Source organism: Winogradskyella sp. SYSU M77433 (assembly GCF_029911945.1).
Lineage (GTDB): Bacteria > Bacteroidota > Bacteroidia > Flavobacteriales > Flavobacteriaceae > Winogradskyella.
In genome coordinates, this window is sequence record NZ_JARYTG010000006.1 from 230,687 (window position 1) to 288,357 (window position 57,671).

A 57,671-nucleotide genomic window follows, 5' to 3' on the forward strand; every position below is an offset into this window, starting at 1 on the left:
GCATCAGGATTACAAGGTACAGGAAGCAAATCATCGGGATTAAATATTGAGGTTTGTTCTAATATTTTTCTGCGCACTTCTGTAAGAGTCATTCTATCCGTTTCAGGATTAAAATTTTCTAATCGTCCCGCAATTTGTGTAGGCTGAAAGGTTACTCCTCTAACACATTTTTGTTGTAAGGCAAAGTCAATAATTTTGCCAATTTCGTCATCATTTAAACCTTTTTGAAGGGTAACGACTAAGGTAGTAGAAAGGTTTAATTTGTTTAAGTTTTCAAGTGCTTGTTTTCTTATATCGTTTAGGTCGGCACCACGTAATTCTCGCAATACAGTATTTTCAAACGAGTCAAACTGTAAATAGATTTCAAAATCTGGTGCGTAGGTTTTTAGGCGTTCTGCGAAAGTGATATCCTTTGCAATTTTAATGCCGTTGGTATTCAACATTAAATGCCTAATCGGTAATGATTTAGCATAATCTAAGATTTCCCAAAATTGTGGGTGTATAGTTGGTTCGCCTCCAGAAATTTGTACAACATCAGGCTCTTTTTCATTTTTTACAATGGTGTCTAGCATGGTTTTAACTTCGTCTAAAGTTCTATGTCTACCATAGGTTGGCGAAGAACCAGCATAACAAGTTGGACAAGTTAAATTACAACGGTCTGTTACTTCAACTACCGTTAGGCAACTGTGCTGTTCATGGTCTGGGCACAACCCACAATCGTACGGACAACCATAGTGTGTTTTGGTGTTAAATGTATAAGGTGTTTCACTAGGTTTGTTGTAGTTGCGAATGTTTTTGTAATATTCAATATCATCAGCAATTAACACTTTGCTGTTGCCATGTTCGTTACAACGTTTTAGCATATACACATTGCCGTTTTCAAATACAATTTTGGCGTCAACACGCTGTAAACATTCTGGGCATAAGCTTAAAGTGAAATCGTAATAGGTATATTTTCTAGTGGGCATTTTTTAGTTTTTGAATGATGAATTTTGAATAAAACAACCAACAAATTACACATAAAATTTGAATGCTGCTCAACCCAAATACATAAAACACATTGGGTTTTATAAATTCAATAAAAAACCTAAACCCAAAATAGCTAAGCATGAATATTTTGAACAAGTCACCATTTTTTAGCAGAACTTTTTTCTGAATCTTTTTTAAAACGAAAAATAAAATAATCAAGAAAATTAACTCGTAAAGAGATGTGGGATGTCTCATTAGTCCATCTCCCAAATCCATTCCAAAGATTGATGTTGTTTCTTTACCATAAGTAAACTCGTTTACGCCAGATAAAAAACATCCAATCCTACCAATAAAAATTCCTAAAATAATAGGGAACACAAACAAATCACCGGACGACTGTTTTTCTCCTATGATGTTTTTTGCTAATTCTACACCAAGTAAACCACCAAACAAACCTCCCATAATGGTTTTTGTATTTAACAACTGAATAAGATTCTCTTTGGTAAATTCAATAAGAGGATTTTCAAAAAAACCAACTATACGAGAGCCTATCAAAGCGCCTAAAGCAGCACCCAAAATAATGGATAAGCGATTATTGCTAGAAATAATATCCTTACTGTTTTTTCTTAGAATAACATAGTACCTAAAAGCGATAAAAAAGGCGAGATACTCAAGTAGTAAATGCACGTTAATAGTGATCCCGAAAACTTCTGGTTGAAAAGGAATGTTCAATGTAATTGTTGAAAATATATCAGATTATCAAGATACACACATTATCTTAAAAAGTCTTAGCTTTGCAATAAAATTCTACACTTGGTTAAAATTGACAACATAGAACTACCAGATTTTCCTTTGCTTTTAGCACCAATGGAAGATGTTAGTGATCCACCTTTTAGAGCTTTATGCAAAGAGCAAGGTGCCGATGTGGTATATACTGAATTTATCTCCAGTGAAGGTCTGATTCGTGATGCTGCAAAAAGTGTTATGAAGCTAGATATTTATGAAAAGGAACGTCCTGTTGGTATTCAAATTTTTGGTGCCAATATGGAAAGCATGTTGCAAACCATAGACATTGTTGAAAAATCCAACCCAGATATCATAGACATTAATTTTGGTTGCCCTGTAAAAAAAGTGGTATCTAAAGGTGCAGGTGCAGGAATTCTAAAAGATGTCTGTTTGATGGAGCAATTGACTGCTGAAATGGTAAAACGCACTAACTTACCTGTAACTGTAAAGACACGATTGGGTTGGGATCACGATTCTATAAAAATTGTCGAGGTTGCCGAAAGACTTCAAGATGTGGGTTGCAAGGCCATATCCATTCATGGTCGTACACGTGCACAAATGTATAAAGGAAATGCCGATTGGAAACCTATAGCTGAAGTAAAGAATAATCCAAGAATGCACATTCCTGTATTTGGTAATGGTGATGTTAATACTCCAGAACGCGCTTTAGAAATGCGAGACAGTTACGGATTAGATGGAGCTATGATTGGTAGAGCGTCCATAGGGAATCCATGGTTTTTTAAACAAGTTAAACACTTTTTTGAAACTGGTGAACATCTAGCACCAATCTCTATGGTAGAGCGTGTAGAAGCCGCTCGTCGTCATTTACAAATGTCAATCGACTGGAAAGGGGAAAAGCTTGGAGTTTTTGAAACCAGAAGACATTATACAAATTACTTTAAGGGTATTCAAGATTTTAAGGAATATCGCATGAAAATGGTAACAAGTGATGAGTCAAAAGATGTGTTTGATACTTTCGATGAGGTCTTAGATAAATTTGCAGACTATCAATTTGAACAACAATTCTAAGATTGAATCAAATTCTTTGTGATTCTCTGAGAAGCTATTCTAGAAGCAATTATTCCTAGTGCGAAAATCGTGGCTAACACGACAACGATATTAAAGAATTTCAATACCACAGGATAAGGCAATTCTGGAGTAAGCATTATCAATTCGAAGGATTGCTGGGCCAAAACAATAAGCAAACCAAGGATCACTCCAATAACTCCACTTACAATAGTCATAAGGCTACCTTGTAAAAAGAAAATAGACTTAATGGATTTGGTTTCCGCACCAAGACTAAACAAAGTGCTCAAGGATTTCTTTTTATCTAAAATCATCATAATTATCGCTCCAATAACGTTGAATAAGGCAATGATAATCACTAGTGTGAAAATAAGATAAATAGCTAGGTTTTCAGTATTCAACATTTTGAACAAAGCATCATTTAGTTGCTCTCTGTTTTTTATGACAAAACGATTTGGAAATACGCTTTCTAGCTGAGATCTTATTTCAGATTCATCGGCTTCAGAATTTAGTTTTAACTCTAGAGAACTTATTTGTCTTTCGTTATAATTCAAAAGATTTCTAGCCAATTCAATATTCGAAAAAATATATTTATTGTTTAGTTCTTCATTGATATCAAAAAGCCCAACATTATTTACAAAAGCTGAATTGTAAATACTTTTTAGTGAACTAGATTGCCCAACTCCAGGTTTTGGAACGTAAATAGAAAGCGCTTTTCTGAAATTTAAAATTCCAAAAGAAAGATTATTCGAAATTCCCCATCCAGCAACCACATCATTACTTTTTGATACCCAATTACCCTGTGTTACCATGGAATCTATATTGGTAACCTCAAGAAAATTAGAATCAACACCTTTTAAAGTAGCTAATAAGTTTTTGTTTTCAGATTTAATGATAACACGCTCTTCAATAATTTCAGAATATGAAGCAATACCCTCAATGTTGTTCAGTTTTGAAATATCCTCTTCCGAAAACATAAAAGATTTGCCTTCGGTTGGAATCAATTTTAAATCTGGATCTACAAACGAAGAAAACTCAAGACTAAAATCTTTAAGACCAGCAAATACTGAAAGGACTATAAAAAGTGCGGCAGCAGCAATAATAACACCAGCCGAAGCAATGAGCGTCATAATATTTATAGCATTATTACTGCTTTTAGAAAACAGGTAACGTTTTGCTATATATAATGGAAAATTCACTTAAGATTTTTTGCGCTTGCCTAATAAATCTGGGTTTTCAAGAGGATTATCCTCACCTTTTAGAGAACGCTCAATACCATCGATATATTCTAGAGAATCATCAATAAAAAACTCGAGCTGAGGCATGCGTCTTAGCTGATGACGCGTACGTTGTGCCAATTCGTGCCTAATTAAAGGTTTGTTAGACCGTATACCTTCCAACAAAGGTTTTGCTTCTTTATTCGGAAATATACTTAAGTAAACCTTAGCTATAGAAAGATCTACAGTAACATTCACCTTGGTCACCGAAATAAGGATGCCTTTTAATCCACCTTCAGAAGCGGCACGTTGCAATACATCTACCAAATCTTCTTGTAGAATTCCCGCTATTTTTTTCTGTCTATTACTTTCCATACTGCAAAAGTAGATGATATTAGGGATAATCTCGATTTAAAATAACAAAAATCATTTTTTTAAACCTTAATTTTCACGTTATTGAACCTACAAAAGTATACATATCATGAAAAAAATTGAACATATAGGTATTGCGGTAAAAGATATAGACACTTCAAACGAGCTCTTCGCATCATTATTTGGAAAGGAGCATTATAAGATTGAAGATGTAGAAAGTGAAGGTGTAAAAACTTCTTTTTTTGAATGTGGGCCAAATAAAATAGAATTATTACAAGCCACGAATGAAGAGAGTCCGATTGCTAAATTCATTAAGAAAAAGGGAGAAGGGATTCATCATATTGCTTTTGCTGTAGATGATATTGAAAGTGAAATAGCCCGATTAACAGGTGAAGGTTTTAAGATGATTCATGAAAAACCTAAACGAGGTGCAGACAATAAATTGATTGCATTTTTACATCCAAAATCTACAAATGGTGTATTAATAGAGTTGTGCCAAGACATTAAGGAATAATTTTCTTGTAGAGTTTTAAAATATGTAGTAATATTGCACACTCTTTTTAAAAGAGTAGTGTTAGCATAATGCTAATTGGTCCTATAACTCAGTTGGTTAGAGTATCTGACTCATAATCAGAAAGTCCCTGGTTCGAGCCCAGGTGGGACCACAAATTAAGCCTTACAGAAATGTGAGGCTTTTTTGTTTCTACAAAATTCAGATTTTAAGTAAATTAATTGTAAGATTTTGGTTTTTTGCCCTAGGCAATATAAATTTAATATTATATTTGCGTTAAATACGCATCAAAAAATGTGAGAATCTTCCCTATTTTTACCACATTTTAAGTATTTCGTCGACAATATTTGTCGTTTAAAGATGCTTTTTGATTAATAAAATTTTTTTGACTCGGTTTTTTTTATACTTTTACGGCAGTTTTAACAGTATGCAGAATAAAAATATGTTTGCCTCAATCTTATTTTTTTTCGTAAGTGTAGCATCTATTGCTCAGGTGAATCAACCACCTCCGCCTGCTCCACCACCTCCACCATTTCTTCCTATAGACAATGGAGTTGTGTTTCTTTTTATTGCTGCTCTTATTTATGGAGCCTATAAAGTTTATAAGATATCAAGAAAAGTAGCTTAATTTCTTAGCTCGTTAAGTCGTTTTACATATTTACCTATTACATCAAATTCTAGATTAACAGAATCTTTAACCTTGAGTTCTTTAAAACTTGTATGGTTATAAGTATAAGGTATTATAGCTACAGAAAAACTATTTATTTTAGAATCAACAACAGTTAAGCTTACACCATTTACTGTAATTGAGCCTTTTTCAATAGTGATGTTACTTAACTTTTCATCATACTCAAAAGTGTAAACCCAACTACCGTCTTGTTCTAATATATTTGTACAAATAGCCGTCTGATCTACGTGACCTTGTACGATATGGCCATCAAGTCTATCACCAAGTTTCATAGCGCGCTCAATGTTTACAATGTCTCCTTCTTTCAATAAGCCAAGATTTGTTTTGTTCAGAGTTTCTTGTATGGCCGTTACAGTATAACGGTTACCATCAATGGCAACGACGGTTAAACATACACCATTATGAGCAACACTTTGGTCTATTTTTAGTTCGTTTGTTATAGAAGTTTTCAGGGTAAAGTGAAGATTTCCACCGTCAGATTCTATTTTCTCTATGGTTCCAAGATCTTCAATAATGCCAGTAAACATAAATTGTACTTTATTTGGTTAAATTTGCATTTACAAAGTTATGTACATATTATACACCAATAACCAATTTTAATAAAAAAATAGGATAGGATAGTAGATGAAAAAACAAACACATATAATTGTTGGTATTTCTGTTGGTGACCTTAACGGCATTGGACCTGAGATTATTATTAAATCATATGAAGACCCTAGATCTTTAGAATTAAGCACTCCTGTAATTTTTGCATCTAGCAAAACCATGCAGTTCTTTAAAAACCATTTTGATAGTAAAATCAACTTTTTCAATATAGATTCACCAGATAAAGTGGTTCATGGAAAAGTAAATGTGGTAAACGTATGGAAAGAGCCAGTAAAAATAGAGTTTGGTAAAGAAGATAAGAAAATAGGTGAATATGCTATTAAGTCGCTTGAGGCAGCTACCAAAGCTTTAAAGGAAGGATTAATAGATGTTTTGGTGACAGCTCCTATTAATAAGCACAATATTCAGTCAGAAAAATTTAACTTCCCAGGTCATACGGATTATCTTGCCAGAGCATTAAACGGAAAAAGTCTAATGTTCATGGTTTCGGATAATTTACGTGTGGGTTTGCTTACAGATCACGTGCCTTTAAAGGATGCTAGTAATCATATTACAGAAGCGCTAGTAAAGGAAAAAATAAGTACGGTTACAAAATCATTGAAACAAGATTTTGGAATTAGAAAACCAAAAATAGCCGTATTAGCTATTAATCCTCATGCAGGGGACAATGGTGTTATAGGAAATGAAGATGATACTGTTTTAAAACCAACACTAGAAAAAATAAAAGCAAATGGCACTTTAGTTTATGGTCCTTATTCTGCTGATAGCTTTTTTGGCTCGAACACTTATAAAAATTTTGATGCTATTATTGCTTCATATCACGATCAAGGATTAATACCGTTCAAAACTATAGCCTTTGGCAAAGGAGTAAATTATACTGCAGGATTGGAAAAAGTAAGAACCTCACCCGATCATGGTACAGCTTACGAAATTGCAGGAAAAGGTGTGGCAGATGAAAGTTCTATGAAACAAGCTATTGTAGCTGCAATTAAAATTTTTAGAAACCGAAGGGAATACGATTTTTACAGTAAAAACCCGCTAAAAAAGGCTTCTAAATAGTTATAAACAAAATTTGTTGATATCTGTCCTTTAAATAAGGAAAAATTATTATATTTGCACGCTCAAAATGAATGTGGTAATGAAGGAATTAAAAGAATATATAATCCCTTTCGTTGGATTAAAGCTTGGAGAACATCATTTTGAATATGAAATAGACAATAAGTTCTTTCAGCATTTTGAATACGATGAGTTTAATGAAGTTGACGTAAAAATTGATCTAAACTTCCAGAAAAAAACAACACTTTTAGAGTTACTTTTTTCAGCGAGTGGATCTGTAAACGTTAACTGCGATATTACTAATGAGCCTTATAATCAAGAAATTGAAGATACCTATAAATTGGTTGTAAAGTTTGGTGAAGAGTATAATGATGACAATGAAGACATATTGATTGTTCCGCATGGTGAATATGAAATCAACGTTGCTCAATATATATACGAACTCATTATTTTGGCTGTACCTGCAAAGAGAGTACATCCAGGTGTTGAAGATGGTACATTAAAATCTGAGATACTTTCAAAACTAGAAGAATTGAGTCCTAACAAGGAAAAAGAAGAGAAAACGTCAGAGGAAATTGATCCTCGTTGGAATAATTTAAAGAAACTATTAACGGATAAATAACATTTGAAATGGCACATCCAAAGCGTAAAATATCAAAAACCAGAAGAGATAAAAGAAGAACACATTATAAAGCTTCTGCTCCTCAAATAGCAACTTGCCCAACTACTGGTGAGCCACATTTATATCACAGAGCTCACTGGCACGAAGGAAAATTATACTACAGAGGTCAAGTATTAATTGACAACTCAGTTGAAGAAGAAAACGTTGCATAATTATTATGCATGCATATAAGAAAACGCTCACTTGTGAGCGTTTTTTTTGTTTTAATTTTCTGAATCAATCAAATTCTACTTAATTTGCACTATTATTTGCCAAAAAGTGTTTAAAAATGGTTAAAAACAATTGATTTTTAGCATTTTTCTATACTTTTAATTAATCTAAAAGCTAAGAATGAGTAAAATCACAGCGGCAATTACAGGTGTCGGCGGTTACGTCCCAGATTTTGTTTTAACGAACAAAATACTAGAGACAATGGTAGACACAAATGACGAGTGGATAACTACTCGTACCGGAATTAAAGAAAGAAGAATTCTTAAGGAAGAAGGAAAAGGCACCTCTTTTTTAGCCATAAAAGCAGCGGAAGATTTAATCCAAAAGAAAGGTTTAGATCCAAAAGAAATTGAGTTGGTTATTGTATGTACAGCTTCGCCAGACATGAAAGCGGCGTCAACAGCAGCATACACTGCTACTCAAATAGGGGCAGTAAATGCATTTTCTTTCGATTTAGAAGCGGCTTGTTCCAGCTTTTTGTTTGGAATGTCTACAGCAGCAGCTTATATAGAATCTGGACGTTATAAAAAAATACTTCTTATAGGTGCAGATAAAAACTCATCATTTATAAACTATAAAGACAGAGCTACTTGTATTATCTTTGGAGATGGTGCAGGGGCAGTACTTTTTGAGCCAAATGAAGAAGGTCTTGGACTTCAAGATGAGCTTCTAAGAAGTAATGGTGAAGGAAGAGAGTTTTTACAGGCCACTTATGGTGGTTCTTCATACCCTATTACACAAGAAGCATTTGACGAAGGCAAGCATTTTGTATTCCAAGATGGAAAAACAGTATTCAAAAATGCAGTTTTTAATATGGCTGATGTGGCTGAAAGAATACTAAAAAGAAACAACTTAACTAACGACGATATAGCTTGGCTGGTAGCACACCAGGCAAACAAGCGTATTATTGATGCAACTGCTAATCGCATCAATTTGGAAGAAGGAAAAGTTATGATGAATATCCAGAAATATGGAAATACAACATCTGCGACTTTACCTTTATTATTAAACGATTACGAATCTCAACTAAAAAAAGGCGATAATATTATTTTTGCTGCTTTTGGTGGTGGATTCACTTGGGGCTCAATTTATTTTAAATGGGCTTATAATTCTTAATAACAACTAACTAACAAAATATCTAAAATTATGGATTTAAAAGAAATTCAGAACTTAATAAAATTTGTAGCTAAATCAGGCGCAAGTGAAGTTAAGTTAGAAATGGATGACGTTAAAATTACCATTAAAACAGGTTCAGAAAATGAAACGACTATAGTTCAGCAAGTACCAATGCAAGCTGCACCTATGGTACCTCAAGCTGCACCAGTTGCTCAACCAACTGCGCCAGCAGCAGAGAGTGCGCCAGCGGCTACATCAGCTAGTGAAGATTCAAAATATATTACAATAAAATCTCCAATTATAGGAACTTTTTATCGCAAACCAGCACCAGACAAACCAGTATTTGTTGAGGTGGGTACAGCAATTAAAGAAGGAGATGTTCTTTGTGTGATTGAGGCAATGAAATTATTTAACGAAATAGAATCTGAGGTATCAGGTAAAATTGTTAAAGTTTTAGTAGATGACGCTTCTCCAGTAGAATTTGATCAGCCATTATTCTTGGTTGACCCATCTTAATGTAAAATCCCAATTTTCAATTCCAAATTCCAATATATTCTATTTCGGAGTTTGTTTTTTGAATATTGAAAATTTGAAGAGTTTATGTTTAAAAAAATATTAGTTGCCAATAGAGGTGAGATAGCACTGCGTGTTATTAGAACCTGCAAAGAAATGGGCATTAAAACAGTAGCTGTTTATTCAACAGCAGATGCAGACAGTTTACACGTTAAGTTTGCAGATGAAGCTGTTTGTATTGGTCCAGCACCAAGTAGCGAGTCTTACTTAAAGATATCAAATATTATAGCAGCTGCAGAAATCACAAATGCAGATGCCATTCACCCTGGTTATGGATTCTTGTCTGAAAATGCAAAGTTTTCAAAGATATGTGAAGAGCATGGTATAAAATTCATTGGTGCTTCAGAAGAAATGATTTCCAAAATGGGAGACAAAGCAACAGCTAAAGCTACAATGAAAGCAGCGGGAGTCCCATGTGTTCCAGGTAGCGAAGGTATTATCGCTAATTTTGAAGAGTGTGAAAAACTAGCCAAGGAAGTTGGTTACCCTGTAATGCTTAAAGCAACCGCAGGTGGTGGTGGAAAAGGGATGAGAGCTGTTTGGAAGCAAGAAGACCTTAAAGCGGCTTGGGATTCGGCTAGACAAGAATCTAAAGCAGCATTTGGAAATGATGATATGTATATGGAGAAGCTTATAGAAGAACCTCGCCATATCGAAATCCAAATTGTTGGTGATTCTAGAGGTAAAGCCTGCCATCTGTCTGAAAGAGATTGCTCTGTACAAAGACGTCACCAAAAGCTAACTGAAGAGGTGCCTTCACCTTTTATGACAGACAAGCTTAGAGCTAAAATGGGAAAAGCTGCGGTTAAAGCTGCGGAATTTATAAAATACGAAGGAGCTGGTACAGTAGAGTTTTTAGTAGATAAGCACAGAAATTTCTACTTTATGGAAATGAATACGCGTATCCAAGTAGAGCACCCAATTACAGAACAGGTTATTGATTTCGACTTAATAAGAGAGCAAATATTAGTTGCGGCTGGAGTGCCGATTTCAGGAAAGAATTATACGCCAAACTTACATTCAATTGAGTGTAGAATTAATGCAGAAGATCCTTTCAATGATTTTAGACCTTCTCCAGGACGTATTACAACGCTTCATGCGCCAGGTGGTCATGGTGTTCGTTTAGATACACATGTTTATGCAGGTTATAGCATTCCACCCAACTATGATTCTATGATTGCTAAGTTGATTACCACAGCTCAAACAAGGGAAGAAGCTATCAACAAAATGAAAAGAGCATTAGATGAGTTTGTTATTGAAGGAATAAAGACTACGATTCCTTTTCATCGACAATTGATGGATCATCCAGATTACTTAGCTGGTAACTATACCACTAAATTTATGGAAGATTTCAAAATAAAAGACATAGTTGAAGAATAAAAAAGAACCTAGGCGCGAGCTTGGGTTTTTTTGTGTAAAAAACTTACTCTTTTTTGACATTCGAATAAATACAGTTATCTTTAAAGATTCTAAATAAAATAATCTCATGAAAAAAAATTACTTTATCAAAATTACAGCTTTTGCAGTAGTGTTTTTTTCTTTGTCTGTAACCGCCCAAAGTACAAAGAATTACTGGAGTGAAGTCAGTGATAGTGATGCAAAAAAATCCGAACAAATACTAAGAAAAATTAGTCTTAAGAAAGAAAAGTTTTATCAATTAAATATTGATGGATTAAAAAATAGTCTAAATAATATTGGAACTAGAGAGAATATTGGAAATACAATCATTTCGTTTCCGAATTCTCAAGGTGAAATAAATAGATACAAGGTATTTGAGGCCTCTGTAATGGACGCTCAACTCCAAGCGGAATTTCCAAATATAAGATCATATGCAGGGCAAGGAATAGACAATCCTGCTGAGATTGTTAGGTTTACCATAACCCCAAAAGGATTGAATGCGATGTTTTTAGGAACAAAAAATGGAACACAATTTATTGATCCTTATACCATAGATGGTAAAACTTATACAGTTTATTCAAAAAGAAGTTTAAATACACCAGACTTCGAGTTTGAGTGTGCAGTTATTGATGATGAAGAAATATTGAACAAAACTTTTGAAGAAAGTTCGATTGCGAAAAATGCGGATGATGGAATCTTAAGAAATTATCGCTTGGCTATTGCTGCTACTGGGGAATATACTGCGTTTCATGGCGGAACTGTTTCTGGAGCTATGGCCGCAATAGCGACTACAATAACTAGAGTTAATGGGATTTATGAAAGAGATTTGTCTATAACAATGACATTAGTTGCAAACAATTCTTCTATTGTGTATACAAATGCTTCAACAGATCCATTTGATAATGATAATGCAGGACTTTTAATTAATCAAAGTCAAACAGTAATTGATGGAGCTATTGGAAGTGCAAACTACGATGTGGGTCATACTTTTAGCACAGGAGGTGGAGGTTTAGCTGCTTTGGGTTCTTCTTGTGTTAATGGAAATAAAGCTAGAGGTATTACAGGTTCACCTGCACCTGTTGGTGATGCCTATGATGTTGATTATGTTGCACATGAACTTGGGCATCAATTTGGTTCTACACATACATTTAATGGAAATCAAGGAAGTTGTGTTGGTACTAATAGAACAGCTAATTCTGCATATGAACCAGGTAGTGGAAGTACAATAATGGCCTATGCTGGAATTTGTGGTTCTAACAATGTTCAAAATAATAGTGACGATTATTTTCATCAAAAAAGCCTAGATTTAATATGGAATCATATTACATCTTCTGGTGCCTGTCCAACTAATACTACATTCACAGGAAATAACGAGCCAATTGCAAATGCTGGTGCTAATTATACAATTCCACAAGGCACACCATATAAATTAGACGCTAGTTCCTCTTCAGATCCAGATGGTTTAGGTACTTTAACATATACTTGGGAGCAGTATGATTTAGGTACTGCCGGAATGCCTTTAGAAACTTCAGTTACCGGTCCAATAGTGAGATCATTTACTGGTACTAACAATCCAATAAGATATATTCCTAGATTATCAGATATTGTAGCAAATGGTGGTGTTTCTACAGCTTGGGAAAAATTATCTACAGTGAACAGGAACTTAAATTTTAGTTTAACTGTTAGAGATAATGATGCTTCAGGTGGTCAGACAGATGTAGATTTTATGACTGCTACAGTAACTACAGCAGCAGGTCCATTTGTTGTAACATCTCAAAACGTAGATGGGCAATCATGGGATATAGGTTCAACACAAACAATAACTTGGGATGTAGCGGGAACAACTGCAAATGGAGTAAATGAATCTAGTGTAAACATTTTATTATCTACTGATGGTGAAAATTTTGATACTGTTTTAGCGTCTAATGTTCCAAATGACGGCTCTCATGATATTGTTGTACCAAACGTAGCTTCGTCTAGTTGTAGAATTATGGTTGAAGCGGCTAATGGTATATTTTTTAATCTTAATACAGAGGATATTTCAATTGGTGTTACTGTAACTTGCACTGAATACTCTACTGGACCAATTAGTACTTTTATACCAGATGGTACTGGTGCAAATACAGCTGGTACTCCTGTTTTTGTGCCTATTACTATTAATGACAATGAAATTATTGCAGGAAACATTACTGTATCTGTTGATGTTACTCATTCATATATTGGTGATTTGGTAATGCAATTACAATCTCCAAGTGGTTCTTTTGCAAATATTTGGGCGAGAAACTGTAACGATGCTCAATATGGTAATATAGATGTTACTTTTGAAGATGGTGCAACAACTATTAGTTGTAATAGCCCTACTACGGGTACATTTAATCCAGCCAATCCTCTAAGCATTTTTGATGGGGAAGATATTAATGGAACATGGAATTTAGCTTTTGTAGATTTTTGGACAGGTGACACAGGTACAGTAAATAGCTGGTCTCTAGAAATATGTACAGATCAATTATCTGTAGATGAAAATCAATTAGAGAATTTAGCTATTTATCCAAACCCAAACAATGGTGAATTTAATATAGGTTTCAGCCCAAAATCTGGGGAAGATATCGAAATTCAAGTTTATGATATTAGAGGAAGAGCAATCTTTTCTAAAAACTATAATACTACTAGTAGATTTGAAGAAGCTATTAGTTTAAATAATGCACAATCTGGTGTGTATTTATTAACTATAGCAGATGGTTCTAATAAAATAACCAGAAAAATAATAGTAGAGTAAAAACTTAAATTTTTATAGAAAAGCCCCTAAATTTAGGGGCTTTTTTTATGTTATGAACTTTAGCTATTGGGAAATAAAATCATGGTTAGCCAACGTAGATTTCACTATTGTTGGCAGTGGTATTGTTGGCTTAAATTGCGCTTTGTCTTTAAAAGAAATCTATCCAAAAGCTAATATTCTAATTTTAGAAAAAGGGCTATTGCCTCAAGGCGCAAGCACTAAAAATGCAGGATTTGCTTGTTTTGGTAGTTTAAGTGAAATCTTAGACGATTTAAATACACATACCGAAAAAGAAGTTATAGAATTAGTTAAAAATAGAGTTGAAGGCTTGCAATTACTTCGTCAAACTCTAGGTGATTCAACGATAAATTATCAAGCTTTTGGTGGCTATGAGTTGTTTACTGAAAATGACGATTTATTTGAAAATTGCATATCGGAAAAAGATAATGTCAACAACCTGCTAAAGCCAATTTTTAATGCTGAAGTGTTTAGTATTAAAGGCAACATATTCAATTTTAAGAATATCAAAAGTCAATACACTTTTAATGCTTTTGAAGGTCAGATAGATACTGGAAAAATGATGGAAGCACTTCTTCAAAAAGTACAATCTAAAGGCATTAAAATTTTAAATAGTATCACTGTTGAAAGCTTTTCAGAAGATCAAGGATCAGTTAAAGTAAAAACCAATCAGTTCGATTTTTCAACCTCAAAATTAATGATTGCCACTAACGGTTTTGCATCACAATTAAATATTTCTGATGTAAAACCAGCTCGCGCACAAGTATTGATTACAAAACCCATAAAAAACTTACATATACAAGGCACATTTCATTTAGATCAAGGCTATTATTATTTTAGAAATATTGATAATCGTATCCTCTTTGGTGGCGGACGCAACCTCGATTTTAAAACTGAAGAAACTACCGAATTTGCCCAAACAAAACTCATTCAAAACAAATTAGAAACACTTTTAAAAACCACCATTCTGCCAGAAACTAATTTTGAAATCGACTATCGATGGTCAGGAATTATGGGTGTAGGTAAACAAAAAAAGACTATAGTAAAACAACTGTCTAACAAAGTGTTTTGTGGTGTTAGACTTGGCGGAATGGGCGTAGCAATTGGTAGTTTAATTGGTAAAGAATTAGCAGAATTAACTCAAAAATAAGTAATGAAAAGAGTCTTTCGGTTTTTACTAAAATGCTGTGTTTGGTTTGTGATTTTAACAGTCTTATGGGTTGCGATTTATCGATATGTGCCAGTATATTACACGCCATTAATGGCTATTCGTTCTTTTGAAAATACCGAGAAAAATTCAACATTTAAACATGAATGGGTTAATATTGAAGATATTTCTATTAACCTTCAAAAAGCTGTGATTTGCAGTGAAGATCAAAAGTTTTTAATCCATAATGGGTTTGATATTGAAGCGATTGAAAAAGCTTACGAAAACAATAAAAAATCAAAACGCATTAAAGGGGCAAGTACCATAAGTCAACAAACTGCAAAAAATGTGTTTTTATGGCCAAACAGAAGTTGGTTACGCAAAGGTTTAGAAACTTATTTTACCTTTTTAATCGAAAAACTGTGGTCTAAAGAGCGAATTTTAGAAGTGTATCTTAACAGTATCGAAATGGGTAATGGCGTTTACGGTGCTGAAGCAGCAGCAAAGCATTGGTTTGGTACTTCGGCAAAAAGATTAAATATCAATCAAGCCACAGCAATTGCGGCGATACTACCTAACCCTAGACACTACAAAGCACATCCAGCAACGCCTTATATTTCTAACAGAAAACAATGGATAATCAAACAAATGGGTTTTTATGGACCGTTAAAATTTCCGAAGAAAGACAATGAAAAACCAAAGCATTAAAACCCAATTATTACAGCTTTGTAACCAAAGTTTAGACACGCGTTTACAAAATGTTTTGGCTGTTATTGAAGATATAAAACAAAGTCTGCAAAGCGAAACAAAGAGTAGTGCAGGTGATAAGCACGAAACAGGACGCGCCATGTTACAATTAGAGCGTGAAAAAGCAGGACATCAATTAGCCGAAATTGAAAAAACAAAACAAATTCTGTCTAAAATTAATACCGAATCAACCTCTAAAAACATTGGTTTAGGCAGTGTTGTTTTTACTTCACAATCTAATTACTTTATAAGCATTAGTGTTGGTGAACTTAAAGTTGAAAATGAAACCTTTTATGCCATTTCTGCAAATACACCAATTGGTCAATTACTTCTCGGAAAATCGGTTGGTGATGAGGTTGTGTTTAGAAATATGTCCTTTAAAATCACAAAGATTTTATAAATAAAAAAAGCAGACCAACATAAGTCAGTCCACTTTCTTCCTTTCTAAGATTTATTTCTTTTTCTTTTCTCTCTTTTTACACGCCAAGGTGCATTTTTTTGCCAATCGCCAGCCATAATACAACCGTAAGGTAGTACCTCGTCAATAACATTACCTAAACCGTATTCATCCATTTGGTTTCTAACGGTTTGAGCGCTTTTATAAGCGCTTGGCAACTCGGTAATATCAATGTCGCCTGAGAAAAACCGAACATCTAATCCGCGAATTTCTTCCTTAAAAATTTGCATAATGCTTCCCGTTTTGCTCTTTCTATGCTGTGTACGGCTTACGTTTCTACCAGCACCATGTGGCGCAAAACCTAAATTGGTTTTGGTCGTAGCACCTTCAACAATCAATACAGGTTCAGACATATTTAAAGGGATTAATCGTGGACCTGTAATATCGGGCATAAACTTAGCATCCAAAGGTGTTGCACCTTTTGCATGATAAAATAAATCACCATCTTTAAATACAAAGTTATGCTCGTTCCAGTAACGGTTTTCAATGTCAATTTCTAAAGTTTCTGCAACCGAATTATGAATAACCTCATGATTGGTTTTTGTCCATTGTCTTATGGTTTGCAACGCTTGCCAATAGTCTTTTCCTTCTTCTGTTTCAAAAGGAATCCATGCGTTTTGTTTTAAAGTTTCTGGTGATAAGATTTTTCTAAAACGTTCGGCAATTTTCATCCCTTTTGTATACAATCTAGCTCCTGGACCACGAGATCCGTGATGCGTTACCAACATAGTGTTTCCTGTTTTTTTAGATGTACCAACAAACAAGAAATGATTACCATCGCCTTGAGTTCCTAAATGCGCTCTTGCAGCTTGGATCATTTGTTTATCGTTAAGTAAACTATTGTTTTCAAATGCTTCTAATAATTCCTTCGGAAATCTAAATTGCGTATTTCTATCGCGTCCGCCAGGACCAAAATGTGTATTGGCATGAGCTGCATCTAAAATGGCTTTAGGATCTGCTTTTCCAAAGTCTGTTAACATCACCGAACAACAAATATCTGCACTATGCATACCAGGATGAATAGCGTTTTTTGCTACTGCAACACCACCAACAGGAATGGTTCCGTCTGGTCCCGTTGGGCAAGCATCTGGCATGATAGCACCATTGATTAGTGTTGGTGTTTTCATTAAGGTTTGCATCGAGTTAATAACTTTAGAAACGTTATCTTCTTCTAACTCGTTTTCTGCTTTTATGTTAATTGAAAAGTCTAAAGGTTTACTATGTAGTGGTAATGGATCTGGCAACTTAAATTGCTCTAAATAACTTTGTAAAGCATCGCCTTGTAATTGGTTTTTGTTAATGTAAACCAATGCGTCTTTCATCCATTTGCCTTGTCTGTAACCTAAATTGATTAAGTCTTTTCCTGTTATTTTTGTGTTTGTTTCCATTGTTTTATTTCCCACGTAAGTGGTAATGTTTTTTTACTTTTATCTTTCTGTTTTATGAGATTCTTCGCTTTCGCTCTGAATGACATTACAAATATTATAGTGTATTGCGTAATGTTTTTGCGTAGTGAAATTATTTTAATTCTCACAGGTTTTTATACCTGTGAGAATTTTAAAATCACTTGTTTACCGAAAAAATATCCTTTAATTGTTCGATGACGTTACCATTTCCGGCTACGGTGATTTCACCAATTTTATCGGCTATTTTTTCTACGTATTCCATTTCTTTTAATTTAAACAACATACTGTTGTCTTCCATTAATTTTGCGGTATTTAACAAGCTACGTGTTGATGCGGTTTCTTCGCGTCTTGTAATAACGTTGGCTTGTGCTTTTTTTTGTGCAATTAATACTTGGTTCATGATGTCTTTCATATCGCCTGGTAAAATTACATCTCGCATACCGGCATGTAATACGTTTACGCCTAACTTGCTGGCTTGCGCTTTTACGTCTTCTAAAACTGCTTTTGCTATTTGGTCTTTTTGCTCTAACAATTCGTCTAAGGTATAAGCACCAACATAAGCCCTTAAGGCTAATTGCAAGCTTGTGTATAATTGCTTTTCGTAATCTTTATTACTCATTAATGCGGTTTCGATATCGATTACTTTGTATTGTGCATAAAAGTTAATACGCACCGCTGCTTTGTCTTTAGTTAGCAATTCTTGACCGGCAACTTCTAATTGTAACTGGCGTAAATCTGCTTTTGCAATTTTTATAGTTTGGTTGTTTCTCCAGAAGTGGTATGTACCGTGATCTAAGATTTTATCAAACTTATCGTCTACAATCATAATGGCTTTTTCGTAAGCTGCGACTTCAAAAGAGCGTATGTATTGTCTTAATTGCATATTGGTATATAAAGACTTGCTAATGTTTTCTGTGATTTCGATTTTACTTAAATCTACAGTAACAAATTTATAGTCAACTAACGTATTCCAAAATGTGTATTGACCAGCCGTTAACACTTGTTTAAAGTTGTTGTTTGTGTAGACTAAAACCATTTGGTTATCTTCTACGTTTACTACGTGTAACATGTTGGCTAAAGCTTGGTCTTCTAGTAAGATTTCCAATACTTTAGGCGCATTAAAAGCAGTTGTTAAGCTGTATGTTATAACGCTTTCGTTAAAACCTAGCCAATGGTTACCTTGTGTAATTACACGTGTGTAATCACCGTTTTTAAATACTAAACCTACGTTACCTGCATGAATTCTTACTCTTTTCATGATTTCTAATTATTGTGTTCTGATGGTTTTATTTTTAAATCAGAACGGTTATACATTTATAATAGGGTTTTCAAGCATAAGCTGAAAATGATCTATTCTTAGTTAAAACAAAATAAAAGTTAACCATCTTTCTAACTACGGAAATACTATGATTTTATAGCTTTTTAGATAATGTTTAGTAGATGATTTTTAAACGGTCTTTACTGAAAATTTTTCAACAGTTTTGTCTAAAAATGAATCTTTAAAAGATTACCCAAAGTGACTTTAAATACATTAGTATTTCAAGGTGTTGTCTAGACTGCTTTAGCAATTTTTTGCTTGAGCCAGTCCACTTTTACTTTGTTTTTTATAGCCATTTTTTATGTGATGGCAACACTGGTGGTCGATTTTTACAAGTGACCTTCTTGATCAAAAAGATGGATTAAAGTCCATGTTCAAATCTGTAACCTAAATACAGCGCGTTTACCAATTCCGCCACAAGACCGTTAGATCTTGGTAGGATTCGAACCTACAATTTGAATCTATTGCTTAACCGCTAAGCTACTTCCCGTTAGAGAAGACAGGATTCGAACCTGTGTACATAGATGGGATTATTTATTTGGTCAAATAATCTAAAAACCTTCAAGCCAAGTTGCATACAAAAACCTCATACTACACAGCAAGGATTTGTACAATGGTGCTATACCGAAACACTCAACAAGACTTGCTTGATGTGGAAGTAGTAGGACTCGAACCTACACGTTCATTTAAGAAACCAGATTTACAGTCTGGCGAGCCAACCATTTGCTCAATACTTCCGTTTTAATATTTTAAAAAGCGTTCTGAGAATACCTTCGCTTTTAGATAAGCTTTCCTAGTATTATAGCCGTAGCCCTTCTCTAGTTTTCCACACGCTTCTCATTGCTTAGAGAATTGTGTACTTATCCGATGCCTAATACATTACAGCTGTTCAGCAACTTAGACTTGGCCTGCATAGTGGCTTTTTGCCACGCTTTGCAGTTACAAGGGTTGGCTCCCTCACCATTCATAGACGTCCTCTTTACAAGGCGGCCTATTAGAATGTTCACTACACAATAAAGGCTTGCGACCTTCACTGTCCCATATATTGCAATGGGTTTAGGCAACTACTAGCTGCTGTAATGTTCGAAGTCTTTTGCTTTAAGTGATATGGAAAAAAAATTCCAACCTCTGTATTGGATGTACAGCGTCCTTAATTAGACTATATCTTTTGACCTAGAAGAAGGGCTTCGAAAATGGCTTCATAGATTTTAGCCTATAAAATACCAACCTTCTCCTTGCATGCCTCCCAGCACACGGTATGTTAAGTCACCGAACTGTTTCCAATCGGGTAACTTTAATACTGCAATACGCTCCGCTAGGCTGGATAACCTAAACGTAACCCATTACTACAACTTTTCCTATTGATGTCTCCACCTCAAGCCTAATTACTGTCGGCTATAAGTTCTTATTTACCTCAGCGGTTGCCCCTTGTAAAAAATAACTTATATGAGTTGCTTGCTTACGTGTACTGCTTTCGCGTAAAAGCAGTCTCCATTTACTGTGTCAGCAAACAGATTTATCCTTGTTACCAAGTTTATCTAAGGACGATAAGCCGCCCGTTACCTCTTAAAAAAGTTGTCATTCTGAACTCGTTTCAGATTGACAAAGCAGTTTTTAAGAAAGTAATATTTTTAATGTCAATGAACGTTTTTGTTTATTAAGCTCTGCCAGCGTTATGTCTGGCAGAGCACTACTTTAAAGTCTGATTCCAAAGACTTTTTTTATTTACCCTGCAAATATTTTATGATATTGCGCATTCTTTTTGCGTAGTAAAAATTATTTTATAAATTTTAATTTATTTGCAGTAATTCTTGTCTAACAAGTTGTGCTGCAAATTGATTTAACTGTTTAGTTATTTGTTTTTGCTCTGACTTCTCTAGAGTGTCAAACGGTGTTTTAAACTCTTTTAAGAAATCTTCAAGAGCATCTTTTGAAAGTAAACCTATAAGCTTACCAATTTGATTGCTATCTAAGTTACTTTCTTTACTCATTACATTTGCTAAACGGTTTGGGTTGATATAGCGTTCTAATTCAGATAATAAATTTTTAACCTCATTAGATAACTCAAGTTTTACAAGAGGCTTTGAATTAGCTTTACTCTTTTCACTCCATTTCGCATTTTTATTTTTTATAATAACACGGCTTCCGTTTGGTAAAAAATGAGGTACTACAGGTTTAATAACAATACCTTCGCAAGTATTGTTTTTTATTTCGGGTAGTTTTAACCATTCAGAAATTTTACTTTCAAACGCATTAGGATAAGCTAAAGCTTCTTTTAATGTGCCTCTAAAAAGTGTCTTAGCATAGAAAAATCTATATGTCTCTAAAAGCTCATTTGCTTCTGTAACATTGAGGTAAAATGCTTGATTGACCATAATATCAAAAGCATAAAACTCGTTGTAAGGTGCATAAAATATACCTTTTTGTACTCTAATAGCTTCTCTGGCTTGCTCTATATCTGGATAACTTCCGCCAAAAATTTCACCAAAAACTGTTATGCTTTCAGTATTTGGGTATTTCGTTTTTACAGCTTTGTAAAGCTTTAGTATTTTTTCATAGTAAAGCTCTTTTATTAAAGCATGGTTATTGAAATGATCTGTATCTTCTAATAGACTTGTGCGTTTGGCAGATTTTAGATCTACGCCATTAGTTATTAAACTAAAGTTAGCACCATGCACTTTTTCTTGTACCACAAAATCATTGCTTTTTATTGTAGCTAGAGCAACACGCTCTATAAATTCTTTACGGTATGCGTTTTCTATTGAATTATATTTTTTAAACATCGTAATTTTCTTTTTTAATTATTAGACATATAACTTCATCTAATAATTCTACCAGGTTCTAGGCTACGTAGAACCCAGCAGAATCCCTTAAAAGAATAGGAACCTATTCTAGAGTGAAGTATTTATACCACCTTATCTGCACAAGATGAACTTGCAAATGCATAAGGTTTTGCTTTAAAGACAAATCCCATTCCTAGGATATAGCCCATGGCATCTTTAAGTGCTACATTAGATTCAAACTTTGGATCTGTATTAATATCTGCATGTACCTCTAGTTCTACATTGTACTTGTCTAGTATATCGCAGATGGCGTATGCCACTTCTACGGACATGGTAACCTCTCTAAGCATACGCTCTTTAATACTGATTTTCTTTGTCCCTTTATAATTTCTCATAAACATAAAACCACCCTTACCTTCTCTAAGTACCACAATTACCGTAGCATACTCCACATGAGATTTATAGGCTTGAGAATCTGACCCAACACAAATCTTTAAGCGATGTCCAGCTTCTTGCTCTTTTATAATGGCGTTTTCGATAATGTTTGTAATTGGCATATCGAAAACTTTACCGCTAAAGTTTCTCCATTTTTGTTGTACAATTTTCATCAGTTCTCATTTTTTAGTTAAACATTTATTTTGTGGAACAAACTGGACTCGAACCAGTATCTTCTGGGCTTCAACCAGACGCATAGACCTGCTTTGCTATTGTTCCATTTTTGGGTGATTTCGGGACTCGAACCCTATTCTTCTCATTCACAGTGAGACATTTTACCTGTTAAACTAAAACCACCATATTTAGTTCTGACAAAAGGAGTTGAATGCTTCGACTATGCTCAGCACAGGCTCTTTATCCACAAACGTATCAGATTTGCACTTTACCAATTAAGCTATGTCAGAATGTTGTTAACTCAACAGGATTCGAACCTGTACCGAAAGATTCAAAGTCTTCCATGCTGCCGTTACACCACAAGTTATAATTGTAGGTTTAATAGGATTCGAACCTATACCACAAGGGTCGAAACCTTGCATGCTATCCATTACACTATAAACCTAGTTGTACAGAGAGTGGGATTCGAACCCACAGAAACCTGATTCTAAGTCAGGTATGTTTTCCTGTTACATCATCTCTGCAAATTGTACCCGTAGTAGGATTCGAACCTACAAGTGCGTATCTGCACCTCAGATTTTAAGTCTGATCTGTTTACCAGTTTCATCATACGGGTATGTGTTGAGATATTAGGACTCGAACCTAAACAATCCGCCTTATGAGAGCGGTGCTCTACCTGTTAAGCTATACCTCAATTTGTACTCTATAAGGGAATCGAACCCTTGTCTTCCGATAGAAAGTCGGATGCACTAAACCACTATGCTAATAGAGCTTTTTGCGGTTCATACGAGAATCGAACTCGTATCTCCCGAGAGACAGTCGGGAAGGATAGCCATTACCCCAATGAACCATTTTGTATATCTACTAGGATTCGAACCCAGACTGAAAGATTAGAAATCTTTAGTGCTATCCATTACACTATAGATATATGTTGCGGAGAGTAAGAGAATCGAACTCTTACTGCTTTTAAGCAGACTTACTTAGCAGGTAAGCACAACAAACCAATATTTGTCTACTCTCCAAATTGTCTAAGAGACAGGATTCGAACCTGCAACCTCTCGCTTCCAAAGCGAGTAAACCAACCATCGTTATCCTCTTAGTTCTGCGGAAGGAGTGGGAGTTGAACCCACACGAGTCATTATATCCTAACTGTTTTCAAGACAGCGGCCACCGCCAATTGACTTGTCCTTCCGTGATGTTGACGCGGTGAGAGTCGAACTCACATCTCCTCGATTAAAAGTCGAGTGCTTTAGCCAGTTAAGCTACGCGTCACTATATTGTATTTCAATGAACAGCATAAAAAAAGCGCCTCGTTTTACGGAAGGCGCTTTCTTTATATTAATATGAATGCATTAACTTATGTATCCATAACCTTCCTAGTATATATTTTAAATCTTTCATCATTCTCTATCTCGACCATACATTTCGGTGAACGCGACCAGAGACTTATTTGAATACTATGTTGTAAATAATTTGTCATTTGTTTTTTAATTGTTTTGACGGTGCAAATATGAAATGCATTTTTGAATTACGCAAGAAAAAAATCAATTTAATTTATTGATAATCAATACTTTATGTTGTTTTTAAGCAATAGGATTCCTGTCTGCATTTCTGCAGATTCTTAACATGTTTACAAAAGACTGTCTCTCAATTGCTTCACTGTTTTTTACCTTTATTTTACTTTTTTACTGTTTCAAAATATTTTTCAAAAAAATTATGTTCAGATCCCAATTTTATGGGGATGAGCTCAGCTTACACTCTCGAATTCACTTAAAAAGCGCTTCAAAAATGAGTTTTACTCAAAAAAAACGTCCAACTTTTTGGGTTGGACGCTTCATATTATGGTTTTAATAGTATTTAAATCATATTCAACACTTAAAAATAGACACAAAACATCCTTTTAGGGTACTCAGTAAAATTACTGCCCATCTATAATCTCCACATTCATTAAAGCGAGACATCGGTTGTTTATGTATTTGTTTTGTAATCATTTCTTGTTTAATGTGTTGCAAATATATCATTATTTATTTAGCAAAATAAATCCTTTAAAACGCACTCTTTTTGCTTAGTTAAAATTATTTAAATGGCGGTTCCCAAGTTTTTTTACTCATAATGTCCTTGACTTCTTGATAAGTAATTGGGTAGAAATCGTGACAATCTACACCAACATCAAAGCTGTTGCTGTTAGGATCGTCTGGTAAACTACCATGAGAATGACCGTAAAGATGCCAAGTACCTCTAAAACTAGAGCGCCAAACACGCATTGCATAATGCAATAGCATAATCTTTTGTTTTCCGTTTGGTGCACCTTCGTCGTTGATATTGAGTTCAAAATAGTCTTTAATCCATTCAAAACGGTTTGGATTTGCTAAAGCAGCTCCTTCATGATTCCCTCGAATAAGGAAAATTTTACCGTTCAGTTGATCTAGGATTTCTCGCATTCGTTCTGCTTTACATAGTCCAAAATCGCCTAAGTGATAAACTTTATCATGTTTATTGATTCTGCTATTCCAACGTTTTATAAGTTCTTGGTCCATTTCCTCAACCGTTTCAAACGGTCGGTTGGTGAACTTTATAATATTGGTGTGACCAAAATGATGGTCTGATGTAAAAAATATGTTTTCTGTGTTATTCATGTTTTCTATTTCTGCTATGGCAGAAACCTCGTTAATTTAAACCCGCAAGTTTGGATGTTGAAAGAACACTTCGACTATGCTCAGTATAACTATACAATATTTTCAAACTTACAGGTTGTTATGGTTATTGATGAGATTCATACATTTTGTCTCTTCTGTCTATTTCGCCTAAAGGACTTCCTTTAAAGGTTGAAATGTTAATGAACCCGTTTTCTTTTGTAATTAAAGAGTCTTTCTCTTTAACGGCTCCTATAGATTTGTTTCCGTAATCTCCAGTTAATTTTTTGGTTGCCGGATCTACATCTCCCCAAAGTTTATGTGGTTTGCCATTATCTATAGGTTCAATAAAATAGGTGATTCCCGTAATTTTACTGCTTACAATGAATCGACCTGTTTTATCTGTTCCTGTTAGGAATCGTTTTAATAATTCTTGTCGTCTCATAACAGTTTCTTTTATGTTATTTGTTTTTCTTTTTTTGTTTGTCTTTCTTCTTCTTTTTGGAAGTTTTTTTCGGCATTTTATCCTTTATTCGCGACTTTGTTTCGTTTAAGTCATACATAAAACTACCGTTGTAGGTAAAGCGTTTAGCTAATTTTAAACTTTTTAAAGCGTCTTTGTATTTTGTTTGCTGTTCAAAAAGAATTGCTTTTTTATAATGCAATACCGCTTTATCCGAACCTTTAACGGTTAGTCCAAATTCTATGAAACGCTCAGCTTCTTCATAATCTTCGTTCCATAATAATACATTTATGTAATGAGGATAAATGTGAAAAGCGTTTACGTTTTCGGCTAATGCTTCGTCATAAAATGCTTTAGCTTTATCATAATCTTTTAAAGTTTCTGCATATATACGTCCCATTAAACACAAGGCCACAGTGTTTTTTTCATCATAAGACAAAGCATAGTTTAATGCTTCTATGGCTTCTTCCAATTCGTAAGGATAAGCGTCTAATGCCTTAAATATATAGTTATTTGCTAGTGTCATTATTCTAATTGTTTGCGTAAATCAGTCTTTAGCTGATGTCGTTTTGATTTATACGTTTTATTCTTTTTTTTGAACCTTAAAGTCTGAGCCTGTAAATACTTTTACAGGATTACCACGTTCTAGTTGTAGATGGTTTTCCCATTGATGTTTTACAGTATCTTTTAAAGTTTGTAACTGCATTTCGGCAACTTTATCTTGTAAGCGCTGTTTTGCAATTTTTTTATTTTGATGCTGCGATCTTCTGTCCATCACAAGAACTTGAATGTTGCTTGGTTGATGAATGGCTCGTATTGCAGAGCTTACTTTGTTAACGTGCTGCCCACCTGGACCAGAACTTCTAGTGGCTTGATATACAATATCTTTTTCATCGAGTTGAAATTCTTGATTTTCTTCAATCTCATAAAGACCAACAAACCAGTTTTTTCGTTTATGTTGAGGTCTAAAAGATGATATACCAATCCACTGAATTGTACCTATCCAAGGTTTTAAAAATTGCTCTAGGGCTTTGCCTTCTATTTGAACCGTTACCGATTGTAACGTGCGGTTTTCTACACCTTGTTCTTTTTGAAGAATGGTATATGCTAGTTGCCCTTCTTTTAAAGTTCTTATAAATATTTTCAGTACCTGAGCCACAACCCAGCAGCATTCTGCTGGGCCACGACCTGAGGTGATTTGTATGGTTTTAGTTTCCATTTGCCCATCCTAACCTTCCCAAAGGGAAGGCATTTAAATTTTTGTTTCTTTTAATTTCGATCTTGTTATCATTTGTCCATTCTCACAATTTTTGGTGTGAACTTTCCAATGATTTCAACTAATTCTTGTTGGTTTTTCATTACGGTTTCAATGTTTTTGTATGCCATTGGCGCTTCGTCAATACCACCACCAATTAGTGAAACATCATGCATTTGTAGTTCCTTTTTAATGGCGCTTTGCGTTAATGTTGTTTTACATTGGCGTCTAGACAATACGCGTCCAGCTCCGTGAGATGCCGACTGTAAACTTTCTGTATTACCTAATCCTCTTACTACAAATCCAGGTGCTGTCATAGAACCAGGAATAATACCCAACTCTCCTTTTTTTGCTGGTGTTGCTCCTTTTCTGTGTACAATACATTCTTCACCGTTTACCTCTTGCTTCCAAGCAAAATTGTGGTGATTATCAATTTTTGCTATTGGTTTTTCTCCTAAGAGTTTAGCTATGCGTTTATGTATATCGTCATGACAGGCTTTGGCATAATCACCAGCTAAATTCATAGCTAACCAATATTCTTGACCATCATGAGTGTTTAAATCTAGCCAAGCTAAATGTTGTACGTGTTTTGGTAAAGGACATTGCTTTGTTGCTAAATATGTATAGTGTTTGGCAATGTTTGCTCCCAATCCACGTGAGCCACTGTGTGATAAAACTCCTAAATAATCACCTATTGGTAAATCCCATTCATTATTGACATCTAAGATGCTAATGACTCCAAATTCTACAAAGTGATTTCCGCCACCAGACGTGCCTAATTGCTTGTAAGCTTTATCTTTTAATCGCTTTACTAACGGTATGGTGTTAAACTCGTCACGTTCAAAGATTGGATCGTCATGTTTTACTTTATGCGTTTCGTACATGCCGAATTTGGTATGCTCTGACAAGATGTTTTCCAATTGATGCTTTTTACCTTTTAAGTAAGAAGCCTTAACAGGATAAATTGTTAAACACATTCTGCAACCAATATCTACACCGACTCCATAAGGAATTACCGCATTTTTTGTAGCTAACACACCACCTATTGGTAATCCATAGCCGACATGTGCATCTGGCATTAAAGCACCAGCTACAGAAATTGGCAGTTTTAAAGCATCAAATAATTGATACTTGGCTTGGTCGTCAATTTCATTTTCGCCATAAATCTGAAAAGGTGCGCGATGTGTGTTTAGTTTTTGTTTTGTCACATTTACTGGGTCTAATAGACTTTCTGCTATTTTTCCCCAAACACCATCACCTTTATAAGCTTCAGGATTTAGTAATACTTTTTTTGCTTCAGTTAATATTTTCTCTTTTTTTATTCGTTTTTGATAGCGATTAATCTGACCTAAAGTCACATTAATACTGTTATTTTTTGGAAATCCTAATTTGATTAGATCTTTTCCGCTTAGTTTCTTTCCCATGATATATTATCTTTTATCAGGTCTTCTAAATCATAGTTTTTAAGCTGATTTAGAAGTTGCTTTGTTTTTAATTTTTCTTGCTTATCATCTCTTAAATTCCAATTATCCTTATAGGGATAAAAAGCTTCATTGATATTATAATAGCCAGGACGCAGCAATTGCTTTTCGATATAATTTAGCTCACTTATTAAGTTTGGATCTATGCGTTTTCTATGTGTTATATAGGCTCTTGCATATCTTATTTTGTATGCTCCTTTCGGGATTCTTATATAAAACCTTACGCGTAGTTTTTTACACTCATTTCTGTATTGATATGAGGTGCATAAACTTTGAGCCTTATAACTCAACTTGTTAAACTGCTTTTTGCTTAGCGTTGGAAATCCTTTATAGATAAAATGCCTTGAGGTTTGATTATGCCATTTCTTTTCGGCTTCTTTTTTAGTTCTTCCCCAATAATACTTTTCAATTTTATCATAGATTTCTAATATTGCAGCCTTATTTTTATACCGCTCTACTTTTCTTGTTATTACAATTTCTTTGTACCATCCATGACGAATAGGTTTTTCTAATTCTATGTAACCAAGTTCCCTTATTAACAAGTAAATTTCCCATGTTCTGTTAATAAGATGCCTGACTTCTTTTTGTCTTTTTTCTTTTATATGTGGTGGTTTCACAGCTTTTATAATTTTGATTATGAATTATTTTAGCCGATTTCAATACCCACAGTTTTATGTTTACCGAAATCTGTTTAGAGGTTTCGGATGTGTTTAGTTCTCATTTTTTTTGTATTTCAATTTTAGTTTTCTTCGGAAATTTTTTAGTCTGAACAACTCTGAATTGAAGGCATAAAAAAAGTCCGAAACGTTTGGGCTTCGGACTCTTTATATGATAAAAACATAGATATCTATTTATCTGGAAAGATGTCACGAAGCGTGTAAGCTAAAGAACCTAGTTCTCCTGTCATACTTTTGTCTGTTTTAATGTGAAACATTTTACTTCGTTTAATAATTGTTTTGTTGCAAAACTGCGATGCAAATATAAAGTTGAATTTTCTAAACAACCAAATAAAATTTCAAATTAATTTACTGATAATCAAATAGTTAATTTGGTTTTAGGCAAGAAAAAGCCTGTCCGAATCACTTCAGATAGTTAAGTCCTTGAAGGCCTGTTATGTAGTTAATCAACACACGATTTTTAGGCATTGAAAAATTTTGATAAAAAAAGCGTCCAAATTATTTATTTGGACGCTTTTACTAGATTTTATACTGTTTACCTAATCTACAAATACCAAAAAAGGCACAATGTTGCGTCCGAATTATGTGATTTAAATAGATTCATATAGGTGTTTTTAATTTTTTAATCATTAATGTCTATGACATTGGCAGTATTTCTACTACTTTTCCATAAACATGTTTTGTCCATCCGTTAATTCTACCATGATTGTTACCAATCAATAATCCTCGTTTGTCATTCTTCCCTTTAACTAGGTGCGTAAAGCAGTTTCCACGAACTTTACAATAAACGATATCACCAACTTCACAATCTTCCCAACTTGCAGGAACTAGTCTTACAGGTTGCTTAGACTTTAAAAGTGGCAACATAGAATTACCAGGTTCTTTTGAAATAATGGATTCTCCATTACTTAATTTCTGAATTTTCCAATTCATAATTTTAATCTTATAAGTTATGTAGCGCACTATTGCTCCTACATATCCCAAAAAATTTTCAAAAGAAACGTTTCAATGAACTGGTGCAAATATTGGTAAAATATTCTCAAACTTCAAAATTACTATTGTAAAATTTGTTTCTGACACTTAATAATAAATCATTGATAACTCTAAGATTTGGTTTTTCTTGAAGTGTTGAATTCTCAAATATAATATCTAGCTCTTCTCGCATTATTTCCGCTTTTGCGACCAACTCATCATATTCAAATTCTGCGTTTTTAATGGATAATAAATAGTCTCTATCTAGACGCTCAACATTAATTTCTCCAGACTCTCCAATTTCTTTTGCCATGTGTAATAACCTAAATGTATGCATCATGTTTTTAGCATCATAATTTTTATCATGAGAGATGTTGTTTTTGTAACGTTCTTCATTGCGTTTGTCTACCCAAGACCAATACTCTTTGTACTTTTTGCAATAGGTAGAATAACCATCTAAATTAAAATACAACATAGCTAAGGGCAACTCCTCTTTAGGTATAGAGCTTAAGCACACCTCATTTGCGTTAGGTCTAGCTACACCTTTATAACTTAAAGATTCATTATAAAATAGATTATAACAATCCTTCATTTTTGAAATTTTGGCTAGTCCACAATAGTGACTTTTTAAACCATTTTCATTTAAAAACTGTTTCAGTGGAATTGATTTTTTGCCATCTAACACCAAACAGAAGTCTTCAACAGATTTGCGTTCTTTCTCAACAGGGTTCACAATTTTTTTGTTCAGACCTCGTGCCTTTTTTATTTGTGTAAATGCATAATTGGCAAAGGTGTTTTTACATAGCTTTGATAAAAACAATTCTGTTTTTATGGTATCAAAAATAGGGTGCTTGTACAGCACACAACGCTCTGGCACATTGAGAAGCTCTAATATGTTTGGGTTGTTTTTAGAACATAACTCAATGAACTTTCGCAATTCGTAATAAACGATATCATTAGTTTCATTGTTTACCTGACCGACATAGTCTAAAGAGTAGAATTGCTCTTTAGGAAGAATGAACACTCCTCTAATATCGGTATCTGATGTAGGTGTGTCCAATCCATAAGCTCTACTGCCACTTATGCACTCAAAAATAATATGTTCAGAGGCTTTTAATTCTTCTAAAGTCATGATTTTAAAGTTTTTAAAAACAAATGGTTAAAATCAGATGGATTAGGTTTTTTATTTGCCAATTGATTTTTCACACTATTATTTTCGTTTACAATAGCTTTAACCAGATGTATTAATTCTGATTCTACAGGATCGTTGCTTTTTTCGATACGTTTACTCTTCAAATCTATTAATTCATCTAGTTTTGAATGGTAGGTTGAATCTATTAAAGTATACATTTCCTTAAATAATACTGGAGGTATACTTTCATTCTTATAGATCCAATTGGCACAAAGTGCTGTACGTATCGCATAAAAGAAACTCTTTAAAGTCATTTTTTCTGAACCTAGCGTTTCTTCAAAATTTTTGTTCATACTATGAAAATGATAAAACCCAGAAACAGGATTAAAGTTCTCATTTGCTAATTGTCTCATGTCATTCAAGAAATCATAATCTGCCTTATACACAATTGGTGAAAACAACCACCCTGTAAAAGAAGCATTTGATTTAGCTAGTAGTCGGAGTGCTTTTCTAACATCCCAACCCGAACCATCTAATAAATCATTGTCAGCCATAAATTGTATGGAATCTTTTTGGTCCCAAAGGTTAAGATACCAATCTTTTTTATGCTTGTAAACAAAGCGTATATCGTAATCAGAGTCTGGTGAGGCAAAACCCCAAGCTCTACTTCCAGATTCTACTGCAAATAGGATTTCTATGTTTTTGTCTCGCTCTATTTCGGAGAGCTTGTTTAGTATTTTAGTTTTCATAAGTTCTTGTACTTTTTAATTCTGATTTAGGGTCATACTTTCTGCATGAAACAACATTTTGTATAGCATATTCTTTGTTATTAACATCGATTGCTATAATTTTTAAATAGATAGTATTAAGTAACCGTTTGTCTACATTGAGATTATTGCAAGACGCTATAATTTTCACAGATTTAAAAAAATTACCGTCAACATCTTTTCCTTTTAGTTTGTCAAATAATATTTGAGAATAACACGATATTCTGTAATAAAACTCCTCTTCTTTAGGGGAAATATTCTTGTTTATTAAGTCAATTTCAACTTCGTTAACTTTTTTATTGATCATCAATGTATATATCTTTCCAATTCCCCAATAACCATTCACATCATTATTGCGACTTATGAATGAGTTTAATATCCCGTTCAAAATATTTTTAATGTTTGATTTTCTACTCATTTCTTAGGGTTGATTTAATATTTGAAACAAAGCTCATAATCTATTACGCAATAGTTTTGCGTATAAAATATTTTATTCTAAATTCAAAGAAAATTTCAAAACATGCCCATTAATAAAAATGCATTAATCCGATATAAAACCATAGACAAATGTCTTCAGAACAACTACAAACAATGGACACTTAATGATTTGATAGAGGCTTGTTCGGATGCGCTTTATGAATATGAAGGAAAAGATATAGATGTCAGCAAACGTACTGTTCAGCTCGATATACAAATGATGCGAAGCGATAAACTAGGTTACAATGCGCCAATTGTGGTTTATGATAGAAAGTATTACAAATATGAAGACCCAGACTATAGTATTGTAAATATACCTGTAACAGACAAGGATGTTAAGGTGATGAACGAAGCCATACAAGTGCTCCGACAGTTTAAAGACTTCTCATTATTTAAAGAAATGGACGGTGTTTTACAGCGTTTGGAAGATTCTGTATATGCGTCTCAAAAGAATAATAGAGCTATCATTCATTTAGACAAAAATGAACAGCTAAAAGGCTTAGAATTTATAGATGTCATTTACGAAGCTATCCAAAATAAAAAGGTGATTGATGTGGCTTATCAATCCTTTTCTGCGAGAAGTTCAAGTATAATGAAAGTGCATCCTCAGTTATTAAAGGAGTTTAATAATCGTTGGTTTTTATTAGCGACAAACAAAGGGAAATTCATCACGTTAGCTTTGGATAGAATTGTGACTATAGATATTGATAACCGTTTAGAATACCAAGATTTGCAAGTTGATGGTGATACGTATTACAAAGATGTTGTTGGTGTTACAGTATCGAACTCTAAACCACTGCGTATCAAATTTTGGGTAGATAAAAAGAATGCTCCTTATGTGATTACTAAACCATTTCATACCTCACAGCGAATTATTGAAACTAGGGAAGATGGTACTATTTTTAACATTCTTGTTCAGCACAATTTTGAATTAGAGCGTCTCATTTTAGGTTTTGGGGATAGTATTGAAGTTTTAAAACCTAAAAAACTAAGAGACCGAATTTTGAGAAAATTACATCAATCGGTTAAGAACTATTCCGAAATTGATAAGTAAACTTTGAGATCTTTTTCTATTGAGTTTTCATGTTCAAAAAATAACTTTTTGCCATTTAAATCAGCTTCGATCAAATAGTGATTACCTTTAAAATAACTGGTGATAACAGTTGCCTCTAAATCTGAATTTTCAACAATTTTTAATTGATGCGCATAAACAATCTGCTCGTTAATTATATTAAATTCACTAAAAAAGGAAGCAATTAATGGTGTTTTTGGGTTTTTGTATAACTGCTCTGGTTGCCCTTGCTCTAAAATGTGTTTATTTTCTAGAACAATCATAGTATCGGCAAATCCTAATACATCTTCTTTATCGTGTGTGGCTACTATGCAAGCAACGTTTTTGTCTTTTAAATATTTAAAAACGTTGCGGCGTAAACTTTGTTTTTTAAAATTATCGATGTGGCTAAACGGTTCATCCAATAAAATAATTTCAGGCTGTTTGGCTAGTGCTCTGGCCAAAGCAACGCGTTGTTTTTGTCCACCAGATAAGGTTTTAACTTTTACGTTGGCAAAGGCTTCAAGTTCTAGAACTTTTAAAAGTTCGTTGGTGCGGTTTTTGCTTTCTTCGGGTTGAAATCTAGAGAGGTGTTTTGATATGTTTTCCGCAACAGTTATGTAAGGCATTAAATCGAATTCTTGATGCACATATTTCATAAATTCGTAACCGACAACTAAGTTATATTTAGGACCTAAAATTTCTGTGTCTTTCCAAAAAATTTGTCCTTCGCTTAAATCAAATTCGCCATAAATAAGATTTAAGAGCGTACTTTTTCCTGAACCACTTTCGCCAATAATAGAAAGGTTTTCACCTGCCTTAATTTTAAAAGAAATATCTTTTAAAACAGGTGTTTTTTTATAAGAAAATGTAAGGTTTTGTACGTTTAGCATAGGTGCAAAAATAGCATAAAAAAACCGCTCAAAGTAAATTGAGCGGCTTCTTCATAAAGTAGATTGATTATTATTTTTTTATAAACTTTCGCTTTGCGATTTTTCCATCAGATTCTAGTCTTAAAAAGTAAACTCCACTTGTTAAGCTAGAGACATCAATACTAGTTGAATCTAGTTTTAGATTAAGAACACGTTTTCCGTTGATATCAAAAATTGTAGCAATTTTATTAATAACATTACCTGAGGTTTGAATTTGTAATTCATCTTCTACAGGGTTTGGGTAGATGGACATATCAAGAAGTTCTTCGTCTTCAATACTCAGTGTTTCACCTTCTTGAATGTTGTGAGTTGTATTTATGCTAGGGTTAGCAATAACATCTACAATACCTGAAGGCCAATAAATTTTAATTTCGTTAATAGTTGTTTCTGTACCTAATCCAAAATGAGTGGTTAACGAACTCATAAATTCAAAACCTTCACCACTTCTAACATCTCTGATTTGAGTGCCTGCATTTGTGGTTATTTCTACTCTAGCACCGATACCATTTCTATTACTATAATTTGCTGTTTGATGAGCCATTCCAATAGTGTTAATTTTCACCCAATTATTACTATTACCTTGATTGTAATAAATTGTACCGTTGTAGTAAAGGTCTATAAAGCCATCATTATTTAGATCTCCAAAAGACCCATTTTTATAGTTTATCTGAGAATCGTCAGCATCTTCAAATGTCATATCTCCATTGCCATACATAATAGATCCATTACTTATAATGTCTAAATAGCCGTCATTATCAATATCGTAAGTTGAGCTTTCCCAACCAGTAGGTGCTGAAATGCCTGCACCAGAAGTAACATCAGTAAATGTATAGCTGCCACCCAAACCGTTGTTTTTCATAAGCTTGTGAGAACCAGAACTAGCACCAACAAAAACATCCATGTCACCATCATTATCAAAATCACCCCAAGCAGAAGACCAAGTTTGCATAGGATCATTTAAGCCTAATGCAGTAGCATTTTCTGTATAGGTATAATCACCATTATTTGTAAGCATCATATTTGTTCGTCTTGCAGGTTCACCACCACACTTTGCAATAAACAAGTCAATATTTCTATCATTATTATAATCTATCCAAATTGAGCCATAGTCACCACCAGAAGGATAGTTACCTAAAGAATATGGTGCGCCAGCATCATCTGATTGATAAAAATTAAAATTACCTGTGCCATCGTTAATAAAATATACATTTGGCTCTACATCATGACAAACAAAAGCATCTAAATTACCATCGTTGTTGATGTCTACAAAATTGGAACGTTGTGAAAACACATAGCTAGTGGTGGATTGTTTAGTAAAACTATTTCCGTCATCACTAGCTTTCATAAATGTAACACCACTTCCTGCACCATATAATAAATCTGTTTTACCGTTGGCATCAAAATCTGCTGCAGCCATACTCCAACCTGGTAAGTAATCTGCATATGGCGTGGTAATATTTATATTAGCAAAAGATCCATCAGGATTCTGTTTTCTTATATTAATATTGGTGCTTGAGACTCCTACAATGTCATCGAGAAAGTCACCATCCATATCTACAACCGTTAAGTCATAAGTTCCACTTACACTGATAGGTTGTTGTATAAAATTGATTCTAGGCACATGTGGAGTTGAGAAATTAACCGGACCTACCCAATTGCTATGGTCGCCACCATTACAATTTGCTCTAACATAGATTTCGTAGTCTGTACTAGAGTTTAGTCCAGAGATTATATAAGGATCATTATCAGATGTGTTTTCACCATTTGAAGTAGGTATACCAGATCCTTGATCTTGAACAATTACTTCCCAAGATGTTTCATTAGAACCTGGAGTCCAATAAATATATGCAGAGTCAAAACTTATATTTGAAACCGATAAGTCACTAATATTGGGACAAGCTGGTGGTATTCCTGAAAACAGTACTGGAGAGGTAAAACAAAACCCATAACCAAAAGACCCATTGTCTTTGTAATAAATTCTATATTTAAAATTAGATAATTGATTAGGTGTAAATGAAGTAATATTAAGATCTGCAATATCCAAAGTTTCATAAGGCCCATTACAGTAATTTGAAGTTGGGGACGAAGGCGTGCTGTTATCATAGGTGTTTCCCCAAGACAACCATTGAGATGTGTCTGCGTCCCAATATTCTATATCAATGGTTTCAGTTTGATAGATTCTGAATACATAGCTAGTATTTAAAAATATTGAAAATTCACCAGCATTATAAGCTGCCGTTAAATCTATTATAGGAGATTCAGCCGCAATATCATTATCGGAATTATTACCAGCATCATCATCATCAAAAGAGAAAGTTCCTGCAGTATTACTTAAATTAGTTGGGTCACTATATAAAAAAGATATATCATATGTACCTGTTAAGGTCCAATTATCATTTGGCCAATTCGCAGGCTGATTTAAAACTTGAGATTTGCCCCAAAAAAAGGAAAATGCAAAAAAGAGTAGAAGCGTAATTTTTTTCATTTTAGTTAGTTTTTTAGTTACAATGGTCTGTTAGAGAATTTATCCATGCTCTAATAAGGTTTATGCCCTCTGCATGATTAATTGTTCTACCCAGTAATGGCATTCTTGCTGATTCTGATGTTGTAGATATTCTATAGTAGAGCATAGAATTATCTGAATCACCAGGCATAACAATTTTTGAATTTGGTATTAAAGGAGTGTCAGGGTCAACACAGACACCTAAGTTATAAGGGTCATAGGTGTCTTGGTAAGCAAATCGCATTGGTCTGTAATCGCAATGCCCACCATCTGTATGGCAGTGTGCGCAATTAATATCTAAATAAGATCGGGCTCTAGACTCTAAAGAATTACTATCATCGTCCCAGTTTACAACAGTATCTATATCTGCAGGTAAGTTGTTTTCTAAGTAGCCAACTTCTATTAATTTAGATAGCTGATTAGAAATACCGTCAGAAAAAGCATAATCTTTATTAAGATTTTGAGGCTTAACACCTATAGGTTTTTCAGCAGTATCTTGATGATGACAAGTGAAACATTCAGCTCTAGAAGGGATGCGGTAATTCGTATTTAATGTGTTTCCATCTTCGGTCCAAGTCATATTGATAAAACCACCATCTTCAGAATAATATGCCTCGGTTTGCTCATCATTCCACACGTATTGTGCAAAATCCCAACCATCGGTTTTTCTGTACATAAGACGTGTTTCAATAATATAAGTAGAATTACTAGGTGCAGTGTTTTCGTAGAAGAAGCTTTTAATTATAACAGTTCCTACTGGGAAATTTAAATTAGAATAGTCATCAACATAGCTGGCTTTGACTCCGTTGGGCATCCAGATAAAACGTTTTTTGTGAGCGTAATCTGTAAAAAGAGGAGTAATAGTTTCGTATGGTAAAACACCAAATGTTGGACTTAAATCTTTGAGGTCACCTTCAAAAAAGTTATACTCAGATAAGGTATTGAAAGGTGTTTCTCCAGTAAACATAGTCACTTCAGAAAGTGTTGTAATTGTAATTGAAATACTTTCTGTTTCACAATTATTATTGTTATCACACACAGTGTATTGAAGCTCTTCAGTTCCTACGACATTAGGATTAGTAGTGTATATAATACTTTGAGTATTTAAGGGAGATGAGGTATTGTTGATAGTTACTGTTCCGCTTTGAGGTGTAGAAATTGTCAATTGCCCATCTTCAGGTATGTTAGAATCGTTAGCAAAAATGAAAATTTCAATTTGAGAATTTTGAGATAGGGAAACAGAATCGGGTTGTGTTTCTATACTAACAGGAGTAATACTACTGTCATCTGATCCACAAGAAAACAGAATACAACAAACCAATAAATTTAGCAGGTAATTTTTTTTCATAAATGTTGTTAAGTGTAACCTTTAATAAGACAATTAAGTTCTTAAAAGTCCTACCAAAATTTAAAAAATTAAGCTAAATCTACTGTTTTTTTAGACAAATAGAGTTTTTATTTGAATATATTGTATTTCAAGAGGAAAAAGCGATTCAAAAACTTAAACCTCAAATACTTGTTGAATCCAAAATATAGATACACTAAAAACATCGGGATAAGTATGGCCAAAAGCTTATTTTTCTTGTAAAGAACAGGCTTTATTTTAACCAAGTACCTAAAGTATTTTTCAGGTGTCATTAAGAAGCTTACTAGCTCCCTTATAGGGTTCTTTATTTTAGGCGGTTTATAAGAAATGCCCACTTTGTTGTGTCCTACATTTTGATAGAAGCCTTTACTTAAAGTTTCTAGAAACTTTAATTTTCTGTTGGTTTGAAATAGTCCAATTCTAAGTGCAAGTTTTGATATAACTTCTTGCATCATATCTTGATCATAACAGATGTGTTCTAAACGCTCTAATAATGATTTATGTAAAGAGAACATCTCATCTTGATGACTACTTATGTGATTTTCATAAAGCCATTTTTCCTCTGGCTGATGGAATTCTAAGGTAAAGTTTTCAGCATCTAAGCTATAGTCTAATGTGCTGCCATGGTCTGCAGCAGAAAATTGTTCGTAGAGTTGCTGGTTGGCCATTAGTATAGCATCAGAGTAGTCTGTATATGGCATTACAGACGAGATAAGGCCATAACGTTTTGTTTTAGGTTGAATATCATAAATCTCTCCAAGCCCTAAATAATATCCAGTTACGGGTATTTCATGATTAAAAAACTCATAAATAGCCTCTTGCATTGTTCCGCCCCAACCGATGTCCACAAGTGATATTCCTTCATTTTCTATATCTGCATTAAAAGATTGAATATAGGCTTTAAATGCATTATGGCTCTCGACTCTGTGTTGGTCATAATAATTCTTAAACAACTCATTTTTCTTAACATCTGAGAAAACGGGAGAATCAAAAAAACCTTCTATAATACTGTCACCTTCAATATTAAGCTCTATAAAGATTTGTTTTCTGAGGGATTCCGGACAATTTACAGCAACCAAGAAATCATCTAGTGATAGATTTTTATACTTTTTAGAAAGGAATACGAAAGGTTCTTCATCAATTTCTTTTAATGACATCTGAAGTGCAGCGTGTCTAGAAATTTTTAAATAGTGAGTTTTTATTTTTTTGCCCTCATCAATTTTCGCATAATCCTGATAAGAGTCAAAAAGCTTTTTGAGGTATTGCCCTTCTCTAGACAAAAAGAAAAGATTTTTTAGATTCTTTTTATGGGCTACCTCGTAAATTCTTTCAATAAAAACATGATAAAAAATAATGTATTCGGTATAGGGAATAGCACTTTTTTTGTGACAAGTTTTATAGATGTTATTTAAGACTTTTTTTAATGACTTTTTATCATTACCAAAATTATTACGCTTATTTCTCTTTAGATATTTTTTATGAGGCAGATTATAGGCGTTAAGTCCATTCTTTTTAGCGTTTATGTAATCACTGCTTTCATTATCACCAATCATTATAGCCTCATTAGGGTTGATTGATAATTCTGACATTATAGGTTGGTAAATAGTACCTTTATGCTTACTTTTTTCTAATTCTGCTGAGCTATAAATACCGTCAAATAAATCAAAAATACCATGATGTTTTAATAATTTTTCGAAAAGCGTTTTGGAACCATAGAAATCTGAAATTAAATATATTTTTCCTCCGTTAGATTTAAAATATTTTAATGTATTAACAACAGCTTCGTTTAGATATTGAACACTTGATTCTGCCCTTACATCTACACTTTCAAAAAGATTGATGAAATCATCCTTTTCATCTAATGTTATTATTTCTTCATTAATTAAGCGTTTGCTTATTTCGTTCTGAAGTGTTTTATAAGGAATTTCTACATCCTCTTTTTTTAGCTTTTTTATTAGATATCTTGTGGATTCTTGACGAATAAAATAAAGTTCATCTATAGATATGGAGAGACCAAGCTCTCTAATCATAAGCTTTGCCCAAATTCTTTGTACATAATTTGGGTGTACATGCCTGTGTACAATAGTATCGTAATAATCCGTAAAAAGAAATTTTATATTCTTTTCCTTGAGTTGTCTATGTAATTGGTTAAGTGACAAATAAGATAATTTGGTTAATAGCTAATTTGAGGGTTATCCTTTCACTTTTTCTTTTGTTCTATTTGGTAACACATCAAAATCCATATTGTATAATGTAAAACCAAATATATCTGCATATTGTTCAATAGTTTTACTTACAGGAGTTCCAGCTCCGTGTCCAGCATCTGTTTCAATTCGTATCAACACAGGGTTATCTCCTGCTTGTTTTTCTTGTAACTCAGCAGCAAACTTAAAACTATGAGCAGGCACAACACGATCATCATGATCTCCTGTTGTGACTAACGTTGCAGGATATTCTACACCTTCTTTCACGTTGTGTACAGGTGAATAGCCTTTAAGATATTCAAACATTTCTTTACTGTCTTCAGCAGTACCATAATCATAAGCCCAACCTGCACCAGCAGTAAATGTATGGTAACGCAACATGTCTAAAACTCCAACAGCAGGTAATGCCACTTTCATTAAATCTGGACGCTGAGTCATTGTAGCTCCAACTAAAAGACCTCCGTTTGAGCCACCTCTTATGGCCAAATAATCTGATGAGGTATATTTATTATCTATAAGATATTCTGCTGCAGCAATGAAGTCATCAAACACATTTTGCTTTTTTTGTTGTGTTCCAGCATCGTGCCATGCTTTTCCATATTCCCCACCTCCACGTAAGTTAGGAACAGCATAAACACCACCTTGTTCCATCCAAACAGCATTTGCAATGCTAAAGCTAGGTGTTAAAGACACATTAAAACCTCCGTAACCGTATAAAATAGTTGGATTTTTTCCATTCAATTCTATACCTTTTTTATGAGTAATAATCATCGGAACTTTAGTCCCATCTTTAGAGGTGTAGAATATTTGTTTACTCTCGTAGTTGGAAGGATTGAAATCTATACTAGGTTTACGGTACAATTCGGAAGTTCCGTTTTCTATATCATATTTATAAATACTTCCTGGAGTTACATAGTTGGTAAATGAATAGTAAAGCTCATTTTCTTCCTTTTTAGCTCCAAAACCACCAGCACTACCAACACCTGGTAATTCTACTTCTCTAACTAATTTGCCTTCGTAATCGTATTGTAAAACTTTTGAAACAGCATCTACCATATATTCAGCAAAGAAATATCCACCACCTGTAGATGGACTCAATACGTTTTCAGTTTCTGGAATAAAATCCACCCAGTTTTCAGGTTTTGGGTTTGAAGCGTCAACTGTAACAATCTTTTGATTAGGAGCATTAAAATTAGTCATGATGTAGAGTTTAGAACCTACATTCTCTATGATATTGGAATCTGAATCCGTATGACCTAAAATTTCAATGAAAGGAGCATTGTCTTTGGTTAAATCTTTAATATATAGTTTATTGCCAGAAGTTGAAATTCTAGGAGTAATAACTAAGTAGCGATCATCTTCTGTAACACCACCATAGATATAGCGATGCTTTTCTTCTGGTATTCCTCCGTAGATAAGTTGATCTTCAGATTGTTTTGTACCTAATTTGTGATAATATACTTTATGTTGATCTGTTTTTGCAGAAAGTTCACTTCCTTCAGGTTTATCATAGCTTGAGTAGTAAAACCCTTCGTTTTTGTACCACGACATACCACTGAATTTTATATCTACCAAAGTATCTTCAATTATCGCTTTGGTTTCGGTATCCATTATCAAGATTTTTCTCCAATCACTTCCACCTTCAGATATTGAATACGCTAAGGTTTTACCATCTTTAGAAAAACTAGTCCCACCTAGAGAAATAGTACCATCTTCTTTAAATGTATTTGGATCTAAGAAAACTTCTGCTGTACTAGGGTCTTCACCAGTTTTGTATCTATAGATAACGTATTGATTTTGCAATCCGTCATTTTTATAGTAATAAGTATAGTCACCTTCCTTAAATGGAGAACCTATTTTTTCATAGTTCCAAAGTGACGTGAGGCGATCTTTTAATTCTTTTCTGTAAGGGATATGGTCTAAATAACCAAAAGTAACTTCATTTTCGGCTTTTACCCAAGCTTCGGTATCCGCACTTCGGTCATCTTCTAACCAACGGTAAGGGTCTTTTACAGTTTCACCAAAATAGGTATTTACAGTATCTACTTTTTTTGTTTCAGGATAATCTACAGATATAATTTGCTTCACTTTTTCAGTTTCGTTTTTACATGAAATAAAAATACTTAGTAATGTAGCAAATAGAATAAGTTTTTTCATAATTAGTCATTTTGAAATATAACATCGTTAATCTCAAAGATAAGTATTAATCTATATCGATTATCATCAACAACCCTTAAACATTAAGCATTATCGAGATTCCGAATATATATACAAAACAACTAGGTGGTGAAATAATTAGTTGAAATACATAAAATTAAGGCTGTTTTGAGAGAAAATACAGCGCTTATGTAATTTTTAAACTAAAGAATTCTTAACTAAGTATTCTGCTATTTGAACAGTATTGGTTGCGGCTCCTTTTCTAAGGTTATCACTAACCACCCACAAATTAAGTGAATTTGGTTGTGAACCATCTCGACGTATACGGCCAACAAAAACATCATCCTTACCGTTAGCATACATTGGCATAGGGTAAGTGTTTGTTTCTAAATTATCTTGAACGGTTACACCATCAGTTTCCTCAAGCAATCTTCTAACTTCTGCTAGGTCGAAATCATTTTCAAACTCAACATTCACCGCTTCACTATGGCCGCCCGCAGTAGGTATTCTAACCGCAGTCGCAGTAACAGCTATAGTATTATCGCTCAGAATTTTTTGAGTTTCTCTAACCAATTTCATTTCTTCTTTGGTATAGCCATTTTCTTCAAAAACATCACAATGTGGAATGGCATTTTTATGAATAGGATAGTGGTAAGCCATATCACCTTCTTTACCTAAGATTTCATTTTCCATTTGTTCTACAGCTTTTACACCAGTACCAGAAACCGATTGATAGGTTGAAACCACAATACGTTTTATTTTATATTTTTTATGAAGTGGAGCTAAAGCCATAACCATTTGTATGGTTGAGCAGTTAGGATTAGCGATAATTTTATCTTCTTTAGTAAGCTGATTGGCATTAATTTCTGGAACTACCAGTTTTTTTGAAAGATCCATTCTCCAAGCTGAAGAATTATCAATAACTGTTGTACCTACTTCGGCAAATTTTGGAGCCCATTCTAAAGATGTGCTACCACCAGCCGAAAATAGAGCTATATCTGGACGCTTTTCAATAGCAGTTGGAATGCTAATAACTTCGACATCGTTACCTTTGTAAGACATTTTTTTTCCTACGGAACGTTCTGAAGCTACTAATAATAATTCATCAATTGGGAAATTGCGCTCTTCTAATACTTTAAGCATTACATTTCCTACTAAACCTGTTGCGCCTACAACTGCTACTTTCATTTTTGTGATTTAAGTTAAATTCTAAGTCAAAATTACATAAAAAAAAGACCTTAGTTTTAAATAATTTAGGTCTTTTAACAACAAATAACAAAATGTTATTTATTTAACTATTGAAAAGAAAAACCTAGACTTTCATCTAGGTTTGGTTAAAAATATGTAGTGTAGCGGTGTCGCTATACGTGTTTATTTTTTTAGAGAGTCTCTAATTTCGATAAGTAAATCAATTTCAGAAGGTCCTTTTGGTGCTTCTGGAGCAGGCTCTTCTTTCTTCTTCATTTTGTTAACACCTTTTACAACCATAAACATTACAAATGCTACAATTATAAAATCAATAACGTTGGTTAAAAATGTACCATATTCTAACCATACTTCTCCTACCATTTCTCCAGCGTCATTCATAGTACCATCTTCTAATTTAAGTCTTAAGTCTTTAAAGTCAGAATTAAATATTAATCCGATTAATGGCGAAACAATACCGCCTGTAAATGAAGAAACCACTTCTTTAAAAGCAGCACCCATTACAAAACCTACAGCAATGTCTACAAGGTTGCCCTTCATTGCAAATTCCTTGAATTCTTTTAACATAATTTAGTGTTTAATAGTTAGTGTTAATGAGACACTAAGTTAAATAAAAAAGTCACAAAGCACAGAAAAAGTTATTCATATATAAATTCACGTTTTACACGCTGAGATATAGCAGTTAAAATTTCATAAGAAATAGTACCAGCAGATTCTGCGATTTCATTAGCTCTGTGTGTGCCATCAAATATTACAACTTCATCACCTTCTTTACAATCAATGTCAGTGACGTTTACCATAATCATGTCCATACAAACGTTACCAATAATGTAGGCTTTTTGATTATTGATATAAACAAATCCTTTTTTCTTACCATAAACTCTTGTAATACCATCTGCATGACCAATCGGTATTGTAGCAGTTTTTTCAAATCCATTAGAGATATAAGCCCTATTATAGCCAACAGATTCTCCTTTTTCTATGTTATGAATTTGAGAAATCACGGATTTTAAACTCGCTATAGGTTTTAGGTTTTGGTCTTCTTTTACTGAATTTCCAAATCCGTATAGCCCAATACCGCTTCTTACCATATCAAAATGGGCATTTTTATAATTGATTATACCCGATGTGTTACACATATGAACCCAAGGTTTATAACCTATTTGGGTTTTAAAATTATCGATTATTGAGTTGAACCTTTGTATTTGTTGATTGGTAAAATCGGCTTCTTTAAGATCTTCGCTGGCTGCTAAGTGTGAAAAAATGGATTTTACCTTTACCGCAGAAGTTTCTTTTAATCTTGGAACAATAAAATCTACATCGCTTTCCCAAAATCCTAAGCGATTTAAACCTGTATTGAATTTTATATGTACAGGATAATCGGTTTGAGCATTTTCTTCTGTTACAGCAACAAACTCATTTAAAACTTTGGCGCTATATAAACTAGGTTCTAAACATCGCTCTATTATAGTTTTAAAGTTTATGGGCTGAGGATGCAACACCAAAATAGGTTTGGTAATTCCAGCATCCCTTAAAACAACACCTTCTTTAGTATAGGCTACGGCAAAATAATCTACATCCATTTTTTGGAGATGTTTGGCTATTTCAACAGAGTCACTTCCGTAAGCAAAAGCTTTTACAACAGCTAGAAACTTGATTCCTGGTTGTAATTTCGATTTTAAGTAATTGAAGTTATGAGTTAGTGCTCGTAAATCAATTTCAAGAACAGTTTCTCTAACTTTCGGCATTAGAATTTTTGTCTTTAGAGTTGATTTCTTCAGGGTCGTTAACTTTCATCTGTCTTACTTTGTCTCTCAACATACTTTTATAAAACGCAGCTCTACTCAAAGGTTCGTATTCTTCAACTTCACCGAGTAGAACTAGATCGTCACTTTTAGATTTTCTATAGCTGTATTGTGCCAAATTACCTGTTTTAGTACAGATGGCGTGTACTTTGGTAACATACTCTGCCGTTGCCATAAGGTAAGGCATTGGACCAAAAGGGTTACCTTTAAAATCCATATCTAAGCCAGCTACAATAACACGAATACCTTTGTTGGCCAAATCATTACAAACTCTAACAATTTCATCATCAAAAAACTGAGCTTCATCAATACCAATAACATCACAACCATCGGCTAAAATAGGTATGTTGGCTGCTGCTGGCACAGGTGTAGAACGTATTTCGTTAGCATCATGAGACACAACCATTTCGTCATCGTAGCGCACATCTACAGCAGGCTTAAAAATTTCAACTTTTTGTCTTGCAAATTTGGCGCGCTTTAATCTGCGAATGAGCTCTTCGGTCTTACCAGAGAACATCGATCCACAAATCACCTCAATCCAGCCAAATTGTTCTTTATGATTTACCGTATTTTCGAGAAACATTTTGTAATTTTAGCACTAAAACGTAGTGAATATTCGTTTGTATAAAGGTCAATCAAAAATATTAAAAATCAAAAGTAATTAGGACGAAACATCTGCTATTTATTTTTACACAGCAATAGGAATAGCTTTAAAGATGTTTCATGTGAACTTACTAATCAAAAAATAATACCACATGAAGAAGAAATTAGAATCAGAATTAGTTAGTATAGCGCACAGGATTCTAAAACTCAAAGGAAGAGAGGATGTAGATAGAATGCACGAAGAGGTTTCTAAGCTATACGAAAAACTTACCGTTTTAAAATTTGCGCACGAGAATTTTGAAGATGATAAACCAACCATAGGTAATGACTCTTCATTCTTTGATATGCTTGATACTGCTTTTAACAACAAGATTAGTGACAATATTGAAGTTGAAAACAGAACCTATATTAATCTAGATGAAGTTGAAGACGATGGTATTATGGAACCAGTTATGGACAAAATAAAAAATATGGTTGCCCATATGCCAGAGCATGTAGAGGAGGTTGATGAGGTTTTAGAAAATATAAAACCAATAGAAGAAAGTCATACCATAGAGTTTGAAAGCATCACTTCAGACTTTGCAAATATGCCAGAATTTGAGCCTTTGACTGATGCCAAAAAACGAGAAGAGGAAAACAAGCAAAAATCACTAAATGATAGACTAAAAGGTCAAAGCTTACAAATAGGTCTAAATGACAAACTTGCTTTTATTAAGCATTTGTTTGAAGGCAAAAATGAAGACTATGACCGTGTAATTTCTCAAATTAATACTACACATACATTAGGTGAGGCTCGTACGTTGATCTTAGAAATGGTAAAACCAGATTATAATAACTGGGATGGCAAAGAGGAGTACGAAGAGCGTTTTATAGAAATTATTGAAAGTAAATTTAATTAAACTTACTTTCAATAATTCAAGTACACATAACCGACTTTTGGCTCTGCAAAACCATCTATTTCTAAGACGTAGAAATAAGTTCCTACAGGTAATATTTTAGAGGTTTTAAGAACACCCATATTAGCGGTACCATCCCAAGTATTTATATAACCAGATGCTTCATAGATCTGAACTCCGTATCGGTTGTATATCTTAAGGACATTGTCTGGATAATCTTCAATACAAGGAATTACTAATACATCATTATCACCATCAATATTAGGAGAAACCCCTTGAGGTATAATTAAACAATTTGAAATATCTACTGATGCAGAATCTTCATCATTAAGGTCGTTTCTGTCTGGCTCATTAATACTATTTAAAATAGCAACATTCGTAAGGTTTGAAGAAGAAATAACTACAGCTGTTAATGTTAATGTTTCACTACTATTAGCATTTAGATAAGGAATATGCCATGTGTAACTAAGGTTATCAAATGTCCCAAAACTTACATCTGCAGAAACAAATTCATAACCTTGAGGAAGCATATCAATGATTTCTATTAATGTTGCAGCAGTTGTTCCCCAATTAGTTGCAGTTATTGTAAAGTTAACCTCTTCACCAAAAGAAACCATTTCTGGTTCTACGGTTTTCGAAATTCCAATATCGACATTAGAAGTATCTTCAATAACATTTAATGTAGCACTGGTTTGGGTAGTATCTATATTGTTCTGATTAGAGAAATTCTGAGAGTTGTTTAAATATGTCCCGATTTGGTCAGAGGTTACCATTACCGAGAACGTACAACTTTCTACACCAACCGGAAATATAAGATTTTCAACTCCAACAAAGTCGTCTCCAATGCCTCCAATAAAATCTGCGGTACATCCATTAGATAAAATCCAGTCAGGTGAACCAGAAAGTATAACTCCTAAAGGTAAGTTGTCAGTAAATGAAACATTATTTTGTGCAGGGTTGGAATTTGTATTGTAAATAGTAAATGTTAATTCACTCTCACTACCTTCAATAATTGTCTCAGGGGTAAAAGATTTCTCTAATCGAGGACCAATAACCTGAACACTGTTAATAGAGATATTTGTCTCAGGTGTAAGTTCTTCATTATTTGCAGGACTAGGTATAGCTTCAGCAATATTATTGAAAGCACCTCCAAAATTTGGGGCACTAACAGGTATATTTATAGTAACTGTAGAGCCAGCTTCCATAATTGGGATTATTCCTGAAATAAAATTTCCAGAAACACTAAAGCTTGATGAGCAAGTAGCATTTCCTGAAGTAACGGTACATGTTGGTGTGCCAGTAATTGTAAAAACAGAATTTAATGTATCTTCAAAAAGTACATCAACGGCATCAGAGCTAGTAACACTATTAGTAACATCTACAATCCAGTTGAAAGAATCATTTGTGTTCACGATACTAAATTCAGGATAAGTTTGAACCACGAGATCTACACAAGGTGCAAAAAAAGTGTTAACTGAAGCAATATTATTTCCTTGAGACGCATCTACAATATTGTCGTTTACATAATTAACACGAACAATATTAGTTCCTATAATTGGCTGGAAGGAACATTGCGGTTCCCAATTAACAGTTACAGTAAATGTAACAGAACTATTAGCCGCAAGTACCCAATTGTCCTCAGGTAATATTTCCCAAAAGGCATCAAAACTACCATCTTCAGTTATTCCATCGTGAGTTACACCAATATTGGCATTTTGAATATCAAAACAAGAAGCTGTTCCTGTAGTTCCAGTGCACTCAACGTTAATAAGAGTTCCAGAAATGGAAACATCACTACTAGATGGTACAGGCATGTGGTCTAAAACTTGTATTAATTCGTCTGTTTCACCAGAATTAGTTACGGTAATCTCATAGGTAATTTCACCCCATTCAGTTGTATTTGAGGTAGATCCGCCAATTGGTAGTTGTGGGCTTATTTGAGTTTTTGTGACTTGAAGATCTTGATCATCAATGTCGCAAGGTTCTTCAGCAGGTAATACTAAATCATTAAAGAAATAATTATTATCAAGGTTAATATCAACGGCTTGAGTTGGAAGAATTACGATTTGACTTTTTATTGAAGCATCAACCAAATGTGGCAAATGATTACATGGTGGCTCAACAAATACAACAATAGTTTCTATAGTTATCGTTGTATTAGGTTGAAGAGTAAACTCATTAGTAACCCATAGTTGACCATTATCTGATATGAAGAAGTCGTTACAATCTACTGGTCCTGTAGTTCCCAAACAATTTATTGAGATAATATCCCAGTCTACATTAGCAGAAAGGTTTTGAAGGAAAAACATCATAGGAACTTCAGAAGGTCCGTTGTTACAAACTGTAGTTTCAAAAGTAACTTGCTCACCATATTCTATATTCACTGTATCAACTGGGTCAATAATTGTAGTTTCAATACAGGCATCTGTTAATGGACACTGTTCTGGGTTTAATAAGTTAGTTTCTACTAAATTTGAGGTGTTTGAAGAAACATTATTATGGTTTAAATTAATTTCAATAAAACTATTAACACTCATAGGTGAGGGGTTTTCCGCACATGAATAATTTGAATATTGATATACCACCTCAAAAGAAACACTACCTCCAGAGGTTATCATAAAAGAACTGAGTATTGAGAAAATATTTGATGCAGTATCAGTGGTTGAGCCAGATACAGTGGCAAAAGAAGTGTTTAAGCTAGATAGTTCAGGACATAATGTACCGTTTGTACTTCCAATACATTCCAAAGATATAAAACTAGCAAATGGCATACCATTATCGGGCGATGAAGATAGCATTAGTTTGCCTTGTGTAATTCCTACAGGAAAATCAATGGTACTATTATTTGTTATGGTAAACTGATAAGTAACTTCATCTCCCCAGTTATCAATTGATGTTCCTGGTGTAGGTTGAGTTTGACTATGGGTCACGGAAATATCAATAACAACATCTAAAACATCTATAGAAATTATAGATTGGTTGTTGTCTGTATTTGTGTCTGTTGTGCCATCAGGAGTACTAACAATTCCATTAGCAGCAATACCACCCAAATTAGTTGGTGCTATTACCTCAACTAAAAGCTCAACGCTACCATTATTGGGCATAGAGGCAATTGTTGCTGTTAGTATATTTGAGTTTATGCCTATGTTTGAGAAGTCTGATGCACCTCCTGTATTATTTTGTGAACTAGTTGAAGTTATATCTAAATCGGCATCAAAACTTACCGAGATACTAGCGTCATTAACTGCGTTTCCAGAGTTTGAAACGGTGACTAAATACTGAAAATTTTGATAAATATTTATTTGAGATATAGCTGCACCACTTAGGTCTTGGGCTTCAATATTAATAGATAAGTCTGTGGTTTGGCTGTATGCTTGAGAACATATTAAAAAAATTAGAAGAAAGCGGAAAAGTTTTGAAATCATAAATAGATTTAACTAGTTTAAAGAGAAAATAATAACTCGTTAATATAACAGGTAAGTTAGTAATTTTCCTACTATAACCATCGAATTTATTTTATAGATGCAAAATACTCCCAACAGTTGCGTCTATAATAATTATAAAGATTGTAATTTTGGTTAACAATTTTAAAGACATGAAGCTATTTCTGGTACCAACACCTATAGGAAATCTTAAGGATATCACTTTTAGAGCAATTGACGTTTTAAAAGAAGTCGACTTAATTTTGGCAGAAGATACCAGAACTTCAGGAAAGCTTTTAAAGCATTTTGAAATTTCCACACACATGCAAAGTCACCACATGCACAATGAACATAAAACGGTGGATCACTTAATCGAGAAACTAAAATCGGGAATGACAATTGCTGTGATTAGTGACGCGGGAACACCAGCCATTTCCGACCCTGGATTTTTATTAGTTAGAGCCTGTGTAGAAAACAATATTGAGGTTGAATGTTTACCCGGAGCAACAGCCTTTGTGCCAGCATTGATAAATAGTGGTTTGCCTAACGATAAGTTTGTGTTCGAAGGGTTTTTACCTGTAAAGAAAGGCCGCCAAACCAGATTGTTACTTTTAGCAGAAGAAACCCGAACTATGATTTTTTACGAAAGTCCACATAAGTTAGTAAAAACCTTAGGACATTTCTGTGAGTATTTTGGTGAAGATAGACCAGTTTCTGTATCGAGAGAACTTACCAAACTTTATGAAGAAACCGTTAGAGGAACAGCAAAGGAAGTTTTAGAACATTATACCAACAAACCACCAAAAGGCGAGATTGTTATTGTGGTTGGTGGGAAGAAATAGTGATTTCTCAAATAAACCACCTGATCCACAAAAAGGGTCAAAGATTCTATTTATTTGTCATTTTTGTTTAAGTTATTATTAGAAAATAAGCTAAAGAATTTCTTTATAGGAAGCTTATTAAAAAAATCACCCAAGGCTTCAATTTTATGATTTGGTATTCCTTTTAACTGATGAACCATGACTATTATCCACACCAGAAAAATAATAAAACAACCTCCCAAAATTAGTGCAATAACTACTGATACAGATTTAAATATTTCCATTACTCTTTAAATTTTAAGCCAAATTAAATCAAGTAATTATAGCTAGCTGTGACATGGTTTATTTAGGTTTACAATTCAAAGCTAATTAGACTAATTAGTTTTTACAATTGTCATAGCTTAAATAATTTCTTGCTATTTTAAATGAAGCAATTATAATTACTGAGATATGGCTTTGCCAATATCATAAATAGAACTATATTTTAAAAGGACACAAAAAAACCTCACCATTTCTGATGAGGTTTTTTAACATTAAAATATATGAGAAATTAAGTTATTTTAATCTTTAATCTCAACTGTATTTCCTGAGATCCAGGTTTTGTTTTCATCTCCATAGTAAAGGTAAGCAGTACTTGCAGGTGCTTGGTAGTGGCCAGCAATATCAGCTTTTAGGTCGAGTCTAATATTTTTGATTTCTGAGGCTTTAAATTCTCGCCAGTAAAACACCAGATAATTATCAAAAATCTCATAAAAAGCAATCTTGTTTTCTTCTAAAATCTTTTTTAGTTGCCAAGGTTGAGCTGTTGTTCCAGATGGTATGCCAACAATTGTGGTTACCATGCCTAAGGCTTCTGCATTGGTGTTTGCCACAGAGATATTAAAACTCACATTATCGCCAACCGTGTGGTTTTGTCCAGTAATTGTTGTTTCGAGTTGTAATGGACAAGCCCTTGAACTATCTGGTAACGTGCTATCCCAATTCACATTCAAAGTATAAGGAAATGTTGCCTTCGGGTTATTAAACTTAACTGCAATGGTCTGTTTTCCTTGTTGTAGATAGTTCTCAAAACCGTTAATGGTAATTTTCCCATCGTCTGAAAGTTCTAATTTTTTAGTTATCGATTTACCATTTACTATCAGAGTAATGTCATCGTTTTCCTTAAGTATTTTTTGCTTTTGACTTTTTGTGTAATTAATCAGAGCTTTAAGAGCCATAGCAGTTGCTTGTGTAGAGCCAAAACGGTTGTGTTTACGTTGTTTAATGAGATAATCTACACCTTCTGTTACGAGCACTGTATTTTCGTTTTTCTCGTCCATTAAAGCTAATACTGTAAGCGCTACGGTTTCTATCTGTTTTGAGTTACCGTAAGATCTGGTAATTGTATTTTCTACAGGTATTTTCTCAAAACCATACTCCTCAATATTTGCTTTTATTTTGGCTAAAAGTGTTTTAAAGTTCTCTTCTTTATTGAGGTTATGACTTGCCATGGCTAGTAATGCCATTTTATAAGTATCATTACTTTTTATAGCATCTGCATAGGCTGTGTTATACTCTAGCATATAATCTGCATTGACACCAGATTCGCTTAATGCATAGACAATGTAAGCATTGGCAACATCTGTTGGTGAACTAGCAAAACTATCATAGCCTTTTTTACTTTTTTTGAAACCACCTTTACCGTCTTTTCGGCTTAAAAGCCAATCTACAGTTCTGGAAATCATTTTGTCGCTTACACCATCATATACCTCTTTCATTTCGGTAAATTCCAAAATACCATAAGCGGTTAAGGTTTCGTGTGGCGGAGTATGACCAAACCATTCAAAACCACCTTCAGAAGTTTCAAAACCAATAAGCCTTTTATAGCCTTGTTTTATAAAATCTAGGGCTTTAGCTTCAATTTCAGGATTACTTTTGCCAGATTCCTTTAGGTATTTTAAGACCATAATATTCGGATATGTTGAAGATGATGTTTGCTCAAAACACCCGTAAGGCTGACGGATTAAAGACTCAATACCATCCATAACATCACCTACAATGTCTGTATAAATATTAAATTCTGTAGTAACGCTATTTTTAACAGCGTGGTTAATTTCAAAGTCAAACGTTTGAGTTTCTGAACCAGACAATGATAAAGAAGTTGGAAAATAAGGGCTTAAAATTGTTACCTTTTTCTTAATGATATCTTTATAATCTTCAGATTCTGCCAGAATGGAAATGTCTAAGTCTTTACCTTTTTCAAGAGGTATAACTTTTAAGGTTTTGGTGACAGCGTTTTTAGCTTCCACGTTTAGTTTTTCATCAATAGACGATACCAATTTTAAATGTTCAGGCAATAGAAACTTTAAATTAGTTTCCATGGCTTTTTCAGTTTCATTTGTAATGGTAATTGGTAATGAAATGGTATCGTTTAGCACCATATAATTAGGTGTTTTAATGTCTGTGTTCAACAGCTTTTTTGTAGCGTATAATTTGTCAGCTTTGCCTACAAGGCCATTATAACCAATGCCTTCAGCAGAAATTTTAAACGACGTTACAGCATCAGAATTATAAAATTCAATTTCGGCAATACCATCAGCATTGGTTTGTATTACAGGATTCCAGTATATGGTTTGTCTAAAATCGGTACGCTCTTCTGGTAGATTTTTTCCTTCATAGATTGGCATGTAGAAACTTCTTGGAGTGTCTATGTGGTTTTGATTATAGTGGTAAAATTGCTTTACAGCATAGTTTTTATAATCTCGGTTATTTAATCGTTTTGTGGCTCCTTTATAATAAGGGTAGCTATCGTTTTTGGTGGTAATGATAATAACTCCGTTAGAGCCTCTGCTACCATAAATGCCAGTTGCAGCAGCATCTTTTAGGACTGTTACGCTGTTTATTTGTTGAGGGTTGATGTCGCTCAAAGCAGATCTATCGTAAGGCACACCATCTACCACAACAAGAGGTTCGTTATTACCAGAAACACTACCAAAGCCTCTAATTCTAACGTTTGGAGCACTACCAGGTTGTCCGCTACCATTTATTATGTTAACACCAGCCACTTCACCAGCCAAAGCATTCATTACAGAATTACCGTTTGATGCAATTTCTTCTTGTGAAATCACTGTCACAGAACCCGTAAGGCTTTCTTTACGTGTGGTGCCATAACCCACAACAACAACTTCATCTAAACCGTTTTCACTTTCTTGTAAGCCAACAGATATTTTTGCCTTTTGTTTAATAGTGTTTTGTAGTGGTTTTTCATTTTTGTCAAAAGACTTAATATTCTCTTTGTTTTCTACATTTTTAGTTGGTGTTTGGCTGTAGTATCTTCCTTCTTCTAAGGATGTTTCTTCAATAGTAACACGTTCTCCATTGTCTTTGTAAGCCAATAAAGTAAGATTGTAATTATTGTTGAATTTAAAAGCGAAAGAGCCATCTTCTTCGGTGTCAAAAACCAAAACTTTATTACCATCTCTATCAAAAAGCAGCAAATGTGCTTGTGTTGGTTTTCCTTTTTTGTTGAGCACAACACCTGTTTGTATAGCACTCTGTTCTGGTAGATATTGTGCATTTTCCTTAGTAACGGTAGGTGCATTGATATAGTCTCGCCAGCCATGAGTTAGCATCACATAATCTATTGCTGTTTTTGATTTTGGCTCTTTTGGATTCAAGTAAAAATCTGGTTTATGAATTTTTCCTTTCAATTCAGAAGACACCAATAAGTAAGATAAAATATGGTCTTGCTTGTCGTCAGCAAAGGACAGTAATTTATTATCTGCAACGGCTAATGATAAGTTTGCTGGAATAGGATTCTGCTTCTCATCGTATGTTTTTATAGTAAGTTTTACCTTTTCTCTGGTATTGTACAGCTCTTTATCTAGGCTGAGGTCTACATGAAGTTTTTTATGAGGATTTAGAAACACCAAACGCTCTGCGAATGTACTGCCATATTCATTTTTTAAACTGAATTTGGTAATGCCCATAGGATATTCTGAAGTGTTTAAGCTTATATTTTTTTTGAGACCGATTTCCTTTTTTAAGAGCAATGTACTTGCATTAGAAACCTCAAGAAATAAAGGTGTGCTATAGGTTGAAAAAATATCTAAATTGGAGGATAGACTATCGGTTGTAACAGAAAATCGAACACCATTTTCGTACACTTTTGGTAGCTGAATTAATTCCTCAGAACGAAAAGGTTCTGTAATCTTAGCATGGTAAACCTCGTCTTTAATTGGATTAAAATTGAAACTTCCCATGCCATCATGAAAACTTTCAAAATTTGAAATGGTTTCTCCTTGTGTATTAACAATAACGCCTTTGAGATCTACAGGTTTTCCAAATTCATTAAGAGCTTTAAAAGCAACTTTATTTAAAGTACCAGTTACAATCTTCCCGCTCTCTGGTAAAAACTGAAGATCAATAGTATTTAAAACCACTGGAACAGCTCTTGAGATAGATTCTGTTGTGCCTTTGTGGTATACCAAAGCGTTTAAAACAACATCAACGGACTCCAAGTCTTCTGGTAATGTAAAGCTAGGTTTTGCTTTGCCGTCTTTGTCTGTAACCACAACATCATTTATAATGTCTGTGCCTTTTACACTCACTTTATACGTAACTTCAGTATGCGATAAAGGTTGATTTTTTAAATCCTTAACTTCAAGATTTGCTATGACCTCAGAGGATTTTCCGTAGCCTTCTTTTTCGAATTTCAAATTAAGTAACAGCTTTGGTTTTACCACTTTCTGAATAGTAATTTTTTTCGTAAAAAATGAATCTTCACCATAATTACGCATCCAATTGGTGTAGCATTTTAAAGTGTAAATGCCACCAACCCAATCAGAGTTTATATCAAAATTTCCGTAAGCATATCCTTGTTTTACATTAAGATTTAAGGATGTTACAACAGCGCCTTTAGGCGAAATTAATTCCGCATGCATTACATCACTGATAGAAGAAATAGTATTGTCTGTACCTACGATGTAAGATTTAAACCAAATGGTTTCTCCAGGAAAATAGAACGGTCTGTCCGTTTGTGTGTATATCTTCTCTAATGGATTATTAAAGGCTTCAAAAGCTTTATAAGACAGCAACGTGAAGAAGCAAAGTCCGGCAATTACCAACAGTTTGGTGTTTTGTATAAGTTTTTTCATAGTGTTTATATTTTTAAGTTGAATTTTAGCCCAACTTCGCTCATTAATGGAGTATTGAAAAAGTTAAGATTATGTCCAGAATTGGTATCAAAAAGTGATGAATAAGGAGATGCTCCTCTGTATTTTGTAAATGTGATGAGGTTATGAGCGTAAAGCCCTATTTCAACTTGTCTGAAAAAATCATAATTACTTTTAGCAAAATCATAAGAAAGCTCAATGGTTTTTAGGTTAAGATAGCTTGCATCCTCAATGGCTTCTTCAGCAACACCACTAAAGCCGTAGCGTACAAAGCGGTTATTTTCAATACCTTCTTCAGGATTATAAAAATCTACAGGAATTGTGTTTGTATTACCTTGAGCATTTACTCCATTAAAAATATAATTTGTAATGTTTCTTTGATCTGCAGATTGTTGTGATGTGCCAAAATAGTTAAGTACATTTTGGGTGCCATTCCATGTATCTCCACCCTTTTGGTAGTCTAACGTGAAATGGAATTTTAATTTCTTCCAGGTAAAATGGTTAGAAAAGCCAAGTGTAAAATCTGGTACAGGATTACCAATAATTTGTTGTTCTGTATCTACAGTTGGGTAGCCATTACTGTCTATAATGATATTGTTTTGAGTATCTCTTGCAAATGCCGTTCCTATAATAACACCAGCAGGTTGGCCAACGATTAAATTTTTAGACACATTTTGAAAACCTGCAATTGGTACACGCTCTTCATTATTGTATAGTTTGGTAACCTTATTTTGGTTTGTCATAAAGCTTAGTCTGCTATTCCAACGCACAGAGCCAAACCTTTTAGAAACATCTAATTGTAGCTCTAGACCTTTATTGGTAATATCTGCAATATTTTGAAGTTGAAATTGATTGCCTTCCAAAACTGGGAATACGCTTCCTTTGGTTTTTGAGCCAAAATAGCTTGCAGTAAAATCCCAATTAACATCCCATAAATAAAAGCCTAAATTGAGATTAAAAGAATAGTCATGTATTTCTTCTAAATCTAAGTCTTCGTTTATAAATAAGTCGATGTTACTAGTGTAACCAAGACTTTCTGAAGGTAATAATTGAAGACTGTTGTGACTTTGATTGTTGTAAAAAAGAGGCATTTCATTTACATCAAAAGCACTTGTTGCGCTTAAGCTTAAACTATTAAAGTCATAGATATCTAAAATATCTGCTAAATCAACTTTTATAATAGATGAAGGTAAAAGCAATTTGTTTTTCTGAATAGAGGAGATA

At 33.8% G+C, this 57,671-nt stretch carries 48 protein-coding genes and 14 tRNA genes (2 of these 62 running past the window's edge); 17 read left to right on the forward strand and 45 right to left on the reverse strand.

Features of this window, described 5'->3' with window-relative positions; all coding sequences use genetic code 11:
- Both QGM60_RS13510 and QGM60_RS13515 read right to left on the reverse strand, forming a co-directional pair.
- Window positions 1-968 carry the 5' portion of a radical SAM protein gene (locus QGM60_RS13510; RefSeq protein WP_281140788.1) on the reverse strand. Its footprint begins 424 nt before the window's first position, so the window shows 968 of its 1,392 coding nt (coding positions 1-968); it begins with the start codon at window positions 966-968; its stop codon lies beyond the left edge, outside the window.
- A complete protein-coding gene (locus QGM60_RS13515) occupies window positions 958-1,701 on the reverse strand; it encodes a prolipoprotein diacylglyceryl transferase family protein (protein WP_281140789.1) in 744 nt (247 codons plus the stop codon). Before QGM60_RS13515 ends, QGM60_RS13510 begins: the two co-directional genes overlap by 11 nt.
- Window positions 1,702-1,782: 81 nt before the next feature.
- Here QGM60_RS13515 and dusB point away from each other — a divergent pair, with 81 nt between their 5' ends.
- Window positions 1,783-2,784 (forward strand): tRNA dihydrouridine synthase DusB, encoded by a 1,002-nt coding sequence (gene dusB / locus QGM60_RS13520; RefSeq protein ID WP_281140790.1) that lies wholly within the window; start codon window positions 1,783-1,785, stop codon window positions 2,782-2,784.
- On the opposite strand, the gene QGM60_RS13525 is transcribed toward dusB, so the two are convergent.
- The gene (locus QGM60_RS13525) at window positions 2,781-3,980 is read right to left on the reverse strand and encodes an FtsX-like permease family protein (RefSeq protein WP_281140791.1); all 1,200 of its coding nucleotides are present in this window, start codon (window positions 3,978-3,980) and stop codon (window positions 2,781-2,783) included. The two genes, dusB and QGM60_RS13525, sit on opposite strands and share 4 nt — an antisense overlap.
- Window positions 3,981-4,373, reverse strand: coding sequence for a 30S ribosome-binding factor RbfA (rbfA, locus tag QGM60_RS13530; protein WP_281140792.1), 393 nt, complete (start codon window positions 4,371-4,373; stop codon window positions 3,981-3,983). It abuts the gene before it with no gap.
- Between the two features lie 106 nt (window positions 4,374-4,479).
- Here rbfA and mce point away from each other — a divergent pair, with 106 nt between their 5' ends.
- The 3 genes from mce to QGM60_RS13545 all read left to right on the forward strand — a co-directional run bounded on the left by mce (window position 4,480) and on the right by QGM60_RS13545 (window position 5,509).
- Entirely contained in the window at window positions 4,480-4,884 is a 405-nt protein-coding gene (mce, locus tag QGM60_RS13535; RefSeq protein WP_281140793.1) for a methylmalonyl-CoA epimerase, read from the forward strand.
- Window positions 4,885-4,961: 77 nt separating this feature from the next.
- Window positions 4,962-5,035 (forward strand) — tRNA-Ile (locus tag QGM60_RS13540).
- A gap of 273 nt (window positions 5,036-5,308) precedes the next feature.
- The gene (locus tag QGM60_RS13545) at window positions 5,309-5,509 is read left to right on the forward strand and encodes a hypothetical protein (RefSeq protein WP_281140794.1); all 201 of its coding nucleotides are present in this window, start codon (window positions 5,309-5,311) and stop codon (window positions 5,507-5,509) included.
- On the opposite strand, the gene QGM60_RS13550 is transcribed toward QGM60_RS13545, so the two are convergent.
- On the reverse strand, window positions 5,506-6,096 hold the full coding sequence (locus QGM60_RS13550) for a riboflavin synthase (RefSeq protein ID WP_281140795.1): 591 nt from the start codon (window positions 6,094-6,096) through the stop codon (window positions 5,506-5,508). The two genes, QGM60_RS13545 and QGM60_RS13550, sit on opposite strands and share 4 nt — an antisense overlap.
- A 97-nt stretch (window positions 6,097-6,193) precedes the next feature.
- Between QGM60_RS13550 and pdxA the strand changes: the two genes are divergently transcribed.
- From pdxA to QGM60_RS13600, 10 genes are all read left to right on the forward strand, one after another.
- Window positions 6,194-7,234, forward strand: coding sequence for a 4-hydroxythreonine-4-phosphate dehydrogenase PdxA (gene pdxA / locus QGM60_RS13555; protein ID WP_281140796.1), 1,041 nt, complete (start codon window positions 6,194-6,196; stop codon window positions 7,232-7,234).
- Window positions 7,235-7,313: 79 nt separating this feature from the next.
- Window positions 7,314-7,853 carry a DUF177 domain-containing protein gene (locus QGM60_RS13560; RefSeq protein WP_281140797.1) on the forward strand — a complete coding sequence of 180 codons (540 nt, stop codon included), beginning with the start codon at window positions 7,314-7,316 and terminating at the stop codon, window positions 7,851-7,853.
- An 8-nt stretch (window positions 7,854-7,861) separates the two neighbouring features.
- On the forward strand, window positions 7,862-8,065 hold the full coding sequence (gene rpmF / locus QGM60_RS13565; protein ID WP_281140798.1) for a 50S ribosomal protein L32: 204 nt from the start codon (window positions 7,862-7,864) through the stop codon (window positions 8,063-8,065).
- Window positions 8,066-8,243: 178 nt separating this feature from the next.
- Window positions 8,244-9,239 (forward strand): beta-ketoacyl-ACP synthase III, encoded by a 996-nt coding sequence (locus tag QGM60_RS13570; RefSeq protein ID WP_281140799.1) that lies wholly within the window; start codon window positions 8,244-8,246, stop codon window positions 9,237-9,239.
- Between the two features lie 30 nt (window positions 9,240-9,269).
- Entirely contained in the window at window positions 9,270-9,755 is a 486-nt protein-coding gene (gene accB / locus QGM60_RS13575; protein WP_281140800.1) for an acetyl-CoA carboxylase biotin carboxyl carrier protein, read from the forward strand.
- Between the two features lie 84 nt (window positions 9,756-9,839).
- Window positions 9,840-11,192, forward strand: a complete 1,353-nt coding sequence (gene accC, locus QGM60_RS13580) for an acetyl-CoA carboxylase biotin carboxylase subunit (RefSeq protein ID WP_281140801.1) — start codon at window positions 9,840-9,842, stop codon at window positions 11,190-11,192.
- Between the two features lie 106 nt (window positions 11,193-11,298).
- The gene (locus QGM60_RS13585) at window positions 11,299-13,986 is read left to right on the forward strand and encodes a reprolysin-like metallopeptidase (protein ID WP_281140802.1); all 2,688 of its coding nucleotides are present in this window, start codon (window positions 11,299-11,301) and stop codon (window positions 13,984-13,986) included.
- A gap of 52 nt (window positions 13,987-14,038) precedes the next feature.
- Window positions 14,039-15,154 (forward strand): FAD-dependent oxidoreductase, encoded by a 1,116-nt coding sequence (locus tag QGM60_RS13590; RefSeq protein ID WP_281140803.1) that lies wholly within the window; start codon window positions 14,039-14,041, stop codon window positions 15,152-15,154.
- A 3-nt stretch (window positions 15,155-15,157) separates the two neighbouring features.
- Window positions 15,158-15,859, forward strand: coding sequence for a monofunctional biosynthetic peptidoglycan transglycosylase (mtgA, locus tag QGM60_RS13595; RefSeq protein WP_281140804.1), 702 nt, complete (start codon window positions 15,158-15,160; stop codon window positions 15,857-15,859).
- Window positions 15,840-16,298 carry a 3-oxoacyl-ACP synthase gene (locus QGM60_RS13600; protein WP_281140805.1) on the forward strand — a complete coding sequence of 153 codons (459 nt, stop codon included), beginning with the start codon at window positions 15,840-15,842 and terminating at the stop codon, window positions 16,296-16,298. The genes mtgA and QGM60_RS13600 overlap by 20 nt, the downstream gene beginning before the upstream one ends.
- 44 nt (window positions 16,299-16,342) lie before the next feature.
- On the opposite strand, the gene QGM60_RS13605 is transcribed toward QGM60_RS13600, so the two are convergent.
- The 27 genes from QGM60_RS13605 to QGM60_RS13735 all read right to left on the reverse strand — a co-directional run bounded on the left by QGM60_RS13605 (window position 16,343) and on the right by QGM60_RS13735 (window position 32,269).
- Window positions 16,343-17,743 (reverse strand): RtcB family protein, encoded by a 1,401-nt coding sequence (locus tag QGM60_RS13605; protein ID WP_281140806.1) that lies wholly within the window; start codon window positions 17,741-17,743, stop codon window positions 16,343-16,345.
- Window positions 17,744-17,918: 175 nt separating this feature from the next.
- On the reverse strand, window positions 17,919-19,019 hold the full coding sequence (locus tag QGM60_RS13610; RefSeq protein ID WP_281140807.1) for a slipin family protein: 1,101 nt from the start codon (window positions 19,017-19,019) through the stop codon (window positions 17,919-17,921).
- 713 nt (window positions 19,020-19,732) lie between these two features.
- A tRNA-Tyr gene (locus tag QGM60_RS13615) sits at window positions 19,733-19,817 on the reverse strand.
- 1,052 nt (window positions 19,818-20,869) lie between these two features.
- The gene (locus QGM60_RS13620) at window positions 20,870-21,862 is read right to left on the reverse strand and encodes an RNA ligase family protein (RefSeq protein ID WP_281140808.1); all 993 of its coding nucleotides are present in this window, start codon (window positions 21,860-21,862) and stop codon (window positions 20,870-20,872) included.
- A gap of 122 nt (window positions 21,863-21,984) precedes the next feature.
- Window positions 21,985-22,470, reverse strand: a complete 486-nt coding sequence (locus QGM60_RS13625) for a ribonuclease H-like YkuK family protein (RefSeq protein ID WP_243473254.1) — start codon at window positions 22,468-22,470, stop codon at window positions 21,985-21,987.
- Window positions 22,471-22,503: 33 nt separating this feature from the next.
- Window positions 22,504-22,576: transfer RNA gene (locus tag QGM60_RS13630), tRNA-Phe, on the reverse strand.
- A 6-nt stretch (window positions 22,577-22,582) separates the two neighbouring features.
- Window positions 22,583-22,655, reverse strand: a tRNA-His gene (locus tag QGM60_RS13635).
- Window positions 22,656-22,767: 112 nt separating this feature from the next.
- A tRNA-Gln gene (locus tag QGM60_RS13640) sits at window positions 22,768-22,838 on the reverse strand.
- A gap of 6 nt (window positions 22,839-22,844) precedes the next feature.
- Window positions 22,845-22,916 (reverse strand) — tRNA-Arg (locus QGM60_RS13645).
- A 5-nt stretch (window positions 22,917-22,921) separates the two neighbouring features.
- A tRNA-Leu gene (locus QGM60_RS13650) sits at window positions 22,922-22,995 on the reverse strand.
- A 6-nt stretch (window positions 22,996-23,001) separates the two neighbouring features.
- Window positions 23,002-23,087 (reverse strand) — tRNA-Leu (locus QGM60_RS13655).
- 5 nt (window positions 23,088-23,092) lie between these two features.
- Window positions 23,093-23,165: transfer RNA gene (locus tag QGM60_RS13660), tRNA-Met, on the reverse strand.
- A gap of 5 nt (window positions 23,166-23,170) precedes the next feature.
- Window positions 23,171-23,243: transfer RNA gene (locus QGM60_RS13665), tRNA-Glu, on the reverse strand.
- Window positions 23,244-23,249: 6 nt separating this feature from the next.
- Window positions 23,250-23,321, reverse strand: a tRNA-Asp gene (locus tag QGM60_RS13670).
- A 177-nt stretch (window positions 23,322-23,498) separates the two neighbouring features.
- Window positions 23,499-23,571: transfer RNA gene (locus QGM60_RS13675), tRNA-Pro, on the reverse strand.
- Between the two features lie 5 nt (window positions 23,572-23,576).
- Window positions 23,577-23,663: transfer RNA gene (locus QGM60_RS13680), tRNA-Ser, on the reverse strand.
- A gap of 6 nt (window positions 23,664-23,669) precedes the next feature.
- Window positions 23,670-23,743 (reverse strand) — tRNA-Lys (locus tag QGM60_RS13685).
- Between the two features lie 803 nt (window positions 23,744-24,546).
- Window positions 24,547-25,107, reverse strand: coding sequence for a metallophosphoesterase (locus QGM60_RS13690; RefSeq protein WP_281140809.1), 561 nt, complete (start codon window positions 25,105-25,107; stop codon window positions 24,547-24,549).
- A gap of 124 nt (window positions 25,108-25,231) precedes the next feature.
- Window positions 25,232-25,549 (reverse strand): hypothetical protein, encoded by a 318-nt coding sequence (locus QGM60_RS13695; RefSeq protein WP_281140810.1) that lies wholly within the window; start codon window positions 25,547-25,549, stop codon window positions 25,232-25,234.
- 16 nt (window positions 25,550-25,565) lie between these two features.
- Complete coding sequence (locus tag QGM60_RS13700) at window positions 25,566-26,093, reverse strand: tetratricopeptide repeat protein (RefSeq protein ID WP_281140811.1); 528 nt, start codon at window positions 26,091-26,093, stop codon at window positions 25,566-25,568.
- A 57-nt stretch (window positions 26,094-26,150) separates the two neighbouring features.
- Window positions 26,151-26,786, reverse strand: coding sequence for a peptide chain release factor H (gene prfH / locus QGM60_RS13705; protein WP_281140812.1), 636 nt, complete (start codon window positions 26,784-26,786; stop codon window positions 26,151-26,153).
- A 68-nt stretch (window positions 26,787-26,854) separates the two neighbouring features.
- The gene (locus QGM60_RS13710; RefSeq protein ID WP_281140813.1) at window positions 26,855-28,246 is read right to left on the reverse strand and encodes an RtcB family protein; all 1,392 of its coding nucleotides are present in this window, start codon (window positions 28,244-28,246) and stop codon (window positions 26,855-26,857) included.
- Window positions 28,231-28,920, reverse strand: a complete 690-nt coding sequence (locus QGM60_RS13715) for a hypothetical protein (RefSeq protein WP_281140814.1) — start codon at window positions 28,918-28,920, stop codon at window positions 28,231-28,233. Before QGM60_RS13715 ends, QGM60_RS13710 begins: the two co-directional genes overlap by 16 nt.
- Before the next feature lie 696 nt (window positions 28,921-29,616).
- Complete coding sequence (locus tag QGM60_RS13720; protein WP_281140815.1) at window positions 29,617-29,913, reverse strand: S26 family signal peptidase; 297 nt, start codon at window positions 29,911-29,913, stop codon at window positions 29,617-29,619.
- Between the two features lie 106 nt (window positions 29,914-30,019).
- Window positions 30,020-31,084, reverse strand: a complete 1,065-nt coding sequence (locus QGM60_RS13725; protein WP_281140816.1) for a nucleotidyltransferase domain-containing protein — start codon at window positions 31,082-31,084, stop codon at window positions 30,020-30,022.
- Window positions 31,081-31,833 carry a nucleotidyltransferase domain-containing protein gene (locus tag QGM60_RS13730; RefSeq protein ID WP_281140817.1) on the reverse strand — a complete coding sequence of 251 codons (753 nt, stop codon included), beginning with the start codon at window positions 31,831-31,833 and terminating at the stop codon, window positions 31,081-31,083. Before QGM60_RS13730 ends, QGM60_RS13725 begins: the two co-directional genes overlap by 4 nt.
- Window positions 31,823-32,269 carry a hypothetical protein gene (locus QGM60_RS13735; protein WP_281140818.1) on the reverse strand — a complete coding sequence of 149 codons (447 nt, stop codon included), beginning with the start codon at window positions 32,267-32,269 and terminating at the stop codon, window positions 31,823-31,825. The genes QGM60_RS13730 and QGM60_RS13735 overlap by 11 nt, the downstream gene beginning before the upstream one ends.
- Before the next feature lie 102 nt (window positions 32,270-32,371).
- On the opposite strand from QGM60_RS13735, the gene QGM60_RS13740 reads away from it, so the two are divergent.
- Window positions 32,372-33,382 carry a WYL domain-containing protein gene (locus QGM60_RS13740; RefSeq protein WP_281140819.1) on the forward strand — a complete coding sequence of 337 codons (1,011 nt, stop codon included), beginning with the start codon at window positions 32,372-32,374 and terminating at the stop codon, window positions 33,380-33,382.
- Here the strand turns inward: QGM60_RS13740 and QGM60_RS13745 are convergent.
- From QGM60_RS13745 to QGM60_RS13785, 9 genes are all read right to left on the reverse strand, one after another.
- Complete coding sequence (locus QGM60_RS13745; RefSeq protein WP_281140820.1) at window positions 33,361-34,272, reverse strand: ABC transporter ATP-binding protein; 912 nt, start codon at window positions 34,270-34,272, stop codon at window positions 33,361-33,363. The genes QGM60_RS13740 and QGM60_RS13745 overlap by 22 nt on opposite strands.
- A gap of 70 nt (window positions 34,273-34,342) precedes the next feature.
- Complete coding sequence (locus QGM60_RS13750; RefSeq protein WP_281140821.1) at window positions 34,343-36,796, reverse strand: FG-GAP-like repeat-containing protein; 2,454 nt, start codon at window positions 36,794-36,796, stop codon at window positions 34,343-34,345.
- Window positions 36,797-36,809: 13 nt separating this feature from the next.
- On the reverse strand, window positions 36,810-38,162 hold the full coding sequence (locus QGM60_RS13755; protein ID WP_281140822.1) for an Ig-like domain-containing protein: 1,353 nt from the start codon (window positions 38,160-38,162) through the stop codon (window positions 36,810-36,812).
- Between the two features lie 107 nt (window positions 38,163-38,269).
- On the reverse strand, window positions 38,270-40,339 hold the full coding sequence (locus QGM60_RS13760) for an HAD family hydrolase (protein ID WP_281140823.1): 2,070 nt from the start codon (window positions 40,337-40,339) through the stop codon (window positions 38,270-38,272).
- A gap of 33 nt (window positions 40,340-40,372) precedes the next feature.
- Window positions 40,373-42,541, reverse strand: a complete 2,169-nt coding sequence (locus tag QGM60_RS13765; protein WP_281140824.1) for a prolyl oligopeptidase family serine peptidase — start codon at window positions 42,539-42,541, stop codon at window positions 40,373-40,375.
- 198 nt (window positions 42,542-42,739) lie between these two features.
- Entirely contained in the window at window positions 42,740-43,729 is a 990-nt protein-coding gene (locus QGM60_RS13770) for an aspartate-semialdehyde dehydrogenase (RefSeq protein ID WP_281140825.1), read from the reverse strand.
- Between the two features lie 183 nt (window positions 43,730-43,912).
- The gene (mscL, locus tag QGM60_RS13775; RefSeq protein WP_281140826.1) at window positions 43,913-44,314 is read right to left on the reverse strand and encodes a large-conductance mechanosensitive channel protein MscL; all 402 of its coding nucleotides are present in this window, start codon (window positions 44,312-44,314) and stop codon (window positions 43,913-43,915) included.
- A gap of 71 nt (window positions 44,315-44,385) precedes the next feature.
- On the reverse strand, window positions 44,386-45,495 hold the full coding sequence (gene alr / locus QGM60_RS13780; protein WP_281140827.1) for an alanine racemase: 1,110 nt from the start codon (window positions 45,493-45,495) through the stop codon (window positions 44,386-44,388).
- A complete protein-coding gene (locus tag QGM60_RS13785) occupies window positions 45,482-46,135 on the reverse strand; it encodes a thymidine kinase (protein WP_281140828.1) in 654 nt (217 codons plus the stop codon). Before QGM60_RS13785 ends, alr begins: the two co-directional genes overlap by 14 nt.
- A 172-nt stretch (window positions 46,136-46,307) precedes the next feature.
- Between QGM60_RS13785 and QGM60_RS13790 the strand changes: the two genes are divergently transcribed.
- Window positions 46,308-47,054 carry a hypothetical protein gene (locus QGM60_RS13790; RefSeq protein WP_281140829.1) on the forward strand — a complete coding sequence of 249 codons (747 nt, stop codon included), beginning with the start codon at window positions 46,308-46,310 and terminating at the stop codon, window positions 47,052-47,054.
- An 8-nt stretch (window positions 47,055-47,062) separates the two neighbouring features.
- Here QGM60_RS13790 and QGM60_RS13795 read toward each other — a convergent pair whose 3' ends face one another.
- Complete coding sequence (locus QGM60_RS13795) at window positions 47,063-50,476, reverse strand: gliding motility-associated C-terminal domain-containing protein (protein WP_281140830.1); 3,414 nt, start codon at window positions 50,474-50,476, stop codon at window positions 47,063-47,065.
- A gap of 170 nt (window positions 50,477-50,646) precedes the next feature.
- On the opposite strand from QGM60_RS13795, the gene rsmI reads away from it, so the two are divergent.
- Entirely contained in the window at window positions 50,647-51,315 is a 669-nt protein-coding gene (rsmI, locus tag QGM60_RS13800; RefSeq protein ID WP_281140831.1) for a 16S rRNA (cytidine(1402)-2'-O)-methyltransferase, read from the forward strand.
- Window positions 51,316-51,365: 50 nt separating this feature from the next.
- Here the strand turns inward: rsmI and QGM60_RS13805 are convergent, their stop codons facing one another.
- From QGM60_RS13805 to QGM60_RS13815, 3 genes are all read right to left on the reverse strand, one after another.
- Entirely contained in the window at window positions 51,366-51,578 is a 213-nt protein-coding gene (locus QGM60_RS13805; protein WP_281140832.1) for a hypothetical protein, read from the reverse strand.
- A gap of 276 nt (window positions 51,579-51,854) precedes the next feature.
- Window positions 51,855-56,429, reverse strand: coding sequence for a TonB-dependent receptor plug domain-containing protein (locus QGM60_RS13810; RefSeq protein WP_281140833.1), 4,575 nt, complete (start codon window positions 56,427-56,429; stop codon window positions 51,855-51,857).
- 5 nt (window positions 56,430-56,434) lie between these two features.
- Window positions 56,435-57,671, reverse strand: the final stretch of a protein-coding gene (locus QGM60_RS13815; protein ID WP_281140834.1) for a carboxypeptidase-like regulatory domain-containing protein. Its footprint extends 1,592 nt past the window's final position; the window shows 1,237 of its 2,829 coding nt (coding positions 1,593-2,829); its start codon lies off the right edge, out of view — the gene reads right to left on this strand; the stop codon is at window positions 56,435-56,437.

What these genes read in the sequence shown, in the direction of transcription:
- rbfA (WP_281140792.1), bottom strand. Translation starts at nt 4,373, where the DNA reads ATGGAAAGTAATAGACAGAAAAAAATAGCGGGAATTCTACAAGAAGAT.
- mce (WP_281140793.1), top strand. Translation starts at nt 4,480, where the DNA reads ATGAAAAAAATTGAACATATAGGTATTGCGGTAAAAGATATAGACACT.
- QGM60_RS13545 (WP_281140794.1), top strand. Translation starts at nt 5,309, where the DNA reads ATGCAGAATAAAAATATGTTTGCCTCAATCTTATTTTTTTTCGTAAGT.
- QGM60_RS13550 (WP_281140795.1), bottom strand. Translation starts at nt 6,096, where the DNA reads ATGTTTACTGGCATTATTGAAGATCTTGGAACCATAGAGAAAATAGAA.
- pdxA (WP_281140796.1), top strand. Translation starts at nt 6,194, where the DNA reads ATGAAAAAACAAACACATATAATTGTTGGTATTTCTGTTGGTGACCTT.
- QGM60_RS13560 (WP_281140797.1), top strand. Translation starts at nt 7,314, where the DNA reads ATGAAGGAATTAAAAGAATATATAATCCCTTTCGTTGGATTAAAGCTT.
- rpmF (WP_281140798.1), top strand. Translation starts at nt 7,862, where the DNA reads ATGGCACATCCAAAGCGTAAAATATCAAAAACCAGAAGAGATAAAAGA.
- QGM60_RS13570 (WP_281140799.1), top strand. Translation starts at nt 8,244, where the DNA reads ATGAGTAAAATCACAGCGGCAATTACAGGTGTCGGCGGTTACGTCCCA.
- accB (WP_281140800.1), top strand. Translation starts at nt 9,270, where the DNA reads ATGGATTTAAAAGAAATTCAGAACTTAATAAAATTTGTAGCTAAATCA.
- accC (WP_281140801.1), top strand. Translation starts at nt 9,840, where the DNA reads ATGTTTAAAAAAATATTAGTTGCCAATAGAGGTGAGATAGCACTGCGT.
- QGM60_RS13585 (WP_281140802.1), top strand. Translation starts at nt 11,299, where the DNA reads ATGAAAAAAAATTACTTTATCAAAATTACAGCTTTTGCAGTAGTGTTT.
- QGM60_RS13590 (WP_281140803.1), top strand. Translation starts at nt 14,039, where the DNA reads ATGAACTTTAGCTATTGGGAAATAAAATCATGGTTAGCCAACGTAGAT.
- mtgA (WP_281140804.1), top strand. Translation starts at nt 15,158, where the DNA reads ATGAAAAGAGTCTTTCGGTTTTTACTAAAATGCTGTGTTTGGTTTGTG.
- QGM60_RS13600 (WP_281140805.1), top strand. Translation starts at nt 15,840, where the DNA reads ATGAAAAACCAAAGCATTAAAACCCAATTATTACAGCTTTGTAACCAA.
- QGM60_RS13605 (WP_281140806.1), bottom strand. Translation starts at nt 17,743, where the DNA reads ATGGAAACAAACACAAAAATAACAGGAAAAGACTTAATCAATTTAGGT.
- QGM60_RS13610 (WP_281140807.1), bottom strand. Translation starts at nt 19,019, where the DNA reads ATGAAAAGAGTAAGAATTCATGCAGGTAACGTAGGTTTAGTATTTAAA.
- QGM60_RS13620 (WP_281140808.1), bottom strand. Translation starts at nt 21,862, where the DNA reads ATGTTTAAAAAATATAATTCAATAGAAAACGCATACCGTAAAGAATTT.
- QGM60_RS13625 (WP_243473254.1), bottom strand. Translation starts at nt 22,470, where the DNA reads ATGAAAATTGTACAACAAAAATGGAGAAACTTTAGCGGTAAAGTTTTC.
- QGM60_RS13690 (WP_281140809.1), bottom strand. Translation starts at nt 25,107, where the DNA reads ATGAATAACACAGAAAACATATTTTTTACATCAGACCATCATTTTGGT.
- QGM60_RS13695 (WP_281140810.1), bottom strand. Translation starts at nt 25,549, where the DNA reads ATGAGACGACAAGAATTATTAAAACGATTCCTAACAGGAACAGATAAA.
- QGM60_RS13700 (WP_281140811.1), bottom strand. Translation starts at nt 26,093, where the DNA reads ATGACACTAGCAAATAACTATATATTTAAGGCATTAGACGCTTATCCT.
- prfH (WP_281140812.1), bottom strand. Translation starts at nt 26,786, where the DNA reads ATGGAAACTAAAACCATACAAATCACCTCAGGTCGTGGCCCAGCAGAA.
- QGM60_RS13710 (WP_281140813.1), bottom strand. Translation starts at nt 28,246, where the DNA reads ATGGGAAAGAAACTAAGCGGAAAAGATCTAATCAAATTAGGATTTCCA.
- QGM60_RS13720 (WP_281140815.1), bottom strand. Translation starts at nt 29,913, where the DNA reads ATGAATTGGAAAATTCAGAAATTAAGTAATGGAGAATCCATTATTTCA.
- QGM60_RS13725 (WP_281140816.1), bottom strand. Translation starts at nt 31,084, where the DNA reads ATGACTTTAGAAGAATTAAAAGCCTCTGAACATATTATTTTTGAGTGC.
- QGM60_RS13730 (WP_281140817.1), bottom strand. Translation starts at nt 31,833, where the DNA reads ATGAAAACTAAAATACTAAACAAGCTCTCCGAAATAGAGCGAGACAAA.
- QGM60_RS13735 (WP_281140818.1), bottom strand. Translation starts at nt 32,269, where the DNA reads ATGAGTAGAAAATCAAACATTAAAAATATTTTGAACGGGATATTAAAC.
- QGM60_RS13740 (WP_281140819.1), top strand. Translation starts at nt 32,372, where the DNA reads ATGCCCATTAATAAAAATGCATTAATCCGATATAAAACCATAGACAAA.
- QGM60_RS13745 (WP_281140820.1), bottom strand. Translation starts at nt 34,272, where the DNA reads ATGCTAAACGTACAAAACCTTACATTTTCTTATAAAAAAACACCTGTT.
- QGM60_RS13750 (WP_281140821.1), bottom strand. Translation starts at nt 36,796, where the DNA reads ATGAAAAAAATTACGCTTCTACTCTTTTTTGCATTTTCCTTTTTTTGG.
- QGM60_RS13755 (WP_281140822.1), bottom strand. Translation starts at nt 38,162, where the DNA reads ATGAAAAAAAATTACCTGCTAAATTTATTGGTTTGTTGTATTCTGTTT.
- QGM60_RS13765 (WP_281140824.1), bottom strand. Translation starts at nt 42,541, where the DNA reads ATGAAAAAACTTATTCTATTTGCTACATTACTAAGTATTTTTATTTCA.
- QGM60_RS13770 (WP_281140825.1), bottom strand. Translation starts at nt 43,729, where the DNA reads ATGAAAGTAGCAGTTGTAGGCGCAACAGGTTTAGTAGGAAATGTAATG.
- mscL (WP_281140826.1), bottom strand. Translation starts at nt 44,314, where the DNA reads ATGTTAAAAGAATTCAAGGAATTTGCAATGAAGGGCAACCTTGTAGAC.
- alr (WP_281140827.1), bottom strand. Translation starts at nt 45,495, where the DNA reads ATGCCGAAAGTTAGAGAAACTGTTCTTGAAATTGATTTACGAGCACTA.
- QGM60_RS13785 (WP_281140828.1), bottom strand. Translation starts at nt 46,135, where the DNA reads ATGTTTCTCGAAAATACGGTAAATCATAAAGAACAATTTGGCTGGATT.
- QGM60_RS13790 (WP_281140829.1), top strand. Translation starts at nt 46,308, where the DNA reads ATGAAGAAGAAATTAGAATCAGAATTAGTTAGTATAGCGCACAGGATT.
- QGM60_RS13795 (WP_281140830.1), bottom strand. Translation starts at nt 50,476, where the DNA reads ATGATTTCAAAACTTTTCCGCTTTCTTCTAATTTTTTTAATATGTTCT.
- rsmI (WP_281140831.1), top strand. Translation starts at nt 50,647, where the DNA reads ATGAAGCTATTTCTGGTACCAACACCTATAGGAAATCTTAAGGATATC.
- QGM60_RS13805 (WP_281140832.1), bottom strand. Translation starts at nt 51,578, where the DNA reads ATGGAAATATTTAAATCTGTATCAGTAGTTATTGCACTAATTTTGGGA.
- QGM60_RS13810 (WP_281140833.1), bottom strand. Translation starts at nt 56,429, where the DNA reads ATGAAAAAACTTATACAAAACACCAAACTGTTGGTAATTGCCGGACTT.